Annotated in this window: 55 protein-coding genes (1 of these 55 running past the window's edge); 18 read left to right on the forward strand and 37 right to left on the reverse strand. The window is 69.7% G+C overall.

Features of this window, described 5'->3' with window-relative positions:
- Positions 1-265: 265 nt before the first annotated feature.
- The 5 genes from AAHG03_RS19180 to AAHG03_RS19200 form a co-directional block, all read right to left on the reverse strand.
- Entirely contained in the window at positions 266-2509 is a 2244-nt protein-coding gene (locus AAHG03_RS19180; protein ID WP_342152470.1) for a xanthine dehydrogenase family protein molybdopterin-binding subunit, read from the reverse strand.
- Positions 2502-3548: an FAD binding domain-containing protein gene (locus AAHG03_RS19185; RefSeq protein WP_342152472.1), complete on the reverse strand. Its 1047-nt coding sequence runs from the start codon at positions 3546-3548 to the stop codon at positions 2502-2504. The genes AAHG03_RS19180 and AAHG03_RS19185 overlap by 8 nt, the downstream gene beginning before the upstream one ends.
- On the reverse strand, positions 3545-4054 hold the full coding sequence (locus tag AAHG03_RS19190; RefSeq protein WP_342152473.1) for a (2Fe-2S)-binding protein: 510 nt from the start codon (positions 4052-4054) through the stop codon (positions 3545-3547). Before AAHG03_RS19190 ends, AAHG03_RS19185 begins: the two co-directional genes overlap by 4 nt.
- An 81-nt stretch (positions 4055-4135) precedes the next feature.
- The gene (gene copM / locus AAHG03_RS19195; protein WP_342152474.1) at positions 4136-4513 is read right to left on the reverse strand and encodes a CopM family metallochaperone; all 378 of its coding nucleotides are present in this window, start codon (positions 4511-4513) and stop codon (positions 4136-4138) included.
- Positions 4514-4716: 203 nt separating this feature from the next.
- Positions 4717-6102, reverse strand: coding sequence for a cytochrome P450 (locus AAHG03_RS19200; RefSeq protein ID WP_342152475.1), 1386 nt, complete (start codon positions 6100-6102; stop codon positions 4717-4719).
- 122 nt (positions 6103-6224) lie between these two features.
- Here AAHG03_RS19200 and fumC point away from each other — a divergent pair, with 122 nt between their 5' ends.
- The 4 genes from fumC to AAHG03_RS19220 all read left to right on the forward strand — a co-directional run bounded on the left by fumC (position 6225) and on the right by AAHG03_RS19220 (position 9298).
- Positions 6225-7655 (forward strand): class II fumarate hydratase, encoded by a 1431-nt coding sequence (gene fumC / locus AAHG03_RS19205; RefSeq protein WP_342152477.1) that lies wholly within the window; start codon positions 6225-6227, stop codon positions 7653-7655.
- A gap of 63 nt (positions 7656-7718) precedes the next feature.
- Entirely contained in the window at positions 7719-7907 is a 189-nt protein-coding gene (locus AAHG03_RS19210) for a DUF4169 family protein (protein ID WP_342152478.1), read from the forward strand.
- Positions 7904-8146: a ribbon-helix-helix domain-containing protein gene (locus AAHG03_RS19215; RefSeq protein WP_342152480.1), complete on the forward strand. Its 243-nt coding sequence runs from the start codon at positions 7904-7906 to the stop codon at positions 8144-8146. The genes AAHG03_RS19210 and AAHG03_RS19215 overlap by 4 nt, the downstream gene beginning before the upstream one ends.
- Positions 8147-8356: 210 nt before the next feature.
- Entirely contained in the window at positions 8357-9298 is a 942-nt protein-coding gene (locus AAHG03_RS19220; RefSeq protein WP_342152482.1) for a dihydrodipicolinate synthase family protein, read from the forward strand.
- A 150-nt stretch (positions 9299-9448) separates the two neighbouring features.
- On the opposite strand, the gene AAHG03_RS19225 is transcribed toward AAHG03_RS19220, so the two are convergent.
- From AAHG03_RS19225 to AAHG03_RS19235, 3 genes are all read right to left on the reverse strand, one after another.
- Entirely contained in the window at positions 9449-9949 is a 501-nt protein-coding gene (locus AAHG03_RS19225) for an MmcB family DNA repair protein (protein ID WP_342152483.1), read from the reverse strand.
- Positions 9950-10259: 310 nt separating this feature from the next.
- Positions 10260-11036, reverse strand: a complete 777-nt coding sequence (locus AAHG03_RS19230; protein WP_342152485.1) for a cobalamin-binding protein — start codon at positions 11034-11036, stop codon at positions 10260-10262.
- Between the two features lie 195 nt (positions 11037-11231).
- Entirely contained in the window at positions 11232-11753 is a 522-nt protein-coding gene (locus AAHG03_RS19235) for a DedA family protein (RefSeq protein ID WP_342152486.1), read from the reverse strand.
- A 121-nt stretch (positions 11754-11874) separates the two neighbouring features.
- Here AAHG03_RS19235 and pdxY point away from each other — a divergent pair, with 121 nt between their 5' ends.
- From pdxY to AAHG03_RS19250, 3 genes are read left to right on the forward strand one after another with little or no spacing between them, the layout of a single operon-like run.
- Positions 11875-12726 carry a pyridoxal kinase PdxY gene (gene pdxY, locus AAHG03_RS19240; RefSeq protein WP_342152487.1) on the forward strand — a complete coding sequence of 284 codons (852 nt, stop codon included), beginning with the start codon at positions 11875-11877 and terminating at the stop codon, positions 12724-12726.
- Positions 12727-12740: 14 nt separating this feature from the next.
- The gene (locus AAHG03_RS19245; protein ID WP_342152488.1) at positions 12741-13661 is read left to right on the forward strand and encodes a PhzF family phenazine biosynthesis protein; all 921 of its coding nucleotides are present in this window, start codon (positions 12741-12743) and stop codon (positions 13659-13661) included.
- Entirely contained in the window at positions 13651-14382 is a 732-nt protein-coding gene (locus AAHG03_RS19250; RefSeq protein WP_342152489.1) for an NUDIX hydrolase, read from the forward strand. Before AAHG03_RS19245 ends, AAHG03_RS19250 begins: the two co-directional genes overlap by 11 nt.
- Before the next feature lie 159 nt (positions 14383-14541).
- On the opposite strand, the gene AAHG03_RS19255 is transcribed toward AAHG03_RS19250, so the two are convergent.
- The 6 genes from AAHG03_RS19255 to flhA form a co-directional block, all read right to left on the reverse strand.
- Entirely contained in the window at positions 14542-14988 is a 447-nt protein-coding gene (locus AAHG03_RS19255; protein ID WP_342152491.1) for a hypothetical protein, read from the reverse strand.
- A 6-nt stretch (positions 14989-14994) separates the two neighbouring features.
- A complete protein-coding gene (locus AAHG03_RS19260) occupies positions 14995-15324 on the reverse strand; it encodes a flagellar protein FlgN (RefSeq protein WP_342152493.1) in 330 nt (109 codons plus the stop codon).
- A 2-nt stretch (positions 15325-15326) separates the two neighbouring features.
- Positions 15327-15803, reverse strand: a complete 477-nt coding sequence (locus tag AAHG03_RS19265) for a rod-binding protein (RefSeq protein WP_342152494.1) — start codon at positions 15801-15803, stop codon at positions 15327-15329.
- A gap of 157 nt (positions 15804-15960) precedes the next feature.
- Positions 15961-16374, reverse strand: coding sequence for a hypothetical protein (locus AAHG03_RS19270; RefSeq protein WP_342152496.1), 414 nt, complete (start codon positions 16372-16374; stop codon positions 15961-15963).
- Between the two features lie 3 nt (positions 16375-16377).
- On the reverse strand, positions 16378-17148 hold the full coding sequence (gene fliR, locus AAHG03_RS19275) for a flagellar biosynthesis protein FliR (RefSeq protein ID WP_342152497.1): 771 nt from the start codon (positions 17146-17148) through the stop codon (positions 16378-16380).
- Positions 17145-19226, reverse strand: coding sequence for a flagellar biosynthesis protein FlhA (gene flhA, locus AAHG03_RS19280; protein WP_342152498.1), 2082 nt, complete (start codon positions 19224-19226; stop codon positions 17145-17147). Before flhA ends, fliR begins: the two co-directional genes overlap by 4 nt.
- A gap of 498 nt (positions 19227-19724) precedes the next feature.
- Here flhA and AAHG03_RS19285 point away from each other — a divergent pair, with 498 nt between their 5' ends.
- Both AAHG03_RS19285 and AAHG03_RS19290 read left to right on the forward strand, forming a co-directional pair.
- A complete protein-coding gene (locus AAHG03_RS19285) occupies positions 19725-22637 on the forward strand; it encodes a PAS domain S-box protein (protein WP_342152499.1) in 2913 nt (970 codons plus the stop codon).
- A 125-nt stretch (positions 22638-22762) separates the two neighbouring features.
- Positions 22763-23140, forward strand: a complete 378-nt coding sequence (locus AAHG03_RS19290) for a response regulator (protein WP_342152500.1) — start codon at positions 22763-22765, stop codon at positions 23138-23140.
- Positions 23141-23376: 236 nt separating this feature from the next.
- On the opposite strand, the gene AAHG03_RS19295 is transcribed toward AAHG03_RS19290, so the two are convergent.
- The 11 genes from AAHG03_RS19295 to AAHG03_RS19345 form a co-directional block, all read right to left on the reverse strand.
- Positions 23377-23643 carry a flagellar biosynthetic protein FliQ gene (locus AAHG03_RS19295; RefSeq protein ID WP_056242610.1) on the reverse strand — a complete coding sequence of 89 codons (267 nt, stop codon included), beginning with the start codon at positions 23641-23643 and terminating at the stop codon, positions 23377-23379.
- Between the two features lie 11 nt (positions 23644-23654).
- Positions 23655-24065, reverse strand: coding sequence for a flagellar hook assembly protein FlgD (flgD, locus tag AAHG03_RS19300; RefSeq protein WP_342152503.1), 411 nt, complete (start codon positions 24063-24065; stop codon positions 23655-23657).
- Positions 24062-24550: a flagellar biosynthesis repressor FlbT gene (flbT, locus tag AAHG03_RS19305; RefSeq protein ID WP_342152504.1), complete on the reverse strand. Its 489-nt coding sequence runs from the start codon at positions 24548-24550 to the stop codon at positions 24062-24064. The genes flgD and flbT overlap by 4 nt, the downstream gene beginning before the upstream one ends.
- An 8-nt stretch (positions 24551-24558) precedes the next feature.
- Positions 24559-24909: a flagellar biosynthesis regulator FlaF gene (gene flaF, locus AAHG03_RS19310; protein ID WP_342152505.1), complete on the reverse strand. Its 351-nt coding sequence runs from the start codon at positions 24907-24909 to the stop codon at positions 24559-24561.
- Between the two features lie 47 nt (positions 24910-24956).
- Positions 24957-25991, reverse strand: a complete 1035-nt coding sequence (locus AAHG03_RS19315; protein ID WP_342152506.1) for a flagellar hook-associated family protein — start codon at positions 25989-25991, stop codon at positions 24957-24959.
- Between the two features lie 4 nt (positions 25992-25995).
- Entirely contained in the window at positions 25996-27453 is a 1458-nt protein-coding gene (gene flgK / locus AAHG03_RS19320) for a flagellar hook-associated protein FlgK (protein ID WP_342152508.1), read from the reverse strand.
- Between the two features lie 207 nt (positions 27454-27660).
- Positions 27661-28854 carry a flagellar hook protein FlgE gene (locus tag AAHG03_RS19325; RefSeq protein WP_342152510.1) on the reverse strand — a complete coding sequence of 398 codons (1194 nt, stop codon included), beginning with the start codon at positions 28852-28854 and terminating at the stop codon, positions 27661-27663.
- 80 nt (positions 28855-28934) lie between these two features.
- A complete protein-coding gene (gene fliI, locus AAHG03_RS19330; protein WP_342152511.1) occupies positions 28935-30260 on the reverse strand; it encodes a flagellar protein export ATPase FliI in 1326 nt (441 codons plus the stop codon).
- A 4-nt stretch (positions 30261-30264) separates the two neighbouring features.
- Positions 30265-30990: a flagellar basal-body rod protein FlgF gene (gene flgF, locus AAHG03_RS19335; RefSeq protein WP_342152512.1), complete on the reverse strand. Its 726-nt coding sequence runs from the start codon at positions 30988-30990 to the stop codon at positions 30265-30267.
- 11 nt (positions 30991-31001) lie between these two features.
- A complete protein-coding gene (locus AAHG03_RS19340; protein WP_342152513.1) occupies positions 31002-32225 on the reverse strand; it encodes a DUF1217 domain-containing protein in 1224 nt (407 codons plus the stop codon).
- 89 nt (positions 32226-32314) lie between these two features.
- Positions 32315-32908 carry a hypothetical protein gene (locus AAHG03_RS19345; RefSeq protein WP_342152514.1) on the reverse strand — a complete coding sequence of 198 codons (594 nt, stop codon included), beginning with the start codon at positions 32906-32908 and terminating at the stop codon, positions 32315-32317.
- Between the two features lie 151 nt (positions 32909-33059).
- Here AAHG03_RS19345 and AAHG03_RS19350 point away from each other — a divergent pair, with 151 nt between their 5' ends.
- Positions 33060-33329 carry a PilZ domain-containing protein gene (locus AAHG03_RS19350; protein ID WP_342152515.1) on the forward strand — a complete coding sequence of 90 codons (270 nt, stop codon included), beginning with the start codon at positions 33060-33062 and terminating at the stop codon, positions 33327-33329.
- Between the two features lie 715 nt (positions 33330-34044).
- Positions 34045-35430, forward strand: a complete 1386-nt coding sequence (locus AAHG03_RS19355) for a flagellin N-terminal helical domain-containing protein (RefSeq protein ID WP_342152516.1) — start codon at positions 34045-34047, stop codon at positions 35428-35430.
- 103 nt (positions 35431-35533) lie between these two features.
- Here AAHG03_RS19355 and AAHG03_RS19360 read toward each other — a convergent pair whose 3' ends face one another.
- Positions 35534-36214 (reverse strand): response regulator transcription factor, encoded by a 681-nt coding sequence (locus AAHG03_RS19360; protein WP_342152518.1) that lies wholly within the window; start codon positions 36212-36214, stop codon positions 35534-35536.
- A gap of 373 nt (positions 36215-36587) precedes the next feature.
- On the opposite strand from AAHG03_RS19360, the gene AAHG03_RS19365 reads away from it, so the two are divergent.
- Entirely contained in the window at positions 36588-37862 is a 1275-nt protein-coding gene (locus AAHG03_RS19365; protein WP_342152519.1) for an aminotransferase class I/II-fold pyridoxal phosphate-dependent enzyme, read from the forward strand.
- A gap of 664 nt (positions 37863-38526) precedes the next feature.
- The gene (locus AAHG03_RS19370; RefSeq protein ID WP_342152521.1) at positions 38527-38961 is read left to right on the forward strand and encodes a type II toxin-antitoxin system PemK/MazF family toxin; all 435 of its coding nucleotides are present in this window, start codon (positions 38527-38529) and stop codon (positions 38959-38961) included.
- A gap of 182 nt (positions 38962-39143) precedes the next feature.
- On the opposite strand, the gene AAHG03_RS19375 is transcribed toward AAHG03_RS19370, so the two are convergent.
- Genes AAHG03_RS19375 through AAHG03_RS19385 form a run of 3 tightly spaced genes read right to left on the reverse strand, consistent with a single transcriptional unit; the run spans position 39144 to position 41694 of the window.
- Positions 39144-40265, reverse strand: coding sequence for an ATP-dependent DNA helicase (locus AAHG03_RS19375; protein WP_342152522.1), 1122 nt, complete (start codon positions 40263-40265; stop codon positions 39144-39146).
- A 13-nt stretch (positions 40266-40278) separates the two neighbouring features.
- On the reverse strand, positions 40279-41202 hold the full coding sequence (gene hemF / locus AAHG03_RS19380) for an oxygen-dependent coproporphyrinogen oxidase (protein ID WP_342152524.1): 924 nt from the start codon (positions 41200-41202) through the stop codon (positions 40279-40281).
- A 33-nt stretch (positions 41203-41235) separates the two neighbouring features.
- On the reverse strand, positions 41236-41694 hold the full coding sequence (locus AAHG03_RS19385) for a tRNA (cytidine(34)-2'-O)-methyltransferase (RefSeq protein ID WP_342152526.1): 459 nt from the start codon (positions 41692-41694) through the stop codon (positions 41236-41238).
- A 105-nt stretch (positions 41695-41799) separates the two neighbouring features.
- Here AAHG03_RS19385 and AAHG03_RS19390 point away from each other — a divergent pair, with 105 nt between their 5' ends.
- The 3 genes from AAHG03_RS19390 (at position 41800) to AAHG03_RS19400 (ending at position 45653) form a co-directional block, all read left to right on the forward strand.
- On the forward strand, positions 41800-43656 hold the full coding sequence (locus tag AAHG03_RS19390) for an ABC transporter ATP-binding protein (protein WP_342152528.1): 1857 nt from the start codon (positions 41800-41802) through the stop codon (positions 43654-43656).
- 190 nt (positions 43657-43846) lie between these two features.
- Positions 43847-45238 (forward strand): MATE family efflux transporter, encoded by a 1392-nt coding sequence (locus AAHG03_RS19395; RefSeq protein WP_342152529.1) that lies wholly within the window; start codon positions 43847-43849, stop codon positions 45236-45238.
- A gap of 70 nt (positions 45239-45308) precedes the next feature.
- Positions 45309-45653: a DUF3140 domain-containing protein gene (locus AAHG03_RS19400; RefSeq protein WP_342152530.1), complete on the forward strand. Its 345-nt coding sequence runs from the start codon at positions 45309-45311 to the stop codon at positions 45651-45653.
- Between the two features lie 60 nt (positions 45654-45713).
- On the opposite strand, the gene mtnA is transcribed toward AAHG03_RS19400, so the two are convergent.
- Positions 45714-46817, reverse strand: coding sequence for an S-methyl-5-thioribose-1-phosphate isomerase (gene mtnA, locus AAHG03_RS19405; protein WP_342152532.1), 1104 nt, complete (start codon positions 46815-46817; stop codon positions 45714-45716).
- Positions 46818-47054: 237 nt separating this feature from the next.
- On the opposite strand from mtnA, the gene AAHG03_RS19410 reads away from it, so the two are divergent.
- Positions 47055-47369 carry a DUF2853 family protein gene (locus tag AAHG03_RS19410; protein WP_342152534.1) on the forward strand — a complete coding sequence of 105 codons (315 nt, stop codon included), beginning with the start codon at positions 47055-47057 and terminating at the stop codon, positions 47367-47369.
- 49 nt (positions 47370-47418) lie between these two features.
- On the opposite strand, the gene AAHG03_RS19415 is transcribed toward AAHG03_RS19410, so the two are convergent.
- From AAHG03_RS19415 to trmD, 5 genes are all read right to left on the reverse strand, one after another.
- Positions 47419-47613 carry a DUF1902 domain-containing protein gene (locus tag AAHG03_RS19415; protein WP_342152535.1) on the reverse strand — a complete coding sequence of 65 codons (195 nt, stop codon included), beginning with the start codon at positions 47611-47613 and terminating at the stop codon, positions 47419-47421.
- A gap of 196 nt (positions 47614-47809) precedes the next feature.
- Positions 47810-48013, reverse strand: coding sequence for a DUF1902 domain-containing protein (locus AAHG03_RS19420; RefSeq protein ID WP_342152536.1), 204 nt, complete (start codon positions 48011-48013; stop codon positions 47810-47812).
- A gap of 67 nt (positions 48014-48080) precedes the next feature.
- Positions 48081-49673, reverse strand: a complete 1593-nt coding sequence (serA, locus tag AAHG03_RS19425) for a phosphoglycerate dehydrogenase (RefSeq protein ID WP_342152537.1) — start codon at positions 49671-49673, stop codon at positions 48081-48083.
- A 362-nt stretch (positions 49674-50035) separates the two neighbouring features.
- A complete protein-coding gene (locus AAHG03_RS19430) occupies positions 50036-51211 on the reverse strand; it encodes a phosphoserine transaminase (RefSeq protein WP_342152539.1) in 1176 nt (391 codons plus the stop codon).
- Positions 51212-51383: 172 nt separating this feature from the next.
- The gene (gene trmD, locus AAHG03_RS19435; protein ID WP_342152541.1) at positions 51384-52106 is read right to left on the reverse strand and encodes a tRNA (guanosine(37)-N1)-methyltransferase TrmD; all 723 of its coding nucleotides are present in this window, start codon (positions 52104-52106) and stop codon (positions 51384-51386) included.
- A gap of 291 nt (positions 52107-52397) precedes the next feature.
- Here trmD and AAHG03_RS19440 point away from each other — a divergent pair, with 291 nt between their 5' ends.
- Positions 52398-53126, forward strand: a complete 729-nt coding sequence (locus AAHG03_RS19440) for a class I SAM-dependent methyltransferase (protein WP_342152543.1) — start codon at positions 52398-52400, stop codon at positions 53124-53126.
- Here AAHG03_RS19440 and rimM read toward each other — a convergent pair whose 3' ends face one another.
- Positions 53127-53807 carry a ribosome maturation factor RimM gene (gene rimM, locus AAHG03_RS19445; protein WP_342152544.1) on the reverse strand — a complete coding sequence of 227 codons (681 nt, stop codon included), beginning with the start codon at positions 53805-53807 and terminating at the stop codon, positions 53127-53129.
- Positions 53808-53959: 152 nt separating this feature from the next.
- Positions 53960-54128, reverse strand: partial view of a 30S ribosomal protein S16 gene (rpsP, locus tag AAHG03_RS19450; protein ID WP_012452566.1) — the 3' end only. The gene runs 194 nt beyond the window's last position; only the last 169 of its 363 coding nucleotides appear in the window; the start codon falls outside the window, past its right edge; the stop codon is at positions 53960-53962.

A 54128-nucleotide genomic window follows, 5' to 3' on the forward strand; every position in this document is an offset into this window, starting at 1 on the left:
GCCTGGCCCTCGCCATCCTGCGCCAGGACACCGCTAAGGGCTCCTTGCACACCAAGCGGCAACTGGCCGGATGGGACGACGACTTCCTCGCCGACCTCATCACCCAAATGCGATAGCCCTGCCCTTGCGGGGAGGGGTCAGGGGTGGGGGTGGTTCAGGATGAGGCGCCGCGGTGCCTTCTGCCCGACCCCCACCTCCTACCTCCTCCCCGCAAGGGGGAGGAGAGGCGCCTAACCGGCTCCCGTCGAATCGGTGGATGCGAGGCCTACCCCAGCAGCTTATCCAGCGTGATCGGCATCTTGCGCACCCGCACCCCGGTCGCGTGATACACCGCGTTGGCGATGGCCCCGGCGGTGCCAGTGATGCCGATCTCGCCGACGCCCTTGATGCCGAGCGGGTTCACGTGCGGATCGTGCTCCTCCACGAGGATCGCCTCGATCGAGGGCACGTCGGCGTTCACCGGCACGTGGTACTCGCCGAGGTTCGGGTTCATCACCCGGCCCGAGCGGGGATCGACCACCGCGTTCTCGTGCAGCGCGAACGACACGCCCCAGATCATGCCGCCGTAATACTGGCTGGTGACGAGGCGCGGGTTGACGATGCGGCCCGCCGCGAACGCGCCGACGAGGCGCGTCACCCGGATCTGGCCGAGATCGGGATCGACGGTGACCTCGGCGAAGACCGCGCCGTGGGCGTGCATGGCGTAGGATTCGCGCGAGGCCGGATCGGGCGCACCCTTGCCCGAGGCCGAGACCGAGTCCTTGCCGGCGCGCGAAAGGATGTCGGAGAATGACTCGCTGCGGCTCTCGTCGTCGCGGCGGATCAGGCGCCCGCCCGCGGCGTAGACGCCGGCATTGCCCGCGCCGAACAGCGGCGAGCGCTCGTCGGTGGTCGCCATCTCCGAGAGCAGGGCCAGCACGGCGGCCGAGGCCGAGTGGATCGCCGCGCCGGCCGTGGCGGTGTGGGCCGAGCCGCCGGCGATGCCGCCGTTCGGCAGGTCCGACGAGCCGCTCTTGAAATCGAGCTGGTCGAGGTCGATCCCGAGGCCGTCGGCGGCGATCTGCGCGAGCGCCGTCCAGGCGCCCTGGCCCATGTCGTGGGCGCCGATGGCGACGGTGCCGGTGCCGTCGGCGCGGATCTCGGCGCGGGCCTCCGCCTGCATCATCAGCGCCGGGAAGAGCGCGGTGCCGACGCCCCAGCCGACGAGGCGGCCGGCCTCGTCGCGCATGGAGCGCGGTGCCGCGGAGCGCCGCTCCCAGCCGAACCGGGCCGCGCCCTGCTCGTAGCACTCGCGGAGCGCCTTGGAGGAGAACGGCCGCTCCGAGATCGGCTCGGCCTCTGCGTAGTTCATCTGGCGGAAGACGAGCGGGTCGATGCCGCAGGTCTCCGCCATCTCGTCGATGGCGGCCTCCAACGCGGCGCTGCCCGAGGCCTCGCCGGGGGCGCGCATGAACAGCGGCGTGCCGGTATCGACCCGCACGCCCGAATGCGTGGTGGCGAGCGCGGGCGCCTTGTAGAGGTAGCGCGAGAGGGCGCTGGCCGGCTCGTAGAAGTCGTCGAAGCTGCTGGTGGCGGTGAGCGTGTGGTGGTCGAGGGCGGTGAGCGCGCCCGATCCGTCGGTGCCGAGGCGCAGCGTCTGGCGCGTCTCGGCGCGGTGGCCGACCGGACCGAACATCTGCTCGCGCCGCAGCACCAGCTTCACCGGCCGGCCGGCATGCTTGGCCGCCATGACGCCGAGCACTTGCGGCCCGGAGAGGAATCCCTTCGAGCCGAAGCCGCCGCCGAGGAAGGGCGAGCGCAACAAAATGTTCTTCGGATCGATGCCGAACAGGCCGGCGAGCCGCATGGTCGCCATCGCCATGCCCTGGCTCGGGGTATCGACGGTGAGTTTATCGCCGTCCCACTGCGCCACGATGGAGTGGGGCTCCATGGCGTTGTGGTACTGCGCGGGCGTCTCGTAGACCGCCTCGATCCGGTGCTCGGCGCTCTTCAGCCCCGCCTCGACATCGCCCTTGGTCGCGGCGGTCTTGTCGCCCGCGCCGACCGCCGGCGGCTTGTGGGCTTCCGCCGTGTCGAGGCCGATGCGGGGGCTTTCCGTCTCGTAGCGCGGCGCCAGCAACTCGGCGCCCTCGGTCGCGGCCTCCAGCGTCTCGGCGATCACCACCGCGATCGGCTGGTGGGCGTAGCGGACCTTATCGTTCTGGAGGAGGTCGAGGCGGAAGGTGAAGGGATCGTTCTTGGCGTCCGGGTCGGCGGCGAGCTTGGGGGCGTTGCCCGGCACCATCACGTCGACGACGCCTGGATGGGCTTTGGCCGCCGCCACGTCGAGATGGGCGACGCGGCCCCGGGCGATGCGGCTCACGGCGATGACCGCGTGCAGCATCCCCTCGGGGCGGTTGTCGGCGGCGAAGGTCGCCCCGCCGGTGACCTTAAGAAACCCATCGCGGCGGGTGAGCGGCTGGCCGATGCTCGACCCGTGCCGGGCCTGCTCGTAGGCGATGTCAGGCATGGAGCGTCTCCTCGAAGGCGGAGGCCGGCAGGGCGGGCATGCGCTCCGGCGTGCCGGCGGCGGCGCGGGTGAGCGTGCGGACGATGAGGCGGCGGGCGAGCTCGATCTTGAAGGCGTTGTCGCCCGACGGTCTGGCCTCGGCGAGGGCCGAGTCGGCGGCTTGGCGGAAGGTCGCTTCCGATACCTCGGCACCGGCGAGCACGCTTTCGGCTTCGCGCGCCCGCCAGGGCTTGAGGGCGACGCCGCCGAGCGCGAGGCGCCCTTCGGCGATGCGCCCCTGGTCGAGCCGCAGCGAGGCCGCGGCCGAGACGACGGCGAAGGCGTAGGAGGTGCGGTCGCGGATCTTCAGGTAGCGCGAATGCCCGGAGAAGTCCGCGGCCTCGGCCGGCAGGCGGACCGCCACGATCAGTTCGCCCGGCTCCAGCACGGTCTCGCGCTCGGGCGCATCGCCGGGCAGGCGATGGAAGGCTTCGAGCGGCACCTCGCGGGTGCCGGCCTTGCCGACGATCTCCACGGTCGCGTCGAGGGCCACCAGCGGCACGCAGAAGTCCGAGGGGTGCGTCGCGATGCAGTGCTCGCTCCAGCCGAGCACGGCGTGCAGCCGCGTCTCGCCGCCTCGCGCGTCGCAGCCGCTCCCAGGCTGGCGCTTGTTGCAGGCGCTGGCCGGGTCGTAGAAGTACGGGCAGCGGGTGCGCTGCATCAGGTTGCCGGCCACCGTCGCGGCGTTGCGCAACTGCGCCGAGGCACCCGAGAGCAGGGCCTCCGCAACGGAAGGGTGGGCGCGGGCGAAGGCGGTGTCGTAGGCGAGATCGCTGTTGCGCACGAGCGCGCCGACGCGGAACCCGCCCTCGGGCCGATGCTCGATCCGGTCGAGATCGGGCAGGTGGGTGACGTCGACGAGGCGGGCGGGCCGCGTGACGCCGCCCTTCATCAGGTCGAGCAGGTTGGTGCCGGCGGCGAGGTAGGCCGCGCCCGGCTCCGAGGCCGCCGCCACCGCCTCGGCGACGGTCGAGACGCGGACGTAGTCGAAGCGGTTCACGCGGCCTCTCCCTGCTGCGCGGTTCCCATCTTTCCTTGCGCGTCGAGCACGGCCTGGGTGATGCCGATATAGGCGCCGCAGCGGCACAGGTTGCCGCTCATGGCCTCCCGCACCCGCTCGGGATCGTCGCCCGCGTGGCCCTCAGCGAGCAGGCCCACCGCGCTCATGATCTGCCCCGGCGTGCAGAAGCCGCACTGGAAGCCGTCATGGGCGATGAAGGCGGCCTGGACCGGATGCAGCGCGTCGCCCTGCGCCAGTCCCTCGATGGTGGTGATCTCGGCGCTATCCAGGCTGACCGCGAGGCTGAGGCAGGAATTCACCCGGCGCCCGTTCACCAGCACGGTGCAGGCGCCGCACTGGCCGCGGTCGCAGCCCTTCTTCGAGCCGGTGAGGCCGAGGCGCTCGCGCAGGAGATCGAGGAGGGTGACGCGGGGATCGTCGAGGGCGATGTCGTGCCGCTTGCCGTTGACGCTGAGCGACAGCGAGAAGCTGGATGGTTGTTCCACGGACGGGCTCCCACTCTGGAAGCGTTTCAATTAGCTTCAGCGCGCGAGTCCGCCAGTGCGGTGCGAAACGGTCGCAGCGTTTCAGCGCGGTTTGACCGTCTCCCTCTCCTTCAGGAATTTCTCCATGAAGGCGATCTCGGCGTTTTGCGAGCGGATGATGTCCTCGGCGAGCTTGCGGATCTCGGGGTTCTTCGAGTGCTCCAGGGCGACCTTCGCCATGGCCACCGCGCCGCGATGGTGCGGGATCATCCCGCGCACGAAATCGACATCGACATCGCCGGTGTAGCGGATCGCCATTTCCTCGTGCATCCGGGCATCGGCCGCGCGGAAGGCGCGGGTGGCCGGAGTGTCGGCGGCGGCGGGCTTGGTGCCGTGGTCGTGGTGATGCGTGCCTTGCGCGAAGGCGAGGCTCGCAAGTCCGCAACCGGCAATGGCGGCGAGGATCGGCAGGGTCTTCATCGTGTCTCCGGTTTCGAGTCTTGGAACCTGTTCGGCACGCTCATCCGACTCAACCCCCTCATCCTGAGGTGCTGCGCAGCAGCCTCGAAGGAGGGCTCCAGCGAATCGCGCGACTTCTGGAGCCCTCCTTCGAGGCCTCCGCTTCGCTCCGACACCTCAGGATGAGGGGGTGGGTGGGAGAGAGCGGAGCATGGAACGGCCTGTCAGTGCCGACGCTCGGCTTTCATCCGCAGACCTTCCTTCGGCCGCAGCGTCACCCGGTGCAGCGGCGTGACCGGTGGATGGTCCGGCGGCAGGGTGAGGCGCACCGCGCGGACCACGTGGGCGAGCACCAGCGTCGCCTCCTGCACCGAAAAGCTCTGGCCGATGCAGATGCGCGGCCCCGCGCCGAAGGGCAGGTAGGAGAAGCGGCGGATGGAGTCCCGCCGCTCGCCGAGGAAGCGGTCCGGGATGAAGGCGTCGGGCTCGTCCCACAGCTTCTTATGCCGCCCCAGCACGTAGGGGGCGATGATGACGGTGGAGTTGCGCGGAATCTTCACCCGGCCGATCCGGTCGTCGTGCAGGGCCTGACGGCTGAGGAACGGCACCGGCGGGAACAGCCGCATGGTCTCCTCCATCACCGCCTTGGCGAGCGGCAACCGATCGAGGCGCATCGTGCCATCCTCAGACAGCGCCGCGTCGGCCTCGGCTTCGAGGCGGTCGCGCACGCCCTCGTCCTGCGAGACGCAGTAGAGCGCCCAGGTCAGCGCGTTGGCGGTGGTCTCGTGGCCGGCGGCGATGAAGGTGACGATGTTGGCCTTCACCTCCAGATCCGACAGGCCCTTGCCGGATTCCGGGTCCTGGGCGGCGAGCAGCAGGGTCATCAGGTCGTGGGGCGCCTCACCGCGGGCGATCGCCGCCTTGCGCCGGTCCAGCAGCTCGTCGACCACTTCGGCGAAGTAGCGGAGCGCGGGCCGCGCCTTCAGCCGCCCGAGGCGGGGCACGAAGCCCGGCACGCCGAACACATCGAGGGGGTCGACCGGCCCGATCGATTCGAGCAGCCGCGTCAAGGCTCGGCCGAGCGCGTCGGGATCGCCGGGGAGCCCCTGCGTAAAAATCGTCCGCTCCAGCACGTCGAGGGTGGTGCGGGTCATCTCCAGCACGACATCGACATTGACCCCGTCGCGCCGGGCGAGCCGCTTGGCGACGCGGGCGCCCGCCGCATCCATCTGCGCGGTAAAACCCGCGACATGGCGGGCGGAAAAGATCGGCGCCATGGTGCGCCGCTGCAGGCGCCACTCGTCGCCCTCCGCCGTGAGCAGGCCGTTGCCGAGGCCGGGCGCCAGGACGCGGCGCTGGAGGTCGTCCTTACGGTAGTTCGCGCCGTTCTCGACCAGCAGGTAGCGCACGAGGTCGGGGTCGCTCACCACGGTGATGCGCCCCATCGCGCCCTCGCCCGCGACGACGAACTCCTCGAAATGCGCCTGCATCCACGTGGCGATCGGGTTCTCGCGCACCGCCTTGAGGAAGGCGAACAGGCCGAGCGGCCGGGTCAGCGGCGGCGGCACCTTCGGGCGGAAGGGCTCCGCGAGCGTGAGGGTATCCTGCATCGGCCAAAAAACCTTCGCGGTGACGGCGGGGGAATTGCGTCACGCCCCATCGAAGGGCGCCATCGCGCTCAAGCCTCGGCTTCGCTAAGTAGGGGCCGATCCGAGCCAACGAAGAGGCCACGATGTCGCCGCACGAGTCCCCAGCCGCCGAGTCCCGCGTCGAGACCCGCACGGAATCCGACACCTTCGGCCCGATCGAGGTGCCGGCCCACCGCTATTGGGGCGCGCAGACCCAGCGCTCGATCCAGAATTTTAAAATTGGCACCGAGCGCCAGCCGGCGCCGCTCGTTCACGCGCTCGGCATCGTCAAGCAAGCCGCTGCCCTGGTGAACAAGGATCTCGGCGGGCTCGACGCCAAAGTCGCCGACGCCATCGCCGAATCCGCCGCCGAGGTGGTCGCAGGCCGGCACGACGACGAGTTCCCGCTGGTGGTCTGGCAGACCGGCTCGGGCACCCAGTCCAACATGAACGCCAACGAGGTCATCGCCAGCCTCGCCAACGAGCGGCTGGGGGGCAAGCGCGGCGGCAAGTCGCCGGTCCACCCCAACGACCATTGCAACCGCGGCCAGTCCTCCAACGACACCTTCCCGACCGCCATGCACATCGCGGTCGCCCGCGAGGTGCAGGAGCGCCTGATGCCGGCGCTGACCCACCTGCACGGGGCGCTCGACGCCAAGTCGAAGGCGTTCGAGAGCATCGTCAAGATCGGCCGCACCCACCTGCAGGACGCGACCCCGGTCTCCCTCGGCCAGGAGTTTTCGGGCTACGCCGCGCAGGTCGCGCTCGGCGGCGCCCGCATCGCCGCGACGCTTCCGGGCGTGCTCGCCTTAGCGCAGGGCGGCACCGCCGTCGGCACCGGCCTGAACGCGCACCCGGAATTCGCCGAGCGGTTCGCCGCCAAGGTCGCCGAGCTGACCGGGCTTCCGTTCACGAGCGCCGAGAACAAGTTCGAGGCGCTCGCCACCCACGACGCCCTCGTCTTCCTCCAGGGCGCCCTCTCGGCTTTGGCCTCGGGCCTGTTCAAGATCGCCAACGACATCCGCCTGCTGGGCTCGGGCCCGCGCTCGGGCCTGGGCGAACTGTCGCTGCCGGAGAACGAGCCCGGCTCCTCAATCATGCCGGGCAAGGTCAACCCGACCCAGTGCGAGGCGCTGACGATGGTCTGCGCGCAGGTGATCGGCAACGGCACCACGGTGAGCTTCGCCGGCTCGCAGGGCCATTTCGAGCTGAACGTGTTCAAGCCGGTGATCGCCAACGCGGTGCTGCAATCGGTGCGGCTCCTCGCCGACGCGGCGGTGAGCTTCACCGACAACTGCGTCGTCGGTATCAAGGCCAACGAGGACAAGATCGCCGACCTGATGAGCCGCTCGCTGATGCTGGTGACGGCGCTCGCCCCCTCGATCGGCTACGACAAGGCCGCCGAGATCGCCAAGACCGCCCACAAGAACGGCACCACCCTCAAGGAGGAGGCGCTGCGTCTCGGCTACGTCACGGACGAGGAGTTCGAGCGCGTGGTGCGGCCCGAAACCATGCTGGCGCCCGGCGCGGAATAGGCGCAAACTCCTGATTCGGCGCGGGTTGCCGCCCGCGCCGACCCCCTGGCGGAGGACGATTCGGTGGCCGAGATCATCAACCTGCGGCAGGTGCGCAAGGCCCGCGAGAAGGCCGAGCGTGAGGCCAAGGCCGCCGAGAACCGCCTGCTGTTCGGCCGCCCGAAGAAGGCCAAGACGCTGGCCGAGACCCGCAAGGCGATCGAGTTCGCCCGCCACGAGGGCCACCGCCTCAACGAACCCGACAAGGAATGAGCGACGGCCGGCCCGCGCCGGAGGGCGTCGCCAAGCGCTCCGTCATGATCGCGGGCCACCGCACCAGCGTCTCGCTGGAGGCGGAGTTTTGGGAAGCGCTCCAAGGGATCGCGCGGACGCGCGCTCTTTCGGTTCAGGCGCTCATCGGCGCCATCGACGCGGAGCGGGGCGGACGCAACCTGTCCTCGGCGATCCGCGTGCACGTGCTGCGGACGCTGCAGGGGCAGGTTCAGGACTGAGTTCTCTTTCGACAACGGCTTCTTCCGAAGGCCGGCGGCTACCCTTCCGGCTCAGGCTCGGGGCTGACAGGTCGAACGCGACCCTGCCTGAGGCCGCTTGCGACCTTTTTCAGGACTCTGGAATGTCCGCTCACGCGCGGCGCGGCGTCGGAGCACGATGCGGACATCGCTGCCGAAGTACGATCCCCGCAGGATGAACGGAGTGACCGAATGGAACGCCTGAGCCGTCTTCGCGGCGTCGTACCGATCGCCCCGACCCCGTTCCACGAGGACGGGCGCGTCGACGAGACCTCCCTCGACCGCATGACCGACTATTTCGTCGCGGCCGGCGTCGATGGCCTGACGATCCTCGGCCAACTCGGGGAAGCGCCGAAGCTCGACCATGCCGAAGGCGTCGAGATCGCCCGGCGCGTCATCGGCCGGACGCGCCTGCCGGTGATCGTCGGCGTGTCGGCGCCGGGCTTCGCGGCCATGCGCGCGCTGACCCGGGAGGTGATGGACCTGGGTGCGGCCGGCGTCATGATCGCACCGCCGAACACGCTGCGCACGGACGACCAGATCGTCGCCTATTACCGCAACGCCGCCGAGGCCATCGGCCCGGACGTGCCGTTCGTGATCCAGGATTATCCTCTGACCTTCTCGGTCGTGATGACGCCGGCCGTGATCCGGCGGATCGTCGGCGAGATCCCGTCCTGTGCAATGCTGAAGCACGAGGACTGGCCGGGACTGGAAAAGATCACGGCCCTACGCCGATTCGAGCGTGAAGACGGGATGCGCCCTATCAGCATCCTCGTCGGCAACGGCGGGATGTTCCTCGATTTCGAGGTCGAGCGCGGCGCCGACGGCGCCAATACGGGGTACGCCTTCCCGGAAATGCTGGTCGATGTGGTGCGTCTCTCGACGGCGGGTGAGCGTGACGCCGCCCACGACCTGTTCGACGCGCATCTCCCCTATCTGCGCTACGAACAGCAGCAGGGCCCCCTCGGTCTCGCCGTCCGCAAATACGTCTTCAAACGCCGTGGTATCTTCACGTCGGATGCCCAGCGCAAGCCGTCGCAGGCGCTCACGGCCATCGCCCGGAGTGAGGTCGAGTACCTTCTCACCCGCCTCGGCCGGCACGACCCGCGCGTGAACGAGCCGGTACGGTTCTGAGGTCCGGAAGACTCGACCGGCCTGTCCCATCGTCTCGCGGCGCAGAGTGCGGCGCGCAGACGACGGCCATGGGAACGCCATGCGGCCTCCCTCATGCTCGGCATGGGTCGCAGTCGGGAGGTCCGCTCCGGGCCGGAGAGGCCGGCCCTGCTACAGCGCGCCCTCGCGGATGGCGCCCGGATCGGCCAACGCGTGCAGCAGCCCGGCGGCGAAATGGGCGAAGCGCAGGGTCACGGCCTTGCGCCGCGGGCCGCTCAGGGGGTGGGCCGCCGGCTCGCGCAGGATCGCGGCGCCGAAGGAATCGGCGACGATGAGGCCGCATTCCTCCGGGATCAGGCTTTCCGGCACGCTCTCGGGGATCGCGAAGAAAAACCGGTCGCAATAGTCGCGGTAATCCGGCCATTTCCGGTCGGCGCGGAAGTCGGCGACGCTCGACTTGATCTCGACGATGGTGAGCTTGCCCGCCCCGCACAGGGCGATCACGTCGGCCCGGCGCCCGTTGGCGAGCGAGAACTCGGGGAGCGTGACGCAGCCCATCTCGGCGAACAGCCGCCGCACCCCGCGCTGGATGTTGAGCGCGGTGGGCGATTGCCGCCGGTCGGGCGGCAGGACGATATGCGCGAGGGCCGGCGACGCGAGGGCTGTGGACATGACGGGCCGATGGCTTGCGGATGGGGCCGAATCGTGACCGGGCCATTTGGCAGGCCGGCGCGGCGGCTGTCACCTGTGGCGATGTCTCGCGCCATCTTTGAGTGGGCTGAGACGACGCCCGCCCCTCTCCGTCATCGCGAGGCGGAGCCGAAGCGATCCAGGGCGCGCGTTTGCCGGGAAGGGCGAGACCGCACCGACGTAGTGGCCACCCACGCGCTCAGTCTTGACGGTGCGGAGCCCTGGATTGCTTCGGCTCCGCCTCGCAATGACGGCGTGGGGTAGGGACCGCGGCGAGTAGTCGGAATGCGGACTATGCCAACGCCGCCCGGATCGCGTCGAACCCCTCCATCAGTGCCGCCGGCCCCGGCTGGAGGATCAGCGGGGACTTGATCTCGTGGATGCGCCCCGCAGCCACCGCGGGGATCGCGTCCCAGCCCGGCCGGGCGCGGATGCGGTCGATGACGACGCGCTTGCCGCACCACGAGGCGAGGATCACGTCGGGCGCCGCCGCGATCACCTGCTCGGTGGTGACGATGCGGTCCTTGGCGGCCTGCATCCGGCTCAAGTCTGGAAACACGTCCTGCCCGCCGGCATGGCCGATCAGGTCGGAGACCCAGCCGATGCCGGAGATCATCGGCTCGTCCCACTCTTCGAAGTAGACCTTGAGCGGCGGCCGCCCGGCGCTTTCGGCGGAGGCCTCTTCGAGCCGCGCCTCGTAGGAGCGGGCCAGGGCCTCGGCCCGCTCGCCCGCGCCGACGAGGGCGCCGAGCGTGCGGATCATCGCCAGACACCCGGCCACGTCGCGCTGGTTGAACAGGTGGACCGCGACGCCCGCGCGGGCGAGGTCGGCGGCGATTCTCGCCTGAAGGTCGGAGAAGGCCAGCACGAGATCGGGTTCGAGCGCGAGAATCTTGGGCAGATCGGCGCTGGTGAAGGCCGAGACCCGCGGCTTCTCCTTGCGCACCCGGGCCGGGCGCACCGCGTAGCCCGAGACGCCGACGATGCGGTGATCCTCGCCCAGGAGGTACAGCGTCTCGACGGTCTCTTCCGTCAGGCAGACGATGCGTTCGGGCGGGAAGCGGCGCATCTCCAAAACCCTTTCGATCCGATCACGCGAGGCCGATCCACCCGCTGCCTCCCACCCTCACCCTCATCCTGAGGTGCGGAGCGAAGCGCAGCCTCGAAGGAGGGCTCCAGCGAGCCGCGCGATCCCTGGAGCCCTCCTTCGAGGCCGCTTCGCGGCACCTCAGGATGAGGGGGTTGGATCGGAGAAGGGAACCGCTCAGTGCTTGAACCACGTCAGCAGCCCGGCGCCGGGGGCGAGCATGACGAAGGCCCAGACGAAGGCCGAGAGCCAGTTGGCGATCTGGAACGGAATGCGGTTGACGCCGAAGGAGCCGGCCACCAGCGGCACCACCGCGCGGGCCGGGCCGATGAAGCGCCCGACCGCCACCGCGCCCGCGCCCCAGCGTCGGAGAAAGTCCTCGGCCTTGTCGGTCATCTCCGGGTAGCGCTTCATCGGCCACACCTTCTTCACGTCGTCCTTGAAGTAGTGGCCGACCTCGTAGGAGACCCAGTCGCCCAGGCCCGCGCCGATGCCGGCGCCGATCACCATCGGCCAGAACGGCAGGTCGCTCGATCCGATCAGAGCGCCGATGGCGAGCAGGATGAAGGTCGCGGGCACCAAGAGCGACAGGAAGGCCAGCGACTCGCAGAAGGCGATGACTCCGGTGACGAGCGGCGCCCAGGCCCGGTGCGTCTCCACAAAGGTCAGCACGGTCGTCTTGATCGTCTCGAAGTCCATGCCGTCCCCGGTGCCGCTAGGCTTAAGCGCGTCGAAGCCGCAACGCGCGGCGCGCCCATGGGATGCGTCACAACGCGCATCGGGGTACGAAAGCGGTGAAAGACGTCACATCCGGAGCGTCATGAAGGTCCTGTCGATCCAGTCGCACGTCGCCTACGGCCATGTCGGCAACGCCTCCGCGGTCTTCCCGATGCAGCGGCTCGGCGTCGAGGTCTGGCCGGTGCATACGGTGCAGTTCTCCAACCACACCGGCTACGGGCAGTGGCGCGGCCGGGTGTTCGACGGGCCCGCCGTCGAGGAGGTGGTTCAGGGCGTGGCCGAACGCGGCGCGTTGAAACACTGCGACGCGGTGCTCTCCGGCTATATGGGCTCGGCCGATATCGGCACCGCGATCCTGCGGGCGGTCGCCGCCGTGCGGGCGGCCAACCGCGAGGCTCTGTATTGCTGCGATCCGGTGATCGGCGACACCTATGCCGGCGTCTACGTGCGGCCGGGCATCGCCGACTTCATGCGGGCGCAGGCGGTGCCCGCGGCCGACATCCTCACCCCGAACCAGTTCGAACTGGACCTGATCGCCGGGATGCCGACCGACACGCTGGCCGGCGCGAAAGCGGCGGTCGGCGCAGTGCAGGCCCTGGGGCCGCGGGTCGTGCTCGTCACCTCGCTCACCACCGCCGAGACGCCCGCGGACTCTATCGACATGATGGCCGGCGAAGGCGGTTCGTTCTGGCGGGTGCGCACGCCGCGGCTCGACCTCAAGGCGGTCTCCGGCGCGGGCGATGCGGTGGCCGCGCTCTACCTCGTGCATTACTGGCGCACCCGCTCCGCCGCGCTCGCGCTCGGCATGGCGGCGGCCTCGATCCACGGGCTCCTGCGCCGCACGGCGGAAGCCGGGGCGGAGGAACTGCTGACCGTCGAGGCGCAGGAGGAGTTCGTGGCGCCGACGAACGCGTTCCCGGTCGAGAGCGTTTGAGACGAGGATTTCCGATGCCGAAACGCCGCTTCGCCACCCTCGACGTGTTCACCGACACGGCGCTTGCCGGAAACCCGCTCGCGGTGGTGCTCGACAGTGACGGGCTGGACGATGCCGCGATGCAGGCGGTCGCCCGCGAGTTCAACCTGTCCGAGACGGTGTTCGTGACGCCGCCGAACGAGGCGCGCCACCGGGCGGCGCTCCGCATCTTTACCCCCGCCCGCGAGCTGCCGTTCGCCGGCCACCCGACCGTCGGGACCGCGGTGCTGCTGGCGCTCCACGACCGCGTCGAGAAACCGGGCATCGATGCGCTGGCCTTCGGGCTGGAGGAGCGGATCGGCACCGTCTCCTGCGTGGTCGAGACCGGGGCCGACGGACGCTCCGGCCGCGCCCGGTTCAAGCTGCCGGTGCTGCCGCGCTATCTCGGCGAGGCGGCCGATGCCGCGGCACTCGCCGAAGCGCTCGGCCTGTCGCCCTCCGACATCGGCTTCCACCGCCACGGCCCGAGTCGCCACGGCGCCGGCCCGGCCTTCACTTTCGTGCCGCTCGGGAGCCGCGAGGCGCTGGACCGGGCGCGGATCGACGAGGCCGGGCTCAGCCGCCTGTTTCCCGACGGCGAGGCCGACGCGCTCTACCTCTACGCCCTCGACCCGCAAGGTATCGGCCGCCAATACCAGGCCCGGATGTTCGCCCCGCGGCTCGGCGTACGCGAGGACCCGGCCACGGGCAGCGCGGCGGCGGCTTTTGCCGGCGTGCTGATGCAGTTCGAGCCGCTGGGCGAGGGCACCCACGACGTGCTGATCCGCCAAGGCATCGCCATGGGCCGCCCGAGCGCGATCGACCTCCAACTCGTCATCGCGGACGGTGCGCTGCGCTCCGCCGAGATCGGCGGCGGCGCCGTGCTGGTCGCCGAGGGAACTCTCCATGTCGATTGAGGGCGAGACCCTGCCCGCGCCGGGCTTCGCCCTGACCCGGCTCAAACACATCACGGCCCGGCTCGTCGCTCACGACTGGGCCTGGGCCCGCGACAACGCGGAGGCGATCGACCGCAACTGGGAGCGGCGCCTTGAAAAAACGCCGGGCCTGTTCGACGGCCCGGTCTATCTCGCGAGCGGCTGCACCATCACGGACGGCGCCTGCGAGGCGGCGTTCTTCGAGGTGCGCTATTCCCGCTTCATCGCGTTTCGCGACGCGGGCGTGCCCGACGCGCTGGTGGCCAACGCCTTTGCCGCCATCGTGCCCCACACCGCCGACGGCGCGGTCCTGCTCGGTGTGATGGGCGCCCACACCGCCAATGCCGGTCAGATCTACTTCCCCTGCGGCACGCCCGATCCGGGCGATCTGCGCGACGGCGACGTGGTCGACCTCGCCGGCAGCGCCGAGCGCGAGTTTTTGGAGGAAACCGGCCTGAAGCTGCCGGAGGGCGCGGCGCAGGACTGGGTGCTGCTGCGCGGCGACGGCCAACTCGCCTTCCTGCGCCCGGTCCGGTTCGACGGCGACGCCGAGGCGCTGAAGGCGAAGATCGACGCCCATCGCGGCCACGAGGACGAACCCGAACTCGCCCACAGCGTCATCGCCCGCTCGCGCGCCGACATCGACGCGACGCGGATGCCGAGCTTCGTGCAGGCCTATCTGGCGAGCGTGTTTCCGGAGTAAGAAGAGGGACTTGGTCCCACCCAACCACCTCATCCTGAGGTGCGAAGCGTAGCGGAGCCTCGAAGGAGGACTCCAGGGATCGCGCGACTTCCGGAGCCCTCCTTCGAGGCCCGCCAAGGCGGGCACCTCAGGATGAGGGGGTTTGATGGGGGAGGGGCGTTACGAGCGCACCTCGCGCTTGGCGACGAAGTTCAACTCGTCCACCAGCACGTCCTTGACCACGTCGGCGCCGAGGCGTTCGTTGACCTTGGCGCGGATCTGCGCGAGGCGGCCGTTGATGTCGTAGCGGGCGAGCTTCTTGAAGTCGATCGTCGGGTCGCCGTAGATCTGGCGGAAGGCCTCGTCCACCACGAAGCTGTTGGGCGGCACCGGCAGGGTGTGCATCAGCTTGGCGTCGGCCGTGAAGACCAGCACCGCGATGACGTAGCCTTGCACCTTGCCGTCGGCCACCATCGGAATGTTGATCGGCGCGAGTTTTTGGTATTGCAGCCCTTCGAGATAGGGCTCGGTCGGCTTCGAGAAGAAGCCGCCGCCGAAGGTCACCGCCGCGTAGCACGACGCGATGGTGACGGCGCAGATCCACAGGCCGGTGACGAGGACTTTCATGGCCCTTCAGCGCCCGATCCGGGCCGAGTAGGTGCCGTCGGAATCGGCCGCCCGCAGGGTCGCGGCGAGCGTGTCGCCGATCTCCTCGACCGCCCGCAGGTGCCGGGCGACCGCGACCTGATTGCGGGTGAGCTTGTCGTGCAGCCGCGCCAGCACGATGCCGGTGGTGGCGTCGATCTCGTCGGCCGAGACCGTGCGGGCGAGGCGCGTGAGTTCCAAGAGGCTCTGGCTCTTGGCGCGGTTGACCGCCTCGATGTCGATCTCGGCGTTGGTATCGAGCGCCTCGGTCTCGGCCTCGATCGTGGCTTCCAGGCGCTTGAGGGAATCGAGCAGCATCGTCAGACCTTTCCGGCCACGCCCGTCGCCGCGGCGGGGAGGGTGGGCGCCTTGTTCGGTTGGGCGTTCTCCAGCATCCAGGCGATGCCGATCCCGCCGGACTTGGCGATCTGCTGGCCGATCTGCTCGGCGAGCATCGACTTCCACAGGTTGCCGGTGTTGCCCTTGCCGTAGACCGCCTCGGACTTGTCCGGCAGCATCGTCTCGATGAACTGCGCCAGCACCTGCCCCTCGAACTTGCGGTAGGGGTCGGCCGAGCCCTTCAGCGTCGTGTCGTTCTTGAGGCTGGTCAGCGCCCCGCGGGCGTCGATGGGCATGTGCAGGCCGTAGCCCGCATCGCGGGCGGCCTCGGCGGTTGCCGCCGCGAAGGCCGCCGGGTCGCCCGGCTGCGACAGCTTGGCCGCCGCCTCCTGATAGCGCGCCGGGTCGGCGGCGCGGGCGACGTCCATGACGATGTCGGAGGGAGGGGTGATGCTCATCGTGGGTAAGCTCGTCTCTCCGCCCCCTTGCGGGGAGGAGTTGGAGGTGGGGGTGGTGCAGGATGGGACGCCGCGGTGCCTTCTGCCCGACCCCCACCCCTGACCCCTCCCCGCAAGGGGGGAGGGGAAAGCTTGCCTTAACCCTAAACCCCGTGGCTTACGGGAGGCTTGCGTCCATGCGCTGCGCCAGACCGTCGAGGCGTTCGATGCCCTCGACGCGTTCGCGCTCGCGGCGGAGCAGGTCGCCGACGCGCTCGGCGCCGAGTTCGGCGCGTTTTTGCGCGAGGCCCTGTTCGCGGACCGCGTCGGTCTGGCGGGCTGCCACCTGTTCGAGTTCGGTGGCGCGGGAGGCCAGCGCACGCAGGCGGCGGTTGGCGGCCTCTAGGAACAGGTGGCCGTGGCTGTCGCCGCCGAGCGCACTCAACAACGCCGCCCGATCCTGCTCGACGGCATCCGCGTCGCGGCGGATCGCGGCGAGCTGCCATTCGGCGGCGCGGCGCATCTGCTCCTGCACGGCGGTCAGACGCTCGGCGCGCTTGAGGCGTTTGGCCAGATCTCCGGTTGCCGCCACGGTTCAGCCCCGCCTCAGCCATTGCGCGTAGCCCGCAAGGAACTGCGTCATGAACTCGCCCGCGACCGCGTAGAGCAGGATCAGCGCGCCGAACATGATGAAGGGCGTGGCGACGAAGTAGACCGGAATCGTCGGCGTGAGCTTATTGACGAAGCCCGCCGCGAGGTTGACCGCCACCGCGTAGATCACGAAGGGCGCGGCGATGCGAAGCGAGAGCGTGAAGGCCTCGCCGATCTGGTCGGTGATGCGCACGAGCGCCGTCTGCGTCCCGAGGCCTTCGCCGGGCGGGATGCGGGAATAGGAATCGATCAGCCCGCGGAACAGCTCCCAGTGCAGGTCGGCGGCGAACATCAGGGCGACCGCCGAGAACACGATGAAGGATTCGACGGCCGGGATCGCCTCGGTGCCCTCCACCGGCGTGCCGGGCATGGAGCCGAAGCCGACCATGGTCGAGGTCGCGTTCATCACGGTCTCCAGCACGAACAGGAAGATGCGGCCCAGAAGCCCGATCAGCAGCCCGGTGAAGGTCTCGCTGGCGATCCAGGCCAGCGTCTCGGTCGGCGCCTGCCCCGACACCTTCGCCTGGAACAGCGGCAGCAGCAGCGGCGTGACCGCGAGCGAGACGCCGCCCGCGATCATCAGCCGGACCTGCGCCGGCACCCTTGGGCTCGACAGGCCCGGCACGATGAGGAGGCAGGCGCCGACGCGGCAGAAGATCAGGAAGGTGGCGAGCGCCGCATCCCCGCCGAGCAGGCTGCCGGCGAGCGGGATCACGCGATGGTGCCCAGCGACTTGATCTCGACGCCCCGCGCGATCTCGAGATGCGACAGCACCGGCAGCGTCGGGAAGATGCGCTCGATGATCATGCGGACGTAAGGGCGCGCGTCCGGCGCGGTGACGAGGGCGAAGCCGTGAACCTGCCGCATCCGGTCGCGGATCGCGGAGCCGGCTTCCGTCCCGAACTGCTCGACGAGGCGCGGGTCGATGTCGAACTCGATGACCTCGCCCTTGGCGTCGCGCTTGAGGCTCTGGTGGAAGGTGAGGTCCCAGTTGGCGCCGAGCCGCAGCACGTGGAGCGTGCCGTCCTCGGCGAGATCGCCGCAGATCTGCTGCGCCACGCGCATCCGCACGTGCTCGGCGATCTGCTCGGCGCGGCGGGCATGGGGGGTGATCTCGGCGATGGCCTCCAGGATCAGGTGGAGGTTGCGGATCGAGACGCGCTCGGACAGCAGGAGCTTCAGCACCGCCTGAAGGCCGGAATGCGAGATCTGCGAGGGCGAAATCTCATCGAGCAGGCGCTTGTATTCCGGGTCGAGCCGGTCGAGCAGGGCGCGCATGTCCTTGTAGGACAGGAACTGGGGCAGGTTGTTGCGGATCACCTCGGAGAGGTGGGTCAGCAGCACCGAGGCGCCGTCGATGGCCTCGAAGCCGGAGCGGCGCACCTCGCCGGCATAGGCATCGACCACCCAGAGCGCCTTCATGCCGAAGGCGGGCTCGCGCACCTCCTCGCCGGGCACGTCGGGCCGCGGCCCCTCGCCGACGACGACCAAGAGTTCGCCCGGCCGCATCTCCTGCGTCGCCGCGGTCGTGCCGTGAATGCGGATCTGGTAGCTTTTGGGCGGCAGGGTCAGGCTGTCGGTCAGCTTGATCTCGGGGACGACGAAGCCGTACTGGCGCGCGAACTTGCGGCGCATCTTGGCCACCCGATGCTGCAGCTCGGCGTGGCTCGTCTGCAATTGCGCCGAGACCTGACGGCCGAGGCACAGCTCGATCTCCGGGGTCTTGAGCTGCTCCTTGACCGAATCCTTGACCTCGGCCTGCTTCACTTCCGCCTCGTGCCGGGTCTTGGCGGCATTCAGCGCGGCCTGGGCGGCGCGGCGCTTCGGGATGGTGATCGCCATGAAGCCGAGGAGCCCCGCGAGCGCGACGAAGGGCAGAAACGGCAGGCCCGGCACCAGGGCGAACAGCAGCATCAGGATGGCGGAGACCAGCAGCGCGCGGGGATAGGCGCCAAGCTGGCCCATCACCGCCTCTTCCGCCGTGCCGCGGGTGCCGCCCTTCGACACGAGCAGGCCGGCTGCGAGCGAGACGATCAGCGCCGGGATCTGCGAGACGAGGCCGTCGCCGACCGACAGCTTGACGAAGACGTCCGCGGCCTGGCCGAGCGGCATGCCGTGGCGCGTCGTGCCGATGATGATGCCGCCGAAGACGTTGACCGCGATGACGATGAGCGAGGCCACCGCCTCGCCGCGCACGAACTTCGAGGCACCGTCCATCGAACCGAAGAAGGCCGATTCCTCCTCCAGTTCCCGGCGGCGGCGCTGCGCCTCCTTGTCGTCGATCAGCCCGGCATTGAGATCGGCGTCGATCGCCATCTGCTTGCCGGGGATGGCGTCGAGGGTGAAGCGGGCGCCCACTTCCGCGATACGCGTCGCGCCCTTGGTGATGACGAGGAAGTTGACCGTGATGAGGATCACGAAGACGACGATTCCGATGACGAAATCGCCGCTCATCACGAATTGCGAGAAGCCCTGGATGACGTGGCCGGCGGCGTCCACGCCCTTCTGGCCGTTGGCCAGGATCAGGCGCGTGGTGGCGATGCCGAGCGCGAGCCGCAGCAGCGTGGCGATCAGCAGCACGGTCGGGAAGGCGGAGAATTCGAGCGGCTTCTGAATCCAGAGCGCCACCATCAGGATCAGCACCGACAGGGCGATCGAGAAGGCGAGCCCGATATCGATCAGGACGGCGGGCACAGGCAGGAACAGCACCGCCAGGATCGCGACGATGCCAGCGGCGAATCCGAAATCCCGCCGCGACCGCTTCTCCAGAACGAGCGCCTCGCTCACCGCCATGACGACACCGCTTCCCGCATCATGGGGCCGTGATGGCGGAGCAAGCTTGCGCGGGGATGGGGCGGGGCGGGAGCGTGGGACGGGCGGCTCGGCTCCGCTTCACCCCGTCATTGCGAGGCGGAACTGAGGCAATCCAGCGCTCCGCACTGTCCGGATGGGTCGCACCGGTGGCCGAAGACGGCTCGCCTCATTCGGCTCTGTCGCGCTCTGGATCGCTTCGGCTCCGCCTCGCGATGACGCGCGGTCTGCAAAACGACCGAACGGAAACGGGATAAGTGTCTGTTCGACGCGGGGTTATAATAAATGATCCGGTGCGCGGATGCCGTTTCTCCCATCCTCACCCTCATCTTGAGGTGCCGAGCAAGCGGCCTCGAAGGAGGGATCCAGGGATCATTGAGCGAACTGGAGCCCTCCTTCGAGGCCGCTTGCGCGGCACCTCAGGATGAGGGGTTTGGGTGGGATGAGCCGTTCGAGCAGGCTTCCGGTGGTGAGGGTGAGATGACGGCATGGCCCCGCGGCGACGGCGAGATGGCCGGGTGCATCCGTGCGTTCGATTGGGCCGCGACGCCGCTGGGGCCGATCGCGGGCTGGCCGCAGAGCCTGAAGACGATCGTCGATCTCATGCTCGGCTCGCCGAGCATGATGAGCCTCGTCTGGGGCGAGACCGCGATCCATCTCTACAACGACGGTTTCACCGCATTGCTGCGGGAGCACCGCACCCTGGCGCTGGGGCGGTCGGCCTACGAGACTTTCGCCCGGTCGCGCACCGTGCTCGAGGCCGACATCGCCGCCGGCATGGCCGGGCGTTCGGCGCGGCTGGTGGGCCAGCGCTACCCCGTGCTGCGGCACGGGCGCCTGGAAGAGGCTTGGTTCGACGTGGACTACGCGCCGATCCGCGACGAGGCCGGCTTGGTCGCCGGCGTGCTCTGGACCCTGAAGGAAACGACCGCCCAGCACTTGGCCGAGCAGGCCCTGCGCACGAGCGAGGCGCGGCACCGCCTGCTGATCCGAAGCTGGGCACAGGCCGAGTGGGAGACCGATGCCGACGGCGTCGTCGTCGCCGACAGCCCGAGCTGGCGCGCCTATACCGGCCAGACGCTGGCCGAATGGCTCGGCTACGGCTGGCTCGACGCGATCCATCCCGACGACCGGGCTTACGCCGAGCGGCAATGGCGGGAGGCGGTTCAAGCCCGCGGGCTCGTGGATGCCGAGTTCCGCCTGCGCGCGCCCGACGGCGGCTGGCGCTGGACCAATGTCCGCGCCGCGCCGGTGCTCGATGACGGAGGGACCGTCGAGAAGTGGGCCGGGATGAACATCGACATCGACGCGCGCAAGCGCGCCGAAGCGGCGTTGCGGGAGAGCGACGCGCGCTTGGCCCAACTGGCGGACGCCGCCCCCGTGCTGATCTGGGAGACCGACGAGGCGGGGCCGACCTTCGTGAACAGCCACTATCTCGGTTTTGTCGGCGTCGGCTTCGAGGAGATCTCCGGTTTTGGCTGGGCGCGGTTCATCCATCCCGACGATCTCGATGGGTACATCACCACCTATCGGCAGGCCTTCACCGAGCGCCGCCCCTACGACTACGAGTGCCGGTTCCTTCGCGCCGACGGCCAATACCGCTGGCACCGCACCAGCGGCGGGCCGGCGAGCCCTGGGCGTTTCATCGGCTCATCGACCGATATCCACGATCTGGTGATGGCGGAGCGCGCGTTGCGGGAGCGGGAGGAGCGGCTGCGCGGCGTGCTGGACGGAATGACCGAGGGCTTCGGCCTGCTCGGTCCCGACTTCACGATCCTCGAACACAATGCCGAAGCGCTCCGCATGGACGGGCGCTCGCGGGAGGACATCATCGGCCGCTCGCACTGGGACGTCTATCCCGAGAGCGAGAACAGCGAACTCGGTCGGCTGCTCAAGCGAGCCATGATCGAGCGCGTGTCCGTGTCGCTCGAGCACCACTACAGCTGGGAGAACGGCCGCGCCCTCTGGCTCGACATGCGCGCCTATCCGACCCTCGACGGAGCGCTGGCCGTGTTCTGGCGCGACGTGACGGATCGGAGGATGGCCGAGCTTGCGCTCAAGAAGAGCGAGGCGAAGTACCGCTCGCTGTTCGAGTCGATGGACGAGGCCTATGCCGTCGTCGAGGTGCTGAAGGACGGGGCCGGCGCCTGGGTCGATTTCCGCTTCATCGAGGTCAACCCGGCGTTCCTGACTCACACCGCCATGCCGTGGCCCGTCGGCCGGACCGCGACCGAGCTTCTGGGGCAGCCCAATCCCCGCTGGACCGAGCTCTACGGCCAAGTGCTGGAGACCGGCCGGCCGATCCGCGTCGAAGAGAGCGAGGCGACGCTGGATCGCATCTTCGATCTCAACATCTTCACCCTCGATTCCGAGCGGAACCGCGTGGCGGTCCTGTTCACGAACATCACCGAACGCAGACGCGCGGAAACGGCCCTGCGCGAGAGCGAAACCCTGCGTCGCGTCGCCCTGGACAGCGGCGGGATGGGGGCCTGGACCTGGGACACGCGGGCCAACACGGTGCGGGCGGACGCGGTGGTGCAGAGGCTGTGGGGCGTCTCGACCGAGGAACAGCCCCACGCCGTGTCGCTGTACACCGAGCTGATGTATCCCGAGGGCGCGGCCTGGCTGTCGGCCGTGGCAACAGCGGCTGCCGCGAACATCACGTCGGGCGAGGATTTCCACACCCAGCTGCAGGTGTCCGGCGGTTCCGCGACCGGCCGATGGGTCGAGCTGCGGGGCCGCGCCGAACAGGACAGACCCTGGATCATCAACGGGGTCAGCTTCGATATCACCGAGCTGAAGGTCGCGGCCCGGCGCCTGGAAGTGCTGGTCAACGAGTTGCAGCACCGTTCGCGCAACCTGCTCGGCGTCGTCACCGCGATGGCCAACCGGACCGTCGGGCGGGGCTCGTCCGCCGAGAGCTTTCTGGTCCGCTTGAAGGCGCTGAGCCGGGCGCAGGCGCTGCTGAGCCAGGGCGGGAGCGACACCGTCGCGGTCGAGGCGCTGGTGCGCGCCGAACTCGCCGCGCACGCCGACAACGCCCCCGACCGCCTCGTCATCGCCGGGCCGGCCGTGACCTTGACCTCGCAGCAGGTACAGAACTTCGCCCTGGCGCTGCACGAACTCGCCACCAACGCGGTCAAGTACGGCGCCCTGAAGGACGGGACCGGCCACCTCTCCGTCACCTGGGAGCTGATCCCGACCGGGGGTGGCCCGCATCTGGCCCTGAACTGGGTCGAGACCGGCGTGGCCGTGCCACCCGAGGCGGTGACGCGGCGCGGCTATGGGCGCGAACTGATCGAGCAGGCGCTCGCCTACGCGCTCGGCGGCCGGACCGAATACGTGCTCGGCGAAGACGGCGTGCGGTGCCGGATCGAGCTGCCCATCGCCTGACGCCTTGCCTCGTTTCGGGAAGCGGTTTCCCACCGTTTCAACGGAGGCTCTAACCTAGGCGAATGCAGCCCTCTTTCCGTGGTCGGTAGACTTCCGTAAAAATCAGTCGTCGGCAGGGAGATGTCATGACCGATACGGCCCTTTCCCTGTCCGGTCGCCGCGTGCTCGTGGTCGAGGACGAGTATTTCATCGCCAGGGACATGGGCGACAGCCTGACCCGCGCCGGCGCGGAGGTCGCCGGGCCGGTGGCGGATGCCGAGGAGGCGCTGGCCGCGATCGAGGCGGACGCGCTCGACGCCGCGGTGCTCGACGTGAACCTCAAGGGCGAAACGGTCTACGCCGTCGCCGACCGGCTGAACGCGCGCGGCATCCCCTACCTGTTCGCCACGGGCGAGGTGCAGATCGCCGACGGCTCCGACTACCGCTCCCGTCCGAGGCTGGAAAAGCCGATCCTGAGCGACGAGTTGCTGCGCGCCGTCGGCAAGCTCGTGGCGGCGGCCTGAGCACGATTCGCCGACCCGACCCCCTCAGGCCGGGAACCGTTTCCCCACCTTGGCCATTGAAAGCGGTGAACAGGCCGCGGATCATTGCGGCAAATCGGTGATCGCACTCACGGCAGTGCCGAAATCGTGATATGGACCAAAGTCGAAGCTTTTGTCCTTCCCAAGGTCGAGGCTTTGAAGGGACCGGGCGGCTCGAGTCTCGACAGCTTTTCCGCTCGGTCCCGCCCCTTTCTCCCTCAGAATCCGGTCGCGATCTTGCCGTAGGTCAGCTCGGCGAAGGCGTGGATCTGGCCGCCGACGAAGGTGCCGGTGACGAGCAGCACCAAAAGGATCGCGACGATCTTCGGCACGAAGGTGAGCGTCACCTCCTGTATCTGCGTCAGCGCCTGTACCAAAGCCACGACGATGCCGATCAGCATCGCGGCGCCGACCGAGGGCCCGGCGCCGATCAGCACGGTCCAGATCGCGGAGCGGACCAGTTCGAGGGCGTCGACCTCGTTCATGAGAGCCGCGATTAACTGATGGAGAGGCCGGAGGCGAGGAGCATCTCGCGGCCGTCCTTGAGCTTGGCGACCGCGCCGTCGCTCGTCACCCGCACCGATGCGACGATCCCGGAGACCGTGCCGTCGGCGGAGGTGATGGTGCGGCCGATGATGGCGTCGGCCTGATCGAGGAAGCTCGCCGAGAGCAGCGAATCGAGCTTCTGGTTGGTCTTGGTCGCCTGCTCCACCTGGGAGAAGGTCGCGAGCTGACCGACATACTCGGTCGAGTCCATCGGCTTGGTCGGGTCCTGATTCTGCAGTTGCGCCATCAGCAGCGTCAGGAAGGTGTCGGCGTTCATCTTGGAGGCGACCGAGGTCGCCGCCTTCGCCGCCGCCGCGGTGGTGACGCCGGTGCCGGTGCTGGTGGGGTTGATGACGCTCATGGGTTCACCTTCGCCGCCATCGTGTCGGCCTTGGGGGCGGGAAAACGGGCACCGAGTTCTGCGCCGTCGATCAGCGCGGCCTCGGCCGGATAGAGTCCGCGGATGACCTTGAGCGCCTCGAACGGGCGCCCGGCATCGACGAGGCCGCTCGCGGTCTTCAGCCCGGCCCGGATCGCCGGCTCGGTGGTGGCCGCGAGGATGTTGTCCTGCAGCGTACCGTAGACCGTGCGGGCGAGTTCGGCCTGGGCCGGCTCGATCAGCATGGTCTGGGCGGCGAAGTAGAGCTGGCGCAGCGGGGTCGTGGCGGCGTCGGGCTGGAGCACGTGGCCTTCGAGCAGGAAGGTCGCGTCGTTCATCAGCTCCAGCGAGACCTTGCGGTCGGCCCGCACCACGGCGCCGTTGATGTAGACGCGCTCGCCCGCCCGCAGGTTGAGATGCATGGTCCGGGCGGCGGGCTTCTCGACCCTGGCGGTGTCACGGGCCATGGCGGACCTCACCGCAGCCCGTCGCGGATCGAGGCGTTGACCTCGATCAGCGCGGAGAGGCTACGCTCGGGCGCGCTCAGCACCTCGCCGGCCTCGCGCATGGTCCACATGCCGATGGAGACGAGATCGGAACGCAGGCCCTCGGGCAGGCCGTTCTCGGGGTCGAGCAGGTCGCGCACAAGCAGGTTCCACAGGTTCTGGACGTAGCCGACCGCCTCGGAGCGCTCGGCGATGGCCGACGCACCGCGGGCTTCGGCCGAGCGCAAGAGGCCGATCGCCCGGTCGAACGCCGCGCGCTCGCGCTCGCGGCCGAGATCGGGCGCGTCCTCCATGATCTCGGAATAGGACATGCGGTACATCGGGGCCGATACTCCGTGAATTCGGTCGAGATGTTGGCAGAGATGGGTTAAGAAACGTAGTTGATCAGGCTGAGACTGCGCAGCTGCGAGGTCAGCCCGTAGGACATCTGGATCTGCGTCGTCAGCGCATCGACGCGCGATTTGGCTTCCGCCGGATCGACGCTTTCCAGCGCGTCGATGCGGCCGGTGAAGAGCGCCGCCTGCTTCTCCATCCGGGCGTTGGCCTCCGCGATGCGGCTCTGGCTGATGCCGAGATCGGCCTGCATCTGCACGAGGCCGCGGCTCGCGCTGCCGAGGAGGTCGCTCATCCGGGCGGCTGCGGCGGCCTGCGCCTCGGCCGGGAAGCCCGAGAGGCCGATGCCGGAGCCGATCACGTAGGCCATGGCGAGGTCGCGCAAGGGGGCGGCGTTGGCCGAGGCCGAGGTGGTGGCGGTCTCGGTGAGCGAGATGCGGCTGTCGAGCGTGCGGTTCGAGGCGCCGGAGAACCTGCTCCAGCCGGTCCCGTCGAACAGGCTGGCATGCAGGTTGTCGAGGAAGGCCGTCATCTGGCTCGCCGTGACGTTCGCGGTCCCCGAGGGAAAGGCGGCGGCCAGCGCGTCCTGCACGGCGGTCCTGGCGGGGGAGGCCGGGCTGCCCTCGTAGGCCGTGAGCGGCGCGGTGCCGGAATCGGTCCCGCCGAACACGAACTGGCCGCCGACGCTGGTGTTGAGGGCGCTCGTCAGCGACGCGAGCCGGGCGGCGGAGGTCGAAGAGATCGCCGCCGCGCGCTTGTCGGCGGGCAGGCCGGTCAGCTCCTTCAGCATGGCGTCGGCATCCGCCTGAATCGCCTTGAGCGCGCCCTGCGTGGTGTCGAGCCGGAGCGAAGCCGCCGCGTTGCTCTGGGTGAGGGCGGCGAGCACCGCGCCCTGGCGGCGCAGGCCGAAGGCTTGCGCGACCGTGCCGCCGAGCGTCGCGCCGACATCGGCGTGGCGGCCGGTGGCGATCTCGCGGGTGGCGTCGGCGAGTTCGCCCTGGAGCCGGGCGGCGCCGGTGCGCGGCGCGTTCCACAGGTTGAGGCTGGAGATGAAGCCGGTGGTCATCATGGGCTTATCTCACCGTGTCGAGGAGGGTCTTGAGGAGGTCGTTGATCACCGAGATGATCTTGGCGGACGCCGTGTAGGAGCGCTCCAGCTGGAGCGTCAGGGCGGTCTCGTCGTCGCCGTTCACGCCCGCGACGTTCGAGAGCGCTTCGTTCGCCCGCGACAGCAGCGTCTTCTGGTAGGCGGCGGCCTCCGAGGCGTCCTTGCGCTTTCCCTCGATCCAGCCCGCCGAATTCTCGGCGAAGTCGGCCAGACTCTGCGCCGTGCCGAGCCCGAGGGCCGGATCGAAGCTTTGCGCGGCGGTGAGATTCGACACCAGCGTGCGCAGGCGCCCGGCATAGGACGCGTCGGTGCCGGCCGCGAGGTCGCGGTAATCGGTGCCGTTGAGGCCGCCGGTGCGCAGGAGCGGGAGCTGGCCGCCCTTGGCCGGATCGACCGCGGCGTTGACCGCGATCCGGCGCGCGAGGCCGAGGCGGTCGCCCGGCAGCAGCGCGCTCGTGCCGTCGGTGAACAGGCCGGCGCGGGGGCCGCTGTCGAAGCCGATGGCGTCGGTCTCGGCAAACGCCTCGATCAGGCCGCCGGCCATCGCATCGAGCTGCGCCTCGTAGGCCGGGGCGATGGTGTCGCGGAACGCCGCGAGGCCGGCCAGCCGCCCGGAGGCGACCGGCATCGGCGAGTTCGGGCCCGTCACCGGCACGTTGTCGATCACCACCACGCCGCCCGTGCCGCCGGGGGCGTAGGTGGCGGTCGGCGTGAAGCGGACGGAGCGCGCCCCGCGGTCGTAGAGCGGCACCCCGCTGTCGGTGTAGAGCGCCACGTCGCCGCCCTCGCGCACCACCGCGGTGACGCCGATCTCGGCCGACAGCGCGGTCAGCGCCCGGTCGCGGTCGTCGAGCGCGTCGGTGGCGTCGGCGCCGAAGGCGAGGCCGCGGGTGACGGCGGCGTTGGCGCGGTCGAACTGGCCGAGCAGGTCGTTGATGCGGGCGACCGAGGCCTGCATCCCGGCATCGGCCTCGGCGCGGGCGGCCTGGACCGCGCCCGCGGCATCGTTGAGGCTTCCGGCCAGCGCCTTGGCGGCCTCGACCGCGGCGCGGGCGAGATCGGTCGAATCCGGTTGGTTCGCGGCGGCCTGAAGGGCGGCCTCGAATCCGGCGAAGCGCGCGGCGGGCGAGGATGCGTCGTCGGTGTCGCCCACCGTGCGGGCGAGCGTGGTGAGGCCGGTCAGCACCGCGTCGCCGTAGGCGGCCGACGAACTCGCCGAGAGGGTGCGGGCGTAGAGCGCCGCGTCGGTCGCCCGCGTGATGTTGACCACCGCGCCGCCCGCGCCCGTCGTCACCAGGGCGGCGATCTTGCGCGAGTAGCCGGGATCGCTCGCCCCCGCGACGTTGCGCGCCGAGACCGCGATCTGGTTCGAGGAGGCGGCGAGCGAGGCGCGCGCGGTGTTGAGCGCGAGGGAGAGACCCATCGGGGGCGTCCAGCAAGTTCTTTTGACAGGGCGGGCGCGCCGAGGGTCTCCGGCGGCGCGCGTGTTCTTTGTTGGCCTCAATCGCCGGCGCCCGCCTCCGCGGGCTTAGGCTTTCGCTCCGCTAGACGCCTCGGCTGAAAGCCGAGGCCGCTGCGCGCGGCGCTCTTCGCGCCGCGAAGCCGCTACGCGGCTTCGGAGAGCGGTGCCTTACCGCTTCAGGTTCATCAGGGTTTCGAGCATCTCGTTGCCGGTCATGAACACCTTGGAATTGGCGGTGTAGACCGTCTGCGACTCGATCATCGTGGTCAGCTCGGTGCTGACATCGACGTTCGACTGCTCCAGCGCCTTGGACTTGATCGCGCCGCGGCCGTTCTCGCCGGCAAAGCCCACTTGGATGTCGCCGGAATCGACCGAGGGGATGAACACGTTGCCGGCGCGCGGGCTCAGGTTGTCCGGGCTCGCCACGTTGGCGAGCGGCACCTTGAAGGCGGCCTTGCGGGTGCCGTCGGCGAAGGTCGCGTAGACCGTGCCGTCGCTGCCGAAGGCGGTGCCGGTGACGGCGGTCGGGGCCGAGCCGTCGGCGGTGCCGGACAGGCCGGTGTTGCCCGAGAGCTGCGTCATCGACGAGAGGTCGATCGTCATCACGCGGCCGTTGGGGACGGTCAGGGTCGCCGAGCCGCCGCTCGCCACCTTGCCGTTGGCGTCGAAGGTGAGCGTCGTGGTGGCGAGCGTCGTTGCCGGGGCGTCCTGGTCGGCGAAGCTCACCGTCCACGTGTTGGTACCGGTCTTCGTCATGTTGACGTCGAGGATCTTGGCCTGGCCGACATTGTCGAAGACCTTGAGCGAGCTCTTCTTCGAGACCGGGCCGGTCGAGACCGGCGTTTCGAACGACAGGTTGCCGTCGACGGTGCCGCTCAGCGTCGGGCGCGCCTGCATGCCGAGGCTCGACACGTTGATCGGCTCGAGGTCGGCGATGCCGTTGAGCACCGGGTTCGGCTCGCCGTTGGCGAGGCTGTAGCCCTGCAGCGTGAAGCCGCCCGCGTTGACGAGGTTGCCGGTCGGGCCGTCGATGACGAAGTTGCCGGCCCGCGTCAGGAACGGGGCGCCGGCACCGTCCTTCACCACGAAGAAGCCCTTGCCGCTGATGGCCAGATCGCTGTCCGAGGTGGTGGAGGTGACCGGGCCGTCCTGGCCGATCGAGCGGCGGACCGTCGTCTCGACGGCGCCCGAATTGTACTGGCCCTGGTCGTTGCCCTCGATCAGGAGCGAGGAGAACTCCGTCGAGGTTCGCTTGTAGCCGGTGGTGCCGGCGTTCTGGATGTTCTCGGCCACGGTCGAAATGCGGTTCGACTGGGCATTCATCCCGGAGACGCCGGTGCGGAGCACGCCGATGAGACTCATGCGGAGACCTCGTTGATCTTCGAATTGGGGCGCAGTGGACACGCGGTCGCTTGCGCGGGGCTGAAGGAGGGGTTGCGCGCCTATCCCCGCAGGGATTGGGCGAGTTCGAGGAAGGCGTCGCGGCTCGGGGCCTGTCCGGGCTCCTGGCGCATCGCCTCGTAGATGCGCGGCACCAGGGTGATGGCCTGATCGAGGTCCGGGTCGGTGCCGGCGCGGTAGCCGCCCATGAGGCGGAGGTCGCGCGTCTCCTCGAAGCGGGCCATCATGCTCTTGAGCTTGCGCACCAGTTCGCGCTGGTCGCCGGTCCAGACTTCGCCGGCCAGCCGCGAGATCGAGCCGAGCAGCTCGATCGCCGGATAGCGGCCCTGCTCGGCGATGGCCCGGTCGAGGACGACGTGGCCGTCGAGCGTGCCGCGGATCGAGTCGGCCACCGGATCGTTGTGGTCGTCGCCGTCGACCAGCACCGAGAAGATGCCGGTGATGGTGCCCGCCCCCTCGGCGCCGGGGCCGGCGCGCTCCAGCAGGCGCGGCAGGTCGGAAAAGACGCTCGGCGGGTAGCCGCGGGCCACCGCTGGCTCGCCGGCCGCCAGCGCCACGTCGCGGGCGGCGTGAGCGTAGCGCGTCACCGAATCGACGATGAGCAGCACCGACTCGCCGCGGTCGCGGAAGGATTCGGCGATGGCGAGCGCCACCTTCGGGGCTTGGCGCCGCATCATCGGGCTCTCGTCGCCGGTGGAGACGACGATGACGGCCCGCTCCCGCGCGGCGGCGATGGGCCCTTCGAGGAACTCGCGCACCTCGCGCCCGCGCTCGCCGACGAGCGCCACCACGACGCTGTCGAAGCCCTGCGCCCCGGCGAGCATGGCGAGCAGCGTCGACTTGCCGACGCCTGAGCCGGCGAAGATGCCGATGCGCTGGCCGGCGCAGAGCGGGGTGAACAGGTCGATGGCCCGTACGCCCGTCGGCAGGGGCTGGCGTACCCGCGCGCGGGTCATCGCGGCGGGCGGATCGGCGTCGAGCGGCACGTCGGCGGCGCCCTCAGGGAGAGGCCCGAGGCCGTCGGCGGGGCGCCCCAGCGCGTCGATCACCCGGCCCTTCCAGGCGGGCGAGGGTCGCAGGCGCGCCGGGCCGATGCGGTGGGCGCGGGCGCCGAGGCCGACATCGATCCGGCTCTCGAACGGCTTGACCGTCGCGCCGCCCGCATCGATGCGCACCACCTCGCCGATCTGGGTGCGCCCGTCGGCGGAAAAGCCCATGCGGTCGCCGAGCCGGACGAAGGCGGAGACGCCGCCGACGCGGGCGGCGGTGGCGGAGATCTCGCGCACCGGCCCGCCGACCCGCACCGGGGCGAGGTCGCGGCGGCCGGCCTCCAGGGCCCGCTCCAGGCGCTCGATGGCGTTCGACATCCGATCAGCCCTGCGGTCCCAGCGTCTTGATCGCGTCGGTGAGCGTGTTCTCCGATTGCGAGGTCTGGGTCGCGGCGCTCTCGAACGCGCGTTGGATCGCGATGAGCCGGGTCATCTCCATGATCGGGTTGACGTTGGCGCCCTCGACGTAGCCCTGCGCCATCCCGAGCCGGGTGAAGTCCTGCACGGCGCGGCCGGGGAGGCTCGCCGACACGGCGTTGTCGGTGGCGCGCGAGATCGTCGCCTTCGGATCGATGGTGAACAGGCCGATGGCGCCGACCTGCTGGCGGTTCTGGTAGATGCTGCCGTCGCGCCCGATCGTCGGCGGGCCCCCTTGCGGATCGAGGGTGATCGGGCCGCCGCCCGGATCGACCACCGCCTTGCCGGTGAGCGTGCGCAATTGCCCGTTGGCGTCCATCGTGAAGCGGCCGTCGCGGGTGTAGAGCGTGCCCTTCGGGCCCTGGATGCCGAGCCACGCATCGCCCTGCACCGCCACGTCGAGGGGCGAGTCGGTCTTGGTGGTCTGGCCCGCGATCCGCGAGATTGCGCTGGTGCCGGGGCCGACGAAGGCGACCTCGCCGCGGGTCGAGCGGCTCAGCAGCTCGGCGAACTTGGTCTCCTCGGCGCGGAAACCCACGGTCGCCATGTTGGCGACGTTGTTGGCCGTGGTGGTGAGCCGCTTCTCCAGCGCGATCTGGCTGGAGAGCGAGACGTAGAGGCTCGGCTGCATTTTTTTAGCCCCTAGGAGAACAGCGCCAGCGCCGGGGCGCTCGACGTGTTGTTCTGCGCATCCCAGATCGCCGCGAAGCGTCGCACGAAGGCGTCGAGCTTGGCCGGCTCCTGCAAGCTCGGGATGTCGATCTTGGACTCGATCAGCCGCACGCGCCGGGCCAGCGCCTCGCTGGTGGCCGCGCCGCTGGTGGCGGGCAGGCCGATCACCGTGTTGGCCACTTGGCTCAGCGCCGGATCCCCGAGGACGTCGTAGGCGCTGTTGATGGTGGGCGCCTTGCGGGCGAAGTAGAGGGCGAGGCGCACCCCGGTGTCCTCGACGCCCGCGTCGCTCTCCAGGGCTTGGCGCAGGTAGGCGTCGGTGACGGTGCGGGCCGAGGTGTCGGGCCCGAGCCCGGTGCCGAAGCCGACATTGACCGCGTCCTTGTCCTCCGAGGTGAGCGGAACGTTGCGGATCGACAGGGTGCGGACCTTGCCGCCGGCAAACACCGTGACGTCGGCATCGCGCCCGGTGCCGCCGACCACCCCATCCGCGCCGAGGCTGTCGTAGGCGGTGGTCTCGAAGAACAGCGCGCCGGTGACGCCGACGCCGACCTGCACCTTGCCCTTCAGCCCGGTCTCGCCGGTCACCACGTCCTCGCCCGAGGCGGCGATCTGCGCGTTGATCGCCCGCGAAATCTCTTCCGGCGTCGTCTTCGCGACGTTCGCCGCCAGGCCCGCGAGCGTCTTGGCGTTGAGCGTGATCGTGACCGATTTCGTGGTCGTCGCGTCGATCTGCGATTCGATGAGGAAGCGGGCCTCGTTCGTCCCGCTGAAATCCGTCGTGGCGGCGAGCGCCGCCGGGGCGGTGATCCCGGCCCGGCCCCCGGCCTTGCCGAACTCGGTCGGGTCGGTGCCGGCGGCCGAGACCGCGGCCTTGAAGTTGAACGCGCGGGCGAAGGCGACGTAGCGCTCGTCGGCGAGCCGGTTGGCGAAGCTCGCGGCGCTGCCCGCACCCTCCGTCAGGACCTTGCGCATGAAGGCCTTGGCGTAGGTCATGTCCTCCAGGCCGTAGGCCTTCATGGCGTAGGTGTAGAGGCGCCGGTCCGACATCAGGTCGTCGACCGTCTTCACCTTGCCGATGTTGGCCTCGTAATAGGCGGTCTCGCGCGCCAGCATCGGCTCCGCCGCCTTGCGCTTGAGCGAGGCGGCGAGGTCCTTGGCGATCAGCCGGTAGCTCGTGAGGGTGTCGGTCACGGGCGAACTCGTTCGGGGGAGGCCCGGTCGTCCGGGGCCTGCTGCATCGCAGGGTTTAGCGGGGGTCGCTTGTCCCAGGCTGGCGGGCGCTAGAGCGCCTGCGGCCCGATGATGGTCTCGGTGGTGATGACCACCCAGCCGGCGCCGGTGCGGCGGATCGAGAGGACGCGGCCGGCCCCCGGCAGCATGCTGCCGAGCACGACCTGCCGCGTGCCGCCGGGGCCTTCCAGCGTCGCGACCCCATCGGCGACGCGGCGCAGGGCGTAGCCGCCGGGGGACGGCGTGGTCGGGCGCTCGACGGCGCCGGGGGCGGCGTTCGCGACCTGCACTGGGGCGGGGGCCGGGGGCTCGGGCAGCGAGCCGGTGGTGACGGGATCGAGATCGAGGCTGGCGAGGCGGCCTTCCGCCACCGTCTTCTTCCAGGCGAAGGGGCCGGTGAACTCGGGCAGCACGGCGCGCACGTCGTAGGCGCGCTCGCCCGTGGCGATGCCGTAGCCGGCGAATCCGCTGACCGTGAAGGCGAGCAGCACGAGGCCGCCGAGCAGCACGCGCTCCAGGGCCGCCTCGCGGGCGCGCCGGGCCGCGATCAGCCCGGCGAAGGAGCGGGCGGCGGGCGGGTCCACCGGCCGGACCGAAGGGCGGGCCATCGAGCGGGGGGCGGGGCGCCGGGTCTGTGTGGTCATGTCCGTCTCGCCGGCCGGCGCCCGCGGACGCGGGATCGTACCGGTTTACGAACCGTGAACGGAGATGGTTACCGAAACCTTAACGCCGACCCATCGGTGACAGGAGTGCGGGCACCTGTATAACCGCCCGCGACGGGAGTCTGACACAACGATGGCCGAGACCAAGGACGGGGCGCCGGTCGAGCGGGCGGGCAAGCGCCACCGCGTCGTCCAGCAGGGCCGCATCGTGCTCGGCCCCGAGCGGCTGATCGGCTGCGTGATCCGCGACCTGTCGCGCACCGGGGCCAAGCTTCGGGTCGCCCCGGAGATCGGCCTGCCCGAGACCTTCTCCCTCGTCATCGCCGCGCACGATCTGCGCACCGTTACCGTGCGCCTGCGCTGGCGCCGGGGGGATTTCGCGGGCGTGACGTTCGAGGGGTGAGGCGCCGCCCGGAGGGCCGCGTCGTCAGTGCGCATCCCCTCTCCCCGCACGCGGGGAGAGGGCCGCGACGACCCCGTCGTCGTCGCGGCGAGGCGGCAGCCGAGGTGTGAGGGGGCTTCGACGCAGAAGCCTCGACCTGAAGCGCCCCCTCACCGCCGCTTCGCTTCCTGCATGGACGACACGGTCCATGCAGGCCTCTCCCCGCGTGCGGGGAGAGGGGGGAGCCGGCCGAACCCGCCGCGATCATTCCGAGCGAACTCTCTGTCCCGGCAAGGCACGCTTCATCCCGAGTCCGGCGGACCGCCCAAACAGAGGTTAACGCTTTCCTTCCCACCAACAGCATTCCCGGCGCAAAATCACGCCCTTCACCAGTCTCTCCCCAGCTTCCGTCCTATTGTGAAACAACGCCCGCGGGACAGGGCCGGGCTCGTCTGCTTAATCGCTTCGTAACGCGACCACGGCATTCTCACGACATCGAGACGAGGCGCCGCCAAGACGGCGACTTTGCCCGAGACAGGCCGGCGGGTGGGTCTTCCTTGGACCCATGGACATGATGTCCGTCCCGCCGATCCGGTGCGAGTCCGGAGGTGTGATGCGCGGTGCGGTCGGGTCTCGTGAGGTCCGCCACGGCTCTTCTTGAGGGCCGGAGACGCCGCACCGGTGTGAGCCCGGTTCCACGAATCCTCCCTGTCCTTCATTTGCCGGAAGACTCTCCGTGACCAGCCTGCTGACCAACATCTCCGCCATGACGGCGCTGACGACCCTCAAGGGGATCAACACCCAGCTCGACGCGACCTCCAACCGCGTCTCGACCGGCCAGCGCGTCTCGGCCGCCTCGGACAACGCCGCCTACTGGTCGATCGCCACGACGGTGCGCACCGACAACGCCTCGCTGTCGGCCGTGAAGGACTCGCTCGGCCTCGGCTCGTCGGCGGTCGACACCGCCTATAACGGCCTCAACTCGGTCCTGTCCGACCTGCAGAACATGCGCGCCAAGCTGCAGACCGCGCTGCAGCCGGGCGTCGACCGCGCCAAGGTGCAGACCGAGATCAAGGCGATCCAGGACAAGATGCGCTCGACCGCCGATTCCTCGACCTCGTCGGGCCAGAACTGGCTCTCGGTCGATTCCTCGGCGACCAACACCGCCTACCAGGCGACGCAGAACGTGGTGGCCGGCTTCTCGCGCTCGCCCACCGGCACGGTCTCGTTCTCGAACATCGGCGTCGATGTGAACGCGATCAAGCTCTACGACGTGAACGCCGCCAGCATCACCACCCCGGCGACCTCGGCCCAGGTGTTCGGCTCGACCTCGCTCACCGGCACCACCGTGTTCACCGGCGGCACCGCGAACTTCAGCGGCACCAACGAAGTCAGCTTCAACCTGCTGCTGGACGGCGGCTTCACCGCCGACATCCTGATCAACAAGACCACGATGGCCTCGGCCGCCGCCGACCTGACCAAGGTGACGACGCAGGAGTTCCTCGACGCGGTCAACAACCAGATCGCCGCCGACACCGCCACCACGCCGCTCGCCGGCAAGGTCTCCGCCTCGCTCGACTCCGCCGGCCGCCTGACCTTCAAGACCACCGCGGCCAGCGCGACGGCCTCGGTCACGATCCAGAACAACGCGGTCTCGACCGGCAACACCCTGGTCGATGTCGGCTTCGGCACCGGCACCGCCGCCACCGACGCCCGGGTCGGCAAGGGCTCGGCCGCGGGCACCACGGCGGGCAAGGGCATCCTCGACACGGTCGACGGCGGCACCACCTTCTCGATCGCCTCGGTCAACATCTCGGGCCTCGCCGGCACCACCGGCGACGCCACGCTCGGCAACATCATCACCCAGGTCGAGAAGGCGATCGCCAAGGTCACGGATGCCGGCACCAAGCTCGGCGCCAACAAGACCCAGATCGACGGTCAAAAAACCTTCGTCGATACGCTGATGAAGGCCAACGACCGCACCATCGGCATCCTGGTCGATGCCGACATCGAGGAAGAGTCGACCAAGCTGAAGGCGCTCCAGACGCAGCAGCAGCTCGCCGTGCAGGCGCTCTCGATCGCCAACTCGTCCAGCCAGAACGTGCTCTCGCTGTTCCGTTAAGAATAACTCCCCGGCCGCCCCGGCGGCCGGGTTCTCTGAACGCGAAAAAGGCCGCCCCGTCATGGGGGCGGCCTTTTTCGTTTTGCGACGAATCTCGTTCGGCTCAGCCGACGAAGGTGTAGCCGGCCATGCGCTTGGCCTCGATCGGGTCGTAGCCCAGCCGCATGCGCAGCTTCTTGCGCAGCTTGCTGATGTGGCCCTCGACCACGCTCTCCTCGCAATCGGTGTCGAGGTCGCCGTAGACGGCCGCGAAGATCTGGCCCTTCGTGACCTGCCGGCCGCGGTTCTTGGCGAGATATTCGAGGATGTGGCGCTCGCGCCGGGGCAGGATCAGGCTCGCGCCGTCGATCTCGGGATCACGCCCGTCGCTGAACACGGTGAGGCGGCCCGCGCGGTCGGGGGAGGGGGCTTTTTCGACGCCGCGGTTCATCCGGCGGCGGATCGCGCTCGCCCGGGCGATGATCTCGCGGACATGGACGGGCTTGCGCACCACGTCGTCGATGCCGGCGGTGAAGAGAGCGAGCGTTTGCTCAAGCGAGCGGGTCTCGTTCAGCGCGATGATCGGCGCCTGGGTCTGCGCCCGGATCGCCACCGTGCAGGAGGCGCGGTCCTGGCAATCGCCGATGAGGAAGCCTTCGATCGCCTCGACATCGCCGCGCGGGGCCGAGCCGAGCCAGATCTGCATCGATTCGGCGGTGACGAAGCGGGCGGAGGCCCCCTCGGCCCCGAAGCCCGCGACGTACTGGTCGGCTACCGACTGACGCTCATCGACGACGATGTACACCCTGCGATCTCCGGAAGAAGGCGCGATCCGTCGCTCGGCGCGAAGCGAATCCGCGCCGTGTCGGGTCGTTACTGGTTGTCGTGCGGGGTGATGCCGGATGACTGGGCGAGGACTAGGCTGTTTTACTTAAGTACGGCGGTTCCGCGCTTCGTCTCGTGCATCATTTGCGTGTTGTTAGCTTTTTGGCGGGAATGGTTAACGACCGGTTAAGCTCACGGCCAAGCGTTAGGAGTTCAGCATCATCACGGGAACGTGAGTGGTTTTCCGGCAACACTTTGTGCGCAACCCAATCTATTGCACTGCACCGTTCCGCTTGACCGGGACGGCGCGAGGGAGTGGAAGAGGGGCGATTTTATCGAGCGGGAAGAAGCCGATGCCGTCCCTGTCCACCCTGTCGCCCGAGCAGCGGGCGGATCTGCGCGCGACCTTGCGCGACGAGTACGAGGCCCTGAAGGCGCGCGGGCTCAAGCTCGACATGACCCGCGGCAAGCCGGCCTCGGACCAGCTCGACCTCGCCGCCGAGATGCTGGCGCTGCCGGGCAACCGCGACACGACCGCCGAGGACGGCACCGACGCGCGCAATTACGGCAACCTGCAAGGTCTTCCCGAGACCCGCGCGCTTTTCGCGTCGGTACTCGGCGCGCCCGCCGACCAGATCATGGTCGCCAACAATTCGAGCCTCGCGCTGATGCACGACGTGCTCGTCTACGCGCTCCTCAAGGGCGTGCCCGGCGGCGAGAAGCCGTGGAGCAAGCAGGAGCCGATCACGATCCTCTGCCCGGTGCCGGGCTACGACCGCCACTTCGTGCTGTGCGAGGGTTTCGGCATCCGCATGATCCCGATCTCCATGACCGGCGAGGGCCCGGACATGGACGCCGTCGAGAAGGCCGTCGCCGATCCGTCGGTGAAGGGCATCTGGTGCGTGCCGCAATACTCGAACCCGAGCGGGGAGACCTATTCGGCCGAGACCGTGAAGCGTCTGGCCTCCATGACGACCGCGGCGCCCGACTTCCGCATTCTGTGGGACAACGCCTACGCGGTGCATCACCTGACCGCTGAGCGGCCCGCGCTGCCCAACATCCTCGAAGCCTGCACGGAAGCCGGCCACGCCGACCGGCCGATCGTGTTCGCCTCGACCTCGAAGGTGACGCTGGCCGGCGCCGGCCTCGCCATGCTCGCCTCCTCACCCGCCAACGTGAAGTGGTACCTCGCCCAGGCCGGCCGCCGCAGCATCGGGCCGGACAAGCTCAACCAGCTCCGCCACGTCCGCTTCCTGCGCGACGCGGACGGCATCGCCGCCCACATGGAGCGCCACCGCGCCCTGATCGCCCCGAAATTCGCGGCCGTCGAAGAGGCCTTCGCCGCCCGCCTCGACGGTTGGGACGTGGCGCAGTGGAGCCGTCCGCTCGGCGGCTACTTCATCACCCTCGACGTGACCGAGGGCACCGCGGGCGAGGTGGTGCGGCTGGCGGGCGAGGCCGGCATCGCGCTGACGCCCGCGGGTGCGACTCACCCCTACGGTAAGGACCCGCACGACCGGACCCTGCGCATCGCCCCGACCTTCCCGAGCCTCGACGCCGTGCGCAAGGCGGCGGAGGCGGTGGCCTTGTGCACGCTGCTGGCGGCGGTAGAAAAAGCGAAAGGGTGACGCCGCATCAACCCTCCCCCTCCGCGGGGGAGGGTTGTTGCGGAGCGAGCCAATAGTGATTTGCCAAATGGTCTTGACCCGTCGGGCAAAATCCAGCATTTGATCAGCGTGGCGAACCGCGCGAGTGAAGCTCACCGTGGCTCGGCGCATTTCCTAAAAATTTGATCGAAGCTGTAGGTCGACGACGCGTCAACCTCCCTGCGCGGCCTGCGCGCCACACATCGGCCGCTTGCAGTCTCGTCTTCGTCTGCCAGAAGCCCGCTCTCAAACCTGAGGGCGGGCTTTTTCGCGTCCATGACCTTCCAGTCTACTCGGAGACCGTCCCCATGTCGGAAATCAATCTGTTTGACACCGCCTTATGTATTGGCAGTGCTGCCTCTCTCGTTCGCGCGACGACAGACCTCCTCAAAGAGCTCCGCAGAGGGAAAAAGCTGTCAGGTCTTTCCAAGCCTCGGCGTGCCACTCTGAAGTCCAGGCAGGCCGCGAAGCAATCTGGAGGTGGATCGCGGAAGCTCGCTGCCTCTGAGGCAAGACAGAGTCTGCCGCGTCCGGCTATGACGACAAAGCCCACCGCGCGTCGGCGTTTGTCTCCGGATCGAATCGAGCAGGAAACGCCTGTGCCGATCGAAGGCAGCATGACAACCGAGGATCAGACCTGACTCCGATGGCGATCACTTTCACGCCGCGGCAGGGCGGCATTCTAATGTGCGATTTCGGCAAGGACCCCTCCGATCCGCTGACATTCCCGCTGGGGAAGCCGCCGGTCGGCATGAAGCCGGAGCTTTGGAAGATTCGGCAGGTGGTCGTCGTCTCACCGGCTGCCCTGAATCACAGGCACGGCGCTGGGCCGGGTGTCTGCCTCGTCGTCCCGTTCAGCGCGACGCCACCACGGACCCAGGACCCTTGGGATGTGCCCTTCGTGGCCCGCGCCTACCCGAGTCTGCCCAAGGAATCCTGGGCGAGATGCACGGCCGTCACCCATGTCTCCCACGCCCGGCTCGATCGTGTTCTGGCCGGCCGCGGATACCGCGGCGACATCCTGAGTCCTGCTGATCTGATGCGGGTCCAGAACGGCATCCGCGCCGCGCTTGGGCTTTAACTTGTCATCTGACGCCAATAAAATACACGTCATGTCTATTTTTCAGGGTCCTCGTAGGCTATATCTGCCCTGTCCCCGAAAGGGGCTTTGGGAGCCGGCACGATCCCGGGCTGGGACCGAATTTGCCGGCTTCATGTTAGGCCCTGTCGGAGCGATCCGGCGGGGCCTTTCAGTCTCAAGGCCTACACCACCACCGTGATCGCCCGCGCGGCCCGCGTCAGCCCGGTATATAGCCACCGCGCCCGGTGCTCGCGGAACGCATACGACTCGTCGAACAGCACCACCTTGTCCCACTGCGAGCCCTGCGCCTTGTGGACGGTCAGCGCGTAGCCGTAGGTGAACTCGTCGGTCTCGCGCTTGAGGTAGAGCGGGATCTCCTCCTCCGAGCCCTCGATCACCTGCCGCAGCACCTTGATGTCCACCGCGCGGCGGCGCACGGCGGGGTCGTCCTCCGGCACCACGTCGAGGCGGACCGTGTCGGGGCGCGGCGCGGCGCGCAGGGCCTGCACCGTCCAGGTCGAGCCGTTGAGCAGCCCCTTCGTGCGGTCGTTCCTGAGACACACCAGCTTCTCGCCGACCGACGGCATCGGGTCGGTGTGGCCGGCGAGTTCCCGTAGGCGGTTGTTGTAGAGCCGCCGCGTCTTGTTGAGGCCGACCAGCACCTGATCGCAGTCGAGCACCTGCTCGGGCTCGATGTCGCGGCGGCGGATCACCCGGCTCTCGCCGTACTCGCCCACCTCCAGCCGCCCGCCCTCGCGGATCGTCATCGCCATGCGGACGATCGGGTCGTCGGCGGCCTGACGGTGGACTTCCGTCAGCATCACGTCTGGCTGGCCTTCCGTGAAGAAGCCGCCGCCGCGCACCGGCGGCAACTGCGCCGGATCGCCCAGCACCAGCACCGGCTTCTCGAAAGAGAGCAGATCGTTGCCGAGATCGGAATCCACCATCGAGCACTCGTCGATGACGATGAGGTCGGCCTTGGCCGCGGGACCGGAGCGGTTGAGGGTGAAGGTCGGCCCGCCCTCGTCGCCCTCCTTGGTGCGGTAGATCATCGAGTGGATGGTCGCCGCGTCGTGGCAGCCCTTCTGGCGCATCACCGAGGCGGCCTTGCCGGTGAAGGCCCCGAAGGCGACCGCGCCGTCCACGTCGTCGGCGATGCGGCGGGCGAGCGTGGTCTTGCCGGTGCCGGCATAGCCGAACAGGCGGAACACCTGGGCGCCGCCGTCGCGGCGCCAAGCCGCGATGGCCTTGAGCGCGGCGTCCTGCTGCGGGGCGAAGCGCGTGGGGAGCGAGGTCTCGGCCATCGGGAACTTGAGCTTACGGCCAGCGCACGGTCGGGGGCAGCGAGGACAGGATCGAGGCGACGTTGCCGCCGGTCTTGAGGCCGAAGATGGTGCCGCGGTCGTAGAGCAGGTTGAACTCGACGTAGCGGCCCCGCCGCACCTGCTGCTCCAGCCGGTCCTCCTCGGTCCAGGCCGTGGCGAGGTTGCGCCAGACGATCTCAGGGTAGGCCTTCAGGAAGGCTTCGCCCACATCACGGGTGAACGCCAGATCGGCCTTCGGGTCACCCGTCCAGTGATAGTCGTAGAAGATGCCGCCGATGCCTCGAGGCTCGTTGCGGTGCTTGAGGTGGAAGTACTCGTCGCACCACGCCTTGTATTTCTGGTAGTTCGCGGCCGGCGCGTGGGCGTCGCACGCCTCCTGAAGGCAGGCGTGGAAGTGCTGCGTGTCAGGGTCGTCCTGGGTGCGACGCCGGTCGAGCACGGGGGTGAGGTCGGCCCCGCCGCCGAACCACGCCTTCGTCGTCACGACGAAGCGGGTGTTCATGTGCACCGTCGGCACGTTCGGGTTCCAGGGATGGACGATGAGCGAGATGCCGGTGGCGAAGAAGCGCGGGTCTTCGGCCGCGCCCGGCATCTGCGCCCGGAACTCGGGGGCGAACTCGCCGTGCACCGTGGAGATGTGGACGCCGGCCTTCTCGAACACGCGACCTTTCAGCATCGCCATCACGCCGCCGCCGCCCGGTACGCCGCTATGGTCGGTGCGCTGCCACGGCGTCTTCTCGAACTTGCCCGCCTCCGTCGGCGCGTCGGGGTGGAACGGGCCGGCGGCCTGATCCTCCAGGGTCTCCAGGGCGGTGACGAGCTTGTCGCGCAGCGTCGCGAACCAGCTCTGCGCCTCGGCCTTCAGGGCGGCGAGGTCGTCGGGGGCGGGCAGGGGGGAGGCGGGCGTCTCGCTCATGGGCCTAGGCTTTCCCACCCGTGCGGGCTTCCGTCAATTCACGCGGGCGGTCTGCCGCAGCGCCTCGCCGACGATCATCGCCGCCGACACCGCGACGTTGAGCGAGCGCATCCCCGGCCGCATCGGCACGAACACGCGGGCATCCGCCGCCGCGTGGACCGCTTCAGGCACGCCGGCCGATTCGCGGCCCATCAGCACGCAGTCGCCGTCGCGGAAGCCGAACTGCGTGTAGGGCAGGGCGCCCGCGGTGGTGGCGAGCACCAGGCGGATCTTTTCGGAGCGCCGCCATGCCTCGAACGCGTCCCAGGAGCGGTGCCGGGTGATCGGCACGTGGTCGATGTAATCGAGGCCGGAGCGCCGCAGGTGCCGGTCGGACACGTCGAAGCCCGCGGGTTCGATGATCTCGACGGCGAGCCCCAGGCAGGCCGCCATGCGCAGCATCGTGCCGGTGTTCTGCGGGATGTCGGGTTGGTAGAGGGCGAGGCGCAGCATCGGGGTTCGCGCAGGGCAGGGCGGGCCCCGCGGCATGGCGGCAGGGTTGGCCTTCGGTCAAGGAGGCTTACCTCAGCCCCTCATCCCTGGCTCGGTAACAAAAACATGCTCCTCGATTGGCTCGAGCGCCGCATCGACCCGTTCGCGCCCTTCGACGAAGGCCGCATGCCGCCGAAAACCGTGCTGGGCTTCGCCGCCTTCTACCTGCGGCCGATTCGCGGGGCGCTGTTCTTCCTGTTCATCGTCGCGGTGATCGCAGGGAGCATCGAAGCGTCGCTCTACCTGCTGATGCGCTGGTTCATCGACCTGATGAACACCGCCGACCGGACGACGGTCGTCTCCGACCACGCCGTGCCGCTGATCCTGGCGACGCTGCTGCTGATGGTGGTGCGCCCGTTCACGATCTGGCTGCACGAGATCGCCTCGAACCAGCTCGTGGTGCCGCAATCGACCAACCAGATCCGCTGGCGCACGCATCTCTACACGCTCGGCCACTCGCTCTCGTACTTCCAGGCCGACTTCGCCGGGCGGCTGGCCAACCGCGTCGTGCAGGTCGGGCCGGCGGTGCGCGAACTCGCGGTCGTGTTCATCGACACGCTGCTCTACGTCGCGATCTACGCCGTCACCGCCATCGGCCTGTTCTCCTCGATCTCGCCGTGGCTGGCGCTCCCGGTGATCGCCTGGGTCGCGGCCTATGCGGCGCTGACCGCGTGGTTCGTGCCCCGCGCGCGCAAGCGCTCGCACCGGACCGCCGAGACCCGCTCGGCCCTGATCGGCCGGGTGGTGGACAGCTACACCAACATCCAGACCGTCAAGCTCTTCGCCCGCGACCGCGAGGAGCGGGCGGCGGTGCGCGATTCGGTGGATGTCCACACCAAGGCCTACCTGCACCAGTTCCGGCTCACCACGCTGACCACGAGCCTGCTCGGCGGCCTCAACAGCGCGCTGATCCTCTCGACGGCGGGCGTGTGCCTGATGCTGTGGCAGCGCGGCGCGATGACCACCGGCGAGGCCTCCGCCGGCCTCGCCCTGATCCTGCGCCTGATGGCGATGTCGGGCTGGGTGATGCAGACGGTCCGCGGCGTGTTCGAGAATGTCGGCGTGATCCAGGAGAGCATGCAGACCATCGCCCGGCCCCACGGCCTCGTCGATGCGCCGAATGCCGGAACGCTCACCGTCACCGGCGGCGAGGTGCGGTTCGAGGACGTCGATTTCCACTACGGGCGGGGCGACGCCAGCATCATCGAGGGCCTCAACTTCCACCTCCATCCGGGCGAGAAGGTCGGGCTCGTCGGCGTCAGCGGCGCGGGCAAGAGCACCATCGTCTCGCTGCTCCTGCGCCTGCACGATGTCGAGGGCGGGCGCATCCTCGTCGACGGCCAGGACATTTCTGGCGTCACGCAGGACAGCTTGCGCCAGAGCATCGCCATGGTGAGCCAGGACACCTCGCTCCTGCACCGCTCGATCCGCGACAACATCGCCTACGGCCGGCCCGACGCCACCGACGCCGAGGTCGAGGCGGCGGCGCGACAGGCGCATGCCCACGACTTCATCCTCGATCTCGTCGATCATAAAGGACGGCGCGGCTACGACGCCCATGTCGGCGAGCGCGGCGTCAAGCTCTCCGGCGGCCAGCGCCAGCGCATCGCCATCGCCCGCGTCATCCTCAAGGACGCGCCGATCCTGATCCTCGACGAGGCCACGAGCGCGCTCGACAGCCAAGTGGAAGCGGCGATTCAGGAGGCCCTCGACACGCTGATGGGCGACAAGACCGTGCTCGCCATCGCCCACCGCCTCTCGACCATCGCGGCGCTGGACCGCCTGATCGTGATCGACCGCGGCCGCATCGTCGAGGAGGGGACGCACGCGGAGCTGATCCGCTGGGGCGGGCTCTACGCCGACCTGTGGCGGCGGCAATCGGGGGGATTCTTGGGGGATCGGGCCGAGGCGCCGGTGACGTAGACGACACCACGCCCCCATCCCACCCCACCCCCTCATCCTGAGGTGCCCGCGCAGCGGGCCTCGAAGGAGGGCTCCAGCCTGCCGCGCGATCCCTGGAGCCCTCCTTCGAGGCTTCCGCTTCGCTCCAGCACCTCAGGATGAGGGGGTGGGATAGGAGACGCCGGTCCCGGGACGAAAAAGGACAAGCACCGTGATCCGCTCGACCGGCTACGCCGAGACGGCCCTGCATCCCGGCCCGGCCTCGCCCTGGCGCGACGAGGTGCGCGCGACGCTGCGCCTGTCCGCGCCGCTCGTCCTCATCAACCTCGCCCAGCACGGCCTCGTCGCCTCGAACGCGATCCTGCTCGGGCGGCTCGGGGCCGAGCCGGTGGCGGCGGGCGCGCTCGCCACCAGCCTCTACCTGCTGCTGTTCATCGGCGGCATCGGCCTCACCTCCGCGGTCGCCCCGCTGGTGGCGGAAGCGGCCGGGAGCGGCCGGGCCGGGGATGCGGGCGAGGTGCGCCGCACGGTGCGGGCCGGGCTGTGGCTCGGCGGCCTGCTCGGCGCGGTGCTGATGCCGCTTCTGTGGCACTTCGAGGCGCTGCTCGCGCCGCTGGGCCAGGACCCGGCGGTCTTGCGCGATGCGGGCGCCTACATGCGGGTGCTGCAATGGTGGATGCTGCCCGCGCTCGCCTTCATGGTGCTCAAAGGGGCGCTCGCCGCGCTCCAGCGGCCGGGGCCGCCGCTCGCCGTGAGTCTGGCCGCGCTGCCGCTCAACATCGCGCTCGGCGCCTTCTTCGCCTTCGGCCCGCCGGGCCTCGGCATCGTCGGCGTGGCGCTCGGCACCGTCGTCACCGAATTTTTGGCATTGGCGGCCCTGATCCTCGTGATCGGGCGCGATCCCGTCCTGCAAAGCCACCGGATGTTCGCCCGCCTCTGGCAGTTCGATTCCGAAAAACTCGGGCGGATCGTGCGGGTCGGCGCGCCGATGGGCGTGGCGGGCGTGGCCGAGGCCGGGTTGTTCGAGGCGGCGACCATCGCCATGGGTACCTTCGGCACCGTGCCGCTCGCCGCCCATGCGGTGACGCTGCAGATCGCCGCGACCTGCTTCATGGTGCCCAACGGCATCGGCCAAGCCGCGACCGTCCGGGTCGGGCGGGCGCTGGGTGCCGGCGATTCCGCGGGTCTGCGCCGGGCCGGCGCGGTGGCGATCGGGCTCGGCCTCGCCTTCATGCTGGCCTGCGCCGCCCTGCAACTCGCCGTGCCGCAAACCCTGATCGGCCTGTTCCTCGACGCCGAGGCGCCGGGTGCCGCCGCGGTGATGCCGGTCGCCGTCGGCTTCCTCGCCTTCTCGGCCCTGTTCGCGGTGTCGGACGGGGTGCAGTCGGTGGCGCTCGGCGCCTTGCGCGGCCTGCAGGACACCGCCGTGCCGATGGTGATCGCGCTCACCGGCTACTGGGGCATCGGCGTGCCGCTCGGGGCGACGCTCGCCTGGGGCGCGGGCTGGGGCGGACAGGGCATCTGGGCCGGCTTCTGCGCCGGGCTGCTCGCCGTCTCGATCCTGCTTGTGACCCGCTGGGTGCGGCTCAGCGCCCGCGTCTGAACGGCGCAGCCCCGAACCGCCCCCGCGCGCGCCGGTTCAGACCCCTGCATCATCGAAGGGGCAGGACGAAATGGCGAGCGAGGACCACGCGGAGATCTACAAGGAGTTCAAGGAGGCCGTGAATATGACGGCCTCGGCCCTCGAAAAGTTTCTGGAGACCGACGAGAGCCAGTCCGTCGGCCAGAAGAAGGGCGGCGGCGAGGCCACCGGCCACAAAGAGGGCCGCCGCATCGTCGAGATGCTGCACAAGAAGAAGGCCGACCTCACCGACGACGACTACGCCCACATGAAGAAGGTCGTCGGCTACGTGAACCGCCACCTCAAACAGGGCGGCCCGGACGACAAGGACAAGGTGAAGGACTCGCCCTGGCGCCTGTCGCTGATGAACTGGGGCCACGACCCGCTGAAGGACTAATTTTTTGTTATTTGTCGGTCGGCATTTCGCCTGCACCGACGTGACAGACGACCCACGCCGTCAGGCCGCCCGCCGCCGCTCCGGATACAGCCCCGCCAGCCCCTCGGGGCTCGCGGCGCACACGCCCCGCTCGGTGATGATCCCGGTGACGAGCCGCGCGGGCGTCACGTCGAAGGCGGGGTTCGCCACCGGGCTGCCCGGCGAGACCACCTGCACGGTGGCGAAACCCCCGTCCTCGGTCTTACCGGTCAGATGCGTCACCTCGCGGGCGTCGCGCTCCTCGATCGGGATGTCGCGCACGCCGTCGTCCAGCGTCCAGTCGATGGTCGAGAACGGCAGTGCCGCGTAGAACGGCACGCGGTTGTCGGTGGCCGCGAGTGCCTTCAGGTAGGTGCCGATCTTGTTGCACACGTCGCCCGACGCCGTGGTGCGGTCCGAGCCGACGATGCAGACGTCGATGGCGCCGTGCTGCATCAGGTGCCCGCCCGCGTTGTCGGCGATGACGGTGTGGGGCACGCCGTGGGCGTTCAGCTCGAAGGCGGTGAGCGCCGCGCCCTGGTTGCGCGGCCGGGTCTCGTCCACGAACACGTGGACCGGCACGCCCGCATCGTGCGCCACGTAGATCGGCGCGAGCGCCGTGCCCCAATCGACGGTGGCGAGCCAGCCCGCGTTGCAATGGGTCAGCACGTTGACCGGGCCGCCCTTCTTCGCGGCGATCTCGGCGAGAATCTTCGCGCCGTGCTCGCCGATGGAGCGGCAGCTCGCCACGTCCTCGTCGGCGATCCGGGCGGCTTCCGCGAAGGCGGTCGCTTCGCGCTCGGACTCCGGCGCCCGGCGCAGCACGGCCGCCGCGCGGTCGAGCGCCCAGCGCAGGTTGATCGCGGTCGGGCGCGTGGCCGCGAGCGCTGCGCAGGCGCGCTCGATCCCGGCCTCGCTCGCATCCTCGCGCATCGCCAGCGCCAGACCGTAGGCGGCGGTGACGCCGATCAGCGGCGCGCCGCGCACCACCATGGTGCGGATGGCGACCGCCGCGTCGTCGAGGCTCGCCAGCCGCTTGATTTCGAATGCGAAGGGCAGCCGCGTCTGGTCGATGACCATCACGTCTTGGATGGCACCTTGGCCGTCGAGGAAGATGGTGCGGTAGGGCTGTCCGTCGATCTTCATGGCCTGCCTCTCGCACGAAGCCACGCGCGAGGCCAGCCCTCGGGCTCGCGAGGTGTCACGCCACCGTCATAGACTGTCTTCGCCGCACGCTCCCACCGGCCGACACAGCATTCGCGTGTGGAACGCACGCTTTCTTGACCCGCGGGCCCATGACAGCGTCGCGAAAATCAGGACTCTTGGGAGCGCCGCCGCCCGAGACAGGCTCGCGCCCCGCGGCCCTGAGAAGGAGCCCCCGCGATGTCCGCGCATCTCGACGACGTGAAGAAATACGCCAAGTCCCCAGTCAACGAGGCCGCCCTCGCCAACATGGAAAAGACCTACCGGCTGGTCCTGTCGAAGCCCGACACCCGCTATGTCGCCTGCTCCGACAAGGCCGAGCTGGAGACCGTGCGCAAGAATTTTCTGGAGAAAAAGCTGGGTCTATCCGGCGACGACCTCGACGCCTCGATCAAGAGCGTCTGCGAGACCATGAAGGCGACGCGCTCGAAGTCGCGGCTGACGTTTTATTATCTGCTGGCCGAGCATCACGGGAAGCTCGATACGTTCGCGTAAGGCTTGCGGCGCAGTCGATCGGTGGCCGCCTCGCAATGACGGCGTCGCTTTAAATAGCCAGCACGACGGCGACGGCCGGCGTCGTCTCGACCTCCAGCAAGTCCTGAATCATTCCCGGCAGCTTGCGCCGCAATGCGTCCAGCGTCTCGGCCTCGGTGACGAGGCCGGGCACGTTCGATTCGCGCACGAACCAGACGTCGGCTTCGTCGTCCCAGGCGCAGCGGATGACCATGGGCCGGTTCATCGGAGGTTGCTCGTCATGACCGGGGCGAGGATGACCGCGCTTCGGTTGCCGCGCAATCCCTCCCACCGTCATTCCGGGGCGCGAAGCGAACCCGGAATCCACGACTGGCCGCGACGCCGTGTGATGCCACGCATCACGGGTGGATTCGGGTTCCGCTACGCGGACCCGGAATGACGGGGGAGTGTCTTTCGAACCCTCAGCGCACCACCCGCTCGACGAACACGTCGACCGCGGCGTCCGGGGCGAGGCCCAGGCGGTCGCGGATCAGGCCCGGGAGGCGGCACATTAGGTCGCGCATCGTCGGGGCCTCGCCGACGAGGCCGGGCACTTCCGAATCGCGCACGACGTAGAGGCCGGTGGCCGCGTCGAAGCCGCAGCGGACGGTGATCGGGTGGCTCATGGTCGGCTCCTCGTGCGTCCGGGGGAGAGGGGACGACGCGGAAACCTCCGCGTCGTCGGCGGGCGGCTCAGAAGTGGACGGGGCGGACACGCTTCACCTGCGGGATCGCGGCGATGGCCTCCAGCACCTGCGCGGAGACCGGGGCGTCCACCGCCACGAAGGCGATGGCGTTGCCGCCTTCCTCCTCGCGGCCGAGGTTGAACGTGCCGATGTTCACCCCCGCCTCGCCGAGCACCGTGCCGAGCCGGCCGATGAAGCCCGGCTTGTCGAAGTTGCGCACGTAGAGCATGTGCGGGGCGAACGCCGCGTCGATGTCGATGCCGCGGATCTCGATGACGCGCGGCTTGCCGTCGTGGAACACGGTGCCGGCGGCATCCCGCGGCATGTCCTCGGCGTCGACCGTGATGCGCACCACCGATTCGTAGTCGCTGGCCCCGCCCTCGCGCTTGATCTCGTCCACCACGATCCCGCGCTCCTTCGCGATCACCGGCGCCGAGACCATGTTGACGTCCTGCAGGATCGGCCGGAGCACGCCGGTCACCGCCGCCGAGGTCAGCGCGCGGGTGTTCATCCCGGCGACCGCTCCCTCGTAGGTGATGCGGATGCCCTTGATCGGCGCCTCGGTGAGCTGGCCGAGGAACGAGCCGAGCTTCTCGCAGAGCGCCACGAACGGCTTGAGGCGGGGCGCCTCTTCCGCCGAGATCGACGGGAAGTTGATCGCGTTGGTGATGGCGCCACTCACGAGGTAGTCGGCCATCTGCTCGGCGACCTGCAGCGCGACGTTCTCCTGCGCCTCCGAGGTCGAGGCGCCGAGATGGGGCGTGCAGACCACGTTGGGGTGGCCGAACAGCGGGTTCTCGGTGGCGGGCTCGGTAACGAACACGTCGAAGGCCGCCCCCGCGACATGGCCGGAATCGAGCAGCGCGCGGAGCGCCCCCTCATCGACGAGGCCGCCGCGGGCGCAGTTGACGATGCGCACGCCGGGCTTGGTCTTGGCGAGGTTCTCGGCCGAGAGGATGTTGCGGGTGCGGTCCGTCATCGGCACGTGGAGCGTGATGACGTCGGCGCGCGCCAGCAGCCCATCGAGTTCGACCTTCTCGACGCCGAGTTCCAGCGCGCGCTCGGGCGACAGGAAGGGATCGTAGGCGACCACCTTCAGCTTCAGGCCGATGGCCCGCTCGGCGACGATGGCGCCGATGTTGCCGCAGCCGATCACGCCGAGCGTCTTGCCCGTCAGCTCCACGCCCATGAAGCGGTTCTTCTCCCACTTGCCGGCCTGCGTGGAGGCGTCGGCCTGCGGGATCTGGCGGGCGAGCGCGAACATCATCGCGACGGCGTGCTCGGCCGTCGTGATCGAGTTGCCGAACGGCGTGTTCATCACGATCACGCCCTTGGCGGTGGCGGCGGGCACGTCGACGTTGTCGACGCCGATGCCGGCGCGGCCGATCACCTTGAGGTTGGAGGCCTGCGCCAGGAGCTTGCCCGTCACCTTGGTGGCGGAGCGGATGGCGAGGCCGTTGTACCGGTCGATGACGCGGGCCAGCGCCTCCTTGTCCTTGCCGAGGTTGGGCTGGAAGTCGACCTCGATGCCGCGATCCCGAAAGATCTGGACGGCGGCGTCGGAGAGGGCGTCGGAGATGAGGACTTTGGGAGCGGGCATGGGAGCCTCCGGCTCTTGCGGTGCCTCGCGAAACGATTCTTTCCCTGGCCGGCTACTGGTCAAATACGGCCGAGCGTTTCGTGGGCACGCGAATGGGAAGGGGCGAGCGGGTTCGCCCCTCCCCCCAACGGATCTCGGGCTTGCCCGAGATCCGCAACCGCTTGCCCAAGTCGGGCAGGCCCGACTTGGGTGGGGGAGGGTGCCCTGCGGATGCAGGGCGGGAGAGGGGGCGACGTTTCCGGAGAAAGCGCGTCGAGCGCGGCCAAGCGGAAGCGTGGTTCCCCTCACCCGACCCCCTTCGGGGGCCACCCTCTCCCGCGGAGGGGAGAGGGGTTCGCGTTGGAATCGTGGTGCCTAGAGCTTCAGGCCGCGGCGGCGGCCAGAGCCGCCTTCTCCTGGGCGAAGGCCCAGTCGAGCCACGGCGTCAGCGCCTCGATGTCGGACGCCTCGACGGTGGCGCCGCACCAGATGCGCAGGCCCGCCGGGGCGTCGCGGTAGGCGCCGAAGTCGAAGGCCACGCTTTCCTTCTCCAGCCGCGAAACGATGCCGGCGGCGACCTTCTTGACCACCGCGTCGCCCTTGGCGAGCACGTCCGGGTCGGTGATCACGAGGCAGACGCCCGTGTTCGAGTAGGTCGCCGGATCGACGGCGAGATGGCCGATCCAGGGCGTGCGGGCCACCCAGTCGTGCACGACCTTGGCGTTGGCGTTCGCCCGCGCATGCAGAGCCGACAGGCCGCCGATCGATTGACCCCATTTCAGCGTGTCGATGTAGTCCTCGACCGCCAGCATGGAGGGCGTGTTGATGGTCTCGCCCTTGAAGATGCCCTCGATCAGCTTCCCGCCCTTGGTCAGGCGGAACACCTTGGGGATCGGCCAGGCCGGCTTGTGGCTCTCCAGGCGCGCGACGGCGCGCGGCGAGAGGATCAGCATGCCGTGCGCGGCCTCGCCGCCCATCACCTTCTGCCAGGAATAGGTGACGACATCGAGCTTGTCCCACGGCAGCGGCATCGCGAAGGCGGCCGAGGTCGCGTCGCAGATGGTGACGCCGTCGCGGTCGTCGGCGATCCAGTCGCTGTGCGGGATCTTCACGCCAGCGGTGGTGCCGTTCCACGTGAAGACGACGTCGTTGTTCTTGGTGTCGATCGCGTCGAGCGCGGGCAGGATGCCGTGCTCGGTGGTGCGGACGATCGGATCGATCTTGAGTTCTTTCAGCGCGTCGGTAACCCACTCGGCGCCGAAGGAATCCCAGGCCATGACCTCGACGGGCTTGGGGCCGAGCATCGACCACATCGCCATCTCGACGGCACCGGTGTCGGAGCCGGGGACGATGCCGATGCGGTAATCGGCTGGAACCTGCAGCACCGTGCGGGTCAACTCGATGGCTTCCGCCAGCTTCGCCTTGCCGGCGGCCGAGCGGTGCGAGCGGCCGAGCGCCGCGCCGGAGAGGGCATCGAGGGTCCAGCCGGGACGCTTGGTCGTGGGGCCGGACGAGAAGTAAGGCACGCGCGGACGCGCGGCGGGCTTTTGAGCCGTCATGTCATCCATCCTTCCAGATGAGCGCCTCCCGTTGGGGGGAGGTGTCCCGCCGCTGGGAATGACGGATTACGGGCCGCGGCGCAAGCGGTGTTTGTCAGATTTTACCCGCCGTGTTGCGGCGGTGACAGGTCGTGTGACAGTTCCGACAAGATGTTCTCAAGAGATTAATCTTCTAGCCGTTCCCGTCGCGCAACAGGTCGGGCCGGCGCGTCCGGGTCAGCGCGCGGCTGCGCTCGGCCCGCCAACGGGCGATTTGCCCGTGGTTGCCGCCCATCAGCACGTCGGGGATCGCCCGACCCTCCCAATCGCGGGGCCGGGTGTAGTGCGGGTATTCGAGCAGGCCGTCCTCGAAGCTCTCCTCGACACCCGATTCGTGCTTGCCCATCACGCCGGGCAGCAGGCGCACGCAGGCGTCGATGAGCACCAGCGCGGCGATCTCGCCGCCGGACAGCACGTAATCGCCTATCGACACCTCTTCGAGGCCGCGCCCCTCGATCACCCGCTCGTCCACGCCCTCGAACCGGCCGCAGACGATGACGGCGCCGGGCCCCTCGGCGAGCGCCCGCACCCGCGCTTGGCTCAGCGGTTTTCCGCGCGGGGACATCAGCAAGCGGGGGCGGGAATCGTCCGCCGGGGCGGCGGCATCGATGGCGCTCCCCAGCACGTCGCAGCGCAGCACCATCCCGGCCCCGCCGCCCGCGGGCGTGTCGTCGACGTTGCGGTGGCGGCCGAGGCCGTGCTCGCGGATGTTCCTCGCCTCCAGGCTCCAGGCGCCGCGCGCGAGCGCATCGCCCGACAGCGACAGCCCGAGCGGGCCGGGGAACATCTCAGGATAGAGGGTTAGCACGGTCGCCCGCCAGGGGGGCATCATGCCGGTGTCAGTGCCGTCGCTCATGCCGCTTGATGGCGGGGGCGGGCGGCGCGGTCAATCGTGGGGGCCGGGATCGCCGTTCAATGGGCCGATCCCACCCAACCCCCTCATCCTGAGGTGCCCACGTCAGTGGGCCTCGAAGGAGGGCTCCAGGGATCGCGCGGCTGGCTGGAGCCCTCCTTCGAGGCTCCGCCTTCGGCTGCGCACCTCAGGATGAGGGGGTTGGGTTGGAGGGGCCGGTCGAGCCGCTGCTTCCGGCTCCGTCGCGCTCTGTCGCGGGGCGGCACGATCCGGGGCACCGCGGGTTGTCCACGGATGATCCGCTCGCTCCTCGCCCTCCTGCTGCTCACCCTGCCGGCCACGGCCGCCGAGCCGCTCGCGCCCCCCGGTGCAGATGCGGAAAAATTCCCGAAGCCGGATCGGCCGGTGGCCGAGATCGTCGCCGCGCAATGGGCGAGCGAGGCGGAGCGCGACCGGGCCGACGAGGTCGGGCAGGTGGCCCGGCTGATGCGGATCGGGCCGGGGCAGACGGTCGGCGATATCGGCGCGGGCAACGGCTATTACGTGATGCGGCTGAGCCCGCGCGTCGGGCCGCAGGGGCGCATCCTCGCGCAGGACATCACGCCGGATTACCTCGCCGAACTGGAAAAACGGGTGGCCGCGAAGGGGCTCACCAACGTCACCGTGGTGCGGGGCGAGTCGCACGATCCGCGCCTGCCGCCGGCCTCGCTCGATGCCGCGGTGCTGGTCCACATGTACCACGAGATCGACCAGCCCTTCGGCCTGCTGTGGAACCTCGCCGCGATGATGAAGCCCGGCGGCAGGGTCGGGATCGTCGATGCCGACGCGATCCCCTCGCGCCACGGCACGCCGCCGAAGCTGCTTCGCTGCGAGTTGGCGGCGGTGGGGTATCGCGAGCTGTCGATGACGATGCTGAAAGGCGGCGTCGGCTACCTCGCAGTGTTCGAGGCCCCGGCCCCGGACCGACGGCCCGATCCCGCGAGCATCCGGCCGTGCCGGGACGAGGCGACGCGCGGGCGCTGATCAGCCCGGATCGTCGGCGGGCTTCGGCCCCGGCGGGGCGAACAGGTCGTCCGGCGGGTCGGCGACGATGCTGCCGCCCGCGATGTCGAGGGTCGGGACGAAGGCCTTGGTGAAGGGCAGGAGCGCGGTCGGACCGCCGGCCGCGGGGCGGATCTCCAACAGGTCGCCGCCGCCGTAATTCGGCACGGCGACGACGGTGCCGATGGCGGTGCCGCTGGCGTCCTCGACGGTGAGCCCGATCAGGTCGGCGAGGAAGAACTCGTCCTCCTCCGCCGCCTCGCCGAGGCGGTCGCGGGTGACCGCGAGGGTGAGGCGGTTGAGGGCCTCGACGGCGTTGCGGTCGCTCACGCCCTTCACCCGCACGATCAGCAGGTCGGGCGAGCCGCCGGGCGCTTGCCGGGCGTCTTCCAGTTCGACCGTGCGGCCATCGGGCAGGCGCAGGGGGCCGTAATCCGCGATGGCCGTGGGGTCGCCGGTATAGGATTTAAGGCGCACCTCGCCGTGCAGGCCGTGCGGACGGCCGAATTCGCCGAGCAGGACGAGATCGGGATCGGGCGAGGCGGGCGGGGCCGGCTTGATAGCGGACTTGGGAGCGGCTTTGCGAGCCGAGGTCACGGCGGTCGGCCCCAACGGCTCGGGCCGCGCGGGTCCGCGGGAGGAGGAGCCGGGACGGCGGGCCATGCGGGGGTGCCTCGAGTGCGGAACGGTCTTCCCTCCCCTTGCGGGGAGGGACCGAGGGTGGGGGTGGTTCAGGAGGAGGCGTAAGCGGTGCCTCCTGCCCGACCCCCACCCCTGACCCCTCCCCGCAAGGGGGAGGGGAGAGAGAGAGCAGCTTACGCCGCGGCGTCCTCGGCCGGGGCGGCGGCCTTCTCGGCGCGCTTGGCGGCGCGCTCCTTGGACTTCTCGCCGGGCTCGGCCTTCTGCGGGTTGTTGCGGGCCGGGCGCTTGGCGAGGCCGGCGGCGTCGAGGAAGCGCAGGACGCGGTCGGTCGGCTGCGCGCCC

Origin of the sequence: Methylorubrum subtropicum (assembly GCF_038442325.1) — a bacterium.
Lineage (GTDB): Bacteria > Pseudomonadota > Alphaproteobacteria > Rhizobiales > Beijerinckiaceae > Methylobacterium > Methylobacterium subtropicum.

Excerpts from the sequence above, each read along its gene's own strand:
- AAHG03_RS19290 (WP_342152500.1), top strand. The coding sequence starts at position 22,763 with ATGACCGATACGGCCCTTTCCCTGTCCGGTCGCCGCGTGCTCGTGGTC.
- mtnA (WP_342152532.1), bottom strand. The coding sequence starts at position 46,817 with ATGAAGATCGACGGACAGCCCTACCGCACCATCTTCCTCGACGGCCAA.
- flhA (WP_342152498.1), bottom strand. The coding sequence starts at position 19,226 with ATGGCGGTGAGCGAGGCGCTCGTTCTGGAGAAGCGGTCGCGGCGGGAT.
- AAHG03_RS19180 (WP_342152470.1), bottom strand. The coding sequence starts at position 2,509 with ATGCCTGACATCGCCTACGAGCAGGCCCGGCACGGGTCGAGCATCGGC.
- fliI (WP_342152511.1), bottom strand. The coding sequence starts at position 30,260 with ATGTCGAACGCCATCGAGCGCCTGGAGCGGGCCCTGGAGGCCGGCCGC.
- flbT (WP_342152504.1), bottom strand. The coding sequence starts at position 24,550 with ATGGCCCGTGACACCGCCAGGGTCGAGAAGCCCGCCGCCCGGACCATG.
- flaF (WP_342152505.1), bottom strand. The coding sequence starts at position 24,909 with ATGTACCGCATGTCCTATTCCGAGATCATGGAGGACGCGCCCGATCTC.
- AAHG03_RS19385 (WP_342152526.1), bottom strand. The coding sequence starts at position 41,694 with ATGCTGCGCCTCGCCCTCTACCAACCCGACATCCCGCAGAACACCGGC.
- AAHG03_RS19245 (WP_342152488.1), top strand. The coding sequence starts at position 12,741 with ATGCCGAAACGCCGCTTCGCCACCCTCGACGTGTTCACCGACACGGCG.
- AAHG03_RS19350 (WP_342152515.1), top strand. The coding sequence starts at position 33,060 with ATGGCCGAGACCAAGGACGGGGCGCCGGTCGAGCGGGCGGGCAAGCGC.
- rimM (WP_342152544.1), bottom strand. The coding sequence starts at position 53,807 with ATGGCCCGCCGTCCCGGCTCCTCCTCCCGCGGACCCGCGCGGCCCGAG.
- AAHG03_RS19255 (WP_342152491.1), bottom strand. The coding sequence starts at position 14,988 with ATGAAAGTCCTCGTCACCGGCCTGTGGATCTGCGCCGTCACCATCGCG.
- AAHG03_RS19370 (WP_342152521.1), top strand. The coding sequence starts at position 38,527 with ATGGCGATCACTTTCACGCCGCGGCAGGGCGGCATTCTAATGTGCGAT.
- flgD (WP_342152503.1), bottom strand. The coding sequence starts at position 24,065 with ATGAGCGTCATCAACCCCACCAGCACCGGCACCGGCGTCACCACCGCG.
- flgK (WP_342152508.1), bottom strand. The coding sequence starts at position 27,453 with ATGGGTCTCTCCCTCGCGCTCAACACCGCGCGCGCCTCGCTCGCCGCC.
- AAHG03_RS19365 (WP_342152519.1), top strand. The coding sequence starts at position 36,588 with ATGCCGTCCCTGTCCACCCTGTCGCCCGAGCAGCGGGCGGATCTGCGC.
- serA (WP_342152537.1), bottom strand. The coding sequence starts at position 49,673 with ATGCCCGCTCCCAAAGTCCTCATCTCCGACGCCCTCTCCGACGCCGCC.
- AAHG03_RS19230 (WP_342152485.1), bottom strand. The coding sequence starts at position 11,036 with ATGCGCCGCTTCCCGCCCGAACGCATCGTCTGCCTGACGGAAGAGACC.
- AAHG03_RS19440 (WP_342152543.1), top strand. The coding sequence starts at position 52,398 with ATGATCCGCTCGCTCCTCGCCCTCCTGCTGCTCACCCTGCCGGCCACG.
- hemF (WP_342152524.1), bottom strand. The coding sequence starts at position 41,202 with ATGAGCGAGACGCCCGCCTCCCCCCTGCCCGCCCCCGACGACCTCGCC.
- AAHG03_RS19430 (WP_342152539.1), bottom strand. The coding sequence starts at position 51,211 with ATGACGGCTCAAAAGCCCGCCGCGCGTCCGCGCGTGCCTTACTTCTCG.
- AAHG03_RS19285 (WP_342152499.1), top strand. The coding sequence starts at position 19,725 with ATGACGGCATGGCCCCGCGGCGACGGCGAGATGGCCGGGTGCATCCGT.
- AAHG03_RS19250 (WP_342152489.1), top strand. The coding sequence starts at position 13,651 with ATGTCGATTGAGGGCGAGACCCTGCCCGCGCCGGGCTTCGCCCTGACC.
- AAHG03_RS19315 (WP_342152506.1), bottom strand. The coding sequence starts at position 25,991 with ATGATGACCACCGGCTTCATCTCCAGCCTCAACCTGTGGAACGCGCCG.
- AAHG03_RS19215 (WP_342152480.1), top strand. The coding sequence starts at position 7,904 with ATGAGCGACGGCCGGCCCGCGCCGGAGGGCGTCGCCAAGCGCTCCGTC.
- AAHG03_RS19375 (WP_342152522.1), bottom strand. The coding sequence starts at position 40,265 with ATGGCCGAGACCTCGCTCCCCACGCGCTTCGCCCCGCAGCAGGACGCC.
- AAHG03_RS19235 (WP_342152486.1), bottom strand. The coding sequence starts at position 11,753 with ATGGACTTCGAGACGATCAAGACGACCGTGCTGACCTTTGTGGAGACG.
- trmD (WP_342152541.1), bottom strand. The coding sequence starts at position 52,106 with ATGAGCGACGGCACTGACACCGGCATGATGCCCCCCTGGCGGGCGACC.
- AAHG03_RS19225 (WP_342152483.1), bottom strand. The coding sequence starts at position 9,949 with ATGTCCACAGCCCTCGCGTCGCCGGCCCTCGCGCATATCGTCCTGCCG.
- AAHG03_RS19390 (WP_342152528.1), top strand. The coding sequence starts at position 41,800 with ATGCTCCTCGATTGGCTCGAGCGCCGCATCGACCCGTTCGCGCCCTTC.
- AAHG03_RS19415 (WP_342152535.1), bottom strand. The coding sequence starts at position 47,613 with ATGAACCGGCCCATGGTCATCCGCTGCGCCTGGGACGACGAAGCCGAC.
- AAHG03_RS19400 (WP_342152530.1), top strand. The coding sequence starts at position 45,309 with ATGGCGAGCGAGGACCACGCGGAGATCTACAAGGAGTTCAAGGAGGCC.
- AAHG03_RS19325 (WP_342152510.1), bottom strand. The coding sequence starts at position 28,854 with ATGAGTCTCATCGGCGTGCTCCGCACCGGCGTCTCCGGGATGAATGCC.
- flgF (WP_342152512.1), bottom strand. The coding sequence starts at position 30,990 with ATGCAGCCGAGCCTCTACGTCTCGCTCTCCAGCCAGATCGCGCTGGAG.
- AAHG03_RS19420 (WP_342152536.1), bottom strand. The coding sequence starts at position 48,013 with ATGAGCCACCCGATCACCGTCCGCTGCGGCTTCGACGCGGCCACCGGC.
- pdxY (WP_342152487.1), top strand. The coding sequence starts at position 11,875 with ATGAAGGTCCTGTCGATCCAGTCGCACGTCGCCTACGGCCATGTCGGC.
- AAHG03_RS19260 (WP_342152493.1), bottom strand. The coding sequence starts at position 15,324 with ATGCTGCTCGATTCCCTCAAGCGCCTGGAAGCCACGATCGAGGCCGAG.
- AAHG03_RS19200 (WP_342152475.1), bottom strand. The coding sequence starts at position 6,102 with ATGCAGGATACCCTCACGCTCGCGGAGCCCTTCCGCCCGAAGGTGCCG.
- AAHG03_RS19410 (WP_342152534.1), top strand. The coding sequence starts at position 47,055 with ATGTCCGCGCATCTCGACGACGTGAAGAAATACGCCAAGTCCCCAGTC.
- AAHG03_RS19295 (WP_056242610.1), bottom strand. The coding sequence starts at position 23,643 with ATGAACGAGGTCGACGCCCTCGAACTGGTCCGCTCCGCGATCTGGACC.
- AAHG03_RS19220 (WP_342152482.1), top strand. The coding sequence starts at position 8,357 with ATGGAACGCCTGAGCCGTCTTCGCGGCGTCGTACCGATCGCCCCGACC.
- AAHG03_RS19345 (WP_342152514.1), bottom strand. The coding sequence starts at position 32,908 with ATGACCACACAGACCCGGCGCCCCGCCCCCCGCTCGATGGCCCGCCCT.
- copM (WP_342152474.1), bottom strand. The coding sequence starts at position 4,513 with ATGAAGACCCTGCCGATCCTCGCCGCCATTGCCGGTTGCGGACTTGCG.
- AAHG03_RS19265 (WP_342152494.1), bottom strand. The coding sequence starts at position 15,803 with ATGAGCATCACCCCTCCCTCCGACATCGTCATGGACGTCGCCCGCGCC.
- fumC (WP_342152477.1), top strand. The coding sequence starts at position 6,225 with ATGTCGCCGCACGAGTCCCCAGCCGCCGAGTCCCGCGTCGAGACCCGC.